Genomic DNA, 56636 nt, shown 5'->3' on the forward strand with positions numbered 1-56636 from the left:
CGTCGTGAGACAGTTCGGTCCCTATCTGCCGTGGACGTTTGAGATTTGAGAGGGGCTGCTCCTAGTACGAGAGGACCGGAGTGGACGAACCTCTGGTGTTCCGGTTGTCACGCCAGTGGCATTGCCGGGTAGCTATGTTCGGAAAAGATAACCGCTGAAAGCATCTAAGCGGGAAACTTGCCTCAAGATGAGATCTCACTGGGACCTTGAGTCCCCTGAAGGGCCGTCGAAGACTACGACGTTGATAGGCAGGGTGTGTAAGCGCTGTGAGGCGTTGAGCTAACCTGTACTAATTGCCCGTGAGGCTTGACCATATAACACCCAAGCAATTTGTATGCTCCAAGCCAAAAGGCGAAAGAGACCAGATTGCGGTGTGTGAAGACGAAACGAACCGAAAGTTCGAGAGACTCGACAGCAACACACAAACTATCGCATACCCATTCGCTGGAACGTGACCGCAAGGCACGCGCTGGCTACCGAATTTCTTGACGACCATAGAGCATTGGAACCACCTGATCCCATCCCGAACTCAGAAGTGAAACGATGCATCGCCGATGGTAGTGTGGGGTTTCCCCATGTGAGAGTAGGTCATCGTCAAGATTAAATTCCGAAACCCCTATCTGCTGATGCAGGTAGGGGTTTTGTTTTGCCCATCATAAAAGTCTGCGAACGCTCGTAATAAATTTGCACAGTTATTTTCGAGCTGGAGCACTAGAATAGTCCCACCTTAGCTGAGCCTGAGCTGTTTATGCCCGATCCGTCAGACACTGATAGGTTGCCAGATCTTCCTCTGGGCGATTTGGTTGCGTGTCATGAGTGCGACCTGTTGATGCGCAAGCCTCGACTGGCCCATGGTGAAAAAGCCGAGTGCCCCCGTTGTGGTTATGAGCTCTATGCTCACCGGCACAATGTAGTTGAACGCAGCCTTGCCTTGGTTATCGCGGCCCTGCTGTTATATGTGCCGGCCAACTTCTTACCCATCATGGAGCTCAATCTGCTTGGGCAGTCCTCCCAGGACACCGTTTGGAGTGGGGTGGTCGGTCTGTTTGATACCGGCATGCAAGGCATCGCGGCAGTGGTGTTCCTGTGCAGCATGGGCATTCCGCTGCTCAAGTTGCTCTGTCAGTTGGTGGTGCTGTTGTCCATTCGCTTGGACTTTGGCCGTAGTTACGGTTTGTTGCTGTATCGCATTTATCACCATCTACGAGACTGGGGGATGCTTGAGGTCTACCTCATGGGCGTGTTGGTGGCCATCGTCAAGTTGGCAGACATGGCGGCCATCACTGTAGGCCTTGGCCTGGTGTGCTTCATCAGTTTGTTGCTGGTCCAGGTCTGGCTGGAGGTGGTGATGTCACCCCATCAGATCTGGCAGGCGTTATCAGGAGAAGATGCCCATGCGGGCGATTGATGCAGGGATTCTGATCTGTACGGAGTGCCACGAGTTGAATCGGCAGGATGCTGAGGTCGACAACCAAACCTGTACTCGCTGCGGCGCGCTGGTTCACCCCCGTCGCCCGAACAGCTTGATGCGGACCTGGGCGTTATTGATCACGGCCGCGATTCTTTATATTCCGGCCAACATGTTGCCGATCATGACTATCAACTCGCTGGGCCAGGGCGCCCCGAGCACCATCATGGCTGGCGTCATCGAGCTGGTTCAACACGGCATGATTCCTATTGCCGCCGTGGTGTTCATCGCCAGCATCGTTGTACCCACTTTCAAACTGGTGGGCATCGCCTTGTTGTTGTTTTCCGTGCAGCGGCATCAGCCTATGTCGGCGCAGCAACGCATCCTTATGTACCGTTTCATCGAGTTCATTGGCCGCTGGTCGATGCTGGATATTTTCGTGATCGCCATTTTGGTGGCCGTGGTGAATTTCGGACGGCTCGCCAGTGTTGAAGCCGGTCTCGGCGCGATCGCTTTCGCCAGCGTAGTGATTTTGACAATGATTGCCGCAGTAACCTTCGATCCCCGACTGATTTGGGATAACACGGAGTCGGATGACGACCATGACTGATTTGCCTACCGCTAAAACTCGACCGGCTTCGAACTGGTCGGCCATCTGGGTCCTGCCGTTGATTGCCTTGATCATCGGCGGCTGGCTTGGCTGGCGGGCTTATAACGAAACCGGAATCGAGATCAACGTGCGCTTTGAGAGCGGAGAGGGCATTCAGGTCAACAAAACCGAAGTCGTTTACAAAGGGATGACGGTCGGCAAAGTGACGGCCCTTACCCTCGATGACGAAGGCAACTCCAAGGGAGTGGTCGCGACCATCGAGATGAACAAGGACGTCGAGCAATACCTCAAGACCGGAACACGTTTCTGGCTGGTCAAGCCGAGCGTGAGCCTGGCCGGGATCACGGGTCTGGAAACCCTGGTATCGGGTAACTATGTGGCTATCAGCCCAGGTGAAGGGGAGTCGACCCGTAAGTTCAAGGCCCTGGCCGAAGAGCCGCCGCTGTCGGACGCCAAGCCGGGTTTGCACCTGACCCTCAAGGCTGATCGGCTGGGTTCGCTGAACCGTGGCAGCCCGGTGTTCTACAAACAGATTCAGGTCGGTCAGGTGAAGAGTTACCTGCTGTCCGAGGATCAGAGCAAGGTCGAGATCAAAATCTTCATCGAGCCGACCTATGCCAGCCTGGTGCGCAAACACACGCGTTTCTGGAACGCCAGTGGCATCAGCATCGATGCCAACCTCTCGGGCGTCAAAGTGCGCAGCGAGTCCCTGGCCAGCATCGTGGCCGGAGGGATTGCCTTCGCCACGCCGGAAAGCCGCAAGGACAGCCCGCCGACGGACCCAAGCCTGCCGTTCCGTCTTTACGAAGACTTTGACGCCGCTGCGGCGGGCATTCGAGTGAAAGTCAAACTCAGCGATTTCGAAGGGTTGCAGGCTGGTCGTACGCCGGTCATGTACAAAGGTATCCAGGTCGGCAGCCTGAAGAACCTCAAGGTCGATTCGGACCTGGCCAGCGCCACGGCTGAATTGACCCTGGACCCCTTGGCCGAAGATTACCTGGTAACCGGCACGCAGTTCTGGGTCGTCAAGCCATCCATCTCCCTGGCGGGTATCACCGGCCTGGAAGCCTTGGTCAAGGGCAATTACATTGCCGTGCGTCCGGGTGACAAGGGCGGCGCGCCGCAACGCGAGTTCGAAGCTCGGGCAAAAGCTCCACCGCTGGACTTGCGTTCCCCGGGGCTGCATTTGGTCCTGCTGACCGAAAACCTCGGATCGCTGGAGGTCGGCAGTCCGATCCTCTACAAGCAGGTCAAGGTCGGGTCGGTGCAGAGCTATCAGTTCTCCCGCAAGAAGAAACAACTGATCATCGGTGTGCACATCGAGAAGGAGTACGAAGGGCTGGTCAACGGCTCGACCCGGTTCTGGAACGCCAGTGGGATCACCCTCACGGGCGGTTTGACCGGCGGGATCCAGGTCAAGAGCGAGTCCCTGCAAAGCCTGATGGCCGGCGGGATTGCCTTTGAAACGCCGGAACCGAATGTGCCGCTGAAAAGACGTATTCCGCGTTTCCGCCTGTTCGCCGATCACGAAGCCGCACAACAGCGAGGCACTGAGGTCACGATCAAGGTCGATCGCGCCGATGGTTTGCGCAGTGGTACACCGATCCGATTCAAAGGATTGGATGTGGGCAAGGTCGAGGATGTTGATCTCAGTGCCGATATGCAATCGGTGCTGCTCACGGCGCGTATCACCGAAGTGCCCGAGCGCATCGCCCGGGTCGGGTCCCAGTTCTGGGTGGTCAAGCCGGAGTTGGGGTTGATGAAGACCTCCAACCTGGAAACGCTGGTCACCGGCCAATACATTGAAGTGCAGCCTTCGGCGAAAAACCTCGGGCCGCAGAAAAACTTCGTGGCCCTGGCCAACCCACCGCAAAGCGCTGTGCCCGAAGCGGGATTGAGCCTGGTGCTGAGCGCGGCCCGCCGAGGTTCGTTGAAGATCGGCGTACCGGTGACCTACCGCGAGATTACGGTGGGCAAGGTCACGGGTTATGAACTGGGCCAGACCGCGGACCGGGTGTTGATCCATATCCTGATCGAGCCCAAGTACGCGCCGCTGGTGCGCAGCGGCACGCGTTTCTGGAATAGCAGTGGCTTCGGTCTGGACTTCGGGCTGTTCAAGGGCGCGACGGTGCGAACCGAGTCCCTTGAAACGCTTATCCAGGGTGGCATTGCGTTCGCAACGCCGGATGGCGAACGAATGGGCAATCCGGCTCGACCGGAGCAGACTTTCCCGTTGTTCGATAAGTTTGAAGATGAATGGCTGACCTGGGCGCCAAAGATCAGTCTCGGCAAGTAAGCATAATGGTCGGTAATACCCGTGGCGAGGGAGCTTGCTCCCGCTGGACCGCGTAGCGGTCCTAAAGCCAGCGGCTGCTGCGCAGCCGAGCGGGAGCATGCTCCCTCGCCACAGATTATGTATTAACCATGAAAAAGGCCGCGATCCATTAGATCGCGGCCTTTTTCATGCCCGTGTCTCACATCACACCGGATCCAGCTCCGGCTCGTCGGCCTGGACATTCACCGTGGCCTTCACCGCATCGTGACGACGGATGTATTTCCAGTCCGCTTCGTCTATGTAGATGCCGTTCGGCCCGCTGCCGCCTTCCAAGTCGATGGCGACACTGGCGCAGACTTGCGGCTTCACACTGGCGAGGATCGGCACGAAGCCCAGTTGCAGACTGGTTTCCAGCAGTGCCGCCTGGTTCTTCTCGTCGATGTCCGCCGCTTCGTCGAGGTAGTACGGCAGGCGCACGCGGCCGGCCTGTTCGCGGTCCATCAGGTGCAGCAACAAGTACATGTTGGTCAGCGCCTTGATGGTCATGGTAGTGCCGTTGGACGCCGCGCCGTCGATGTCGGTGTGGATCACGGGCTGACCATTGACCTTGGTGATCTCGAACGCGAGTTCGAACAGGTCCTTGAGGCCGAGCTGGTTGTGGTTCGCCGCCACCAGCCGCGCCAGGTACTCCTTGGCTTCTTCGTTCTTGTTGTCCTGCTCGGCGCTCTGGCTGAGGTCGAACACCGACAGCGTCTCGCCTTCCTCGTACTGGCCGGCACTGTGGATGATCTGGTCGATGTGCTTGAGCGCTTCCTTGTTCGGCGCCAGGACGATGCGGAAGCTCTGCAGGTTGGACACCTGGCGCTTGTTGATTTCGCGGTTGAACAACGCCAGTTGGTGCTCGAGGCTGTCGTAGTCGCTGCGGATGTTGCGCAGGGTCCGGGCGATGTCGGTCACCGCCGCACGGCGCGCCTTGCCCAGGGTCAGGGCTTCGTCGGTGCGGTGGGCATAGGCGTTGATCAGCAGTTGCAGGCGTCGCTCCATGTCGTCTTCGCTGTCGAACTTGGCCACGCCCTTGAGGCGCACCTGGGCATACAGCGCTTCGATCTGGCCGTCGACCCGCAGCAGCCCTTGCCAGCTGTCCTGGTAGTCATTGAGCAGCGGCAGCAGGTTGTCCATGGAATCGTCGACCGGGTCCATGAACGGCGTGCCGAACGGCAGGTCCGCCGGCAGCAGTTGGCGGCGGCGCAGGGCGTCGTCGAGGGTGCGTTGCTTGGCTTCCATGTCGGCGATCTGCCGGCCCACCAACTGCAACTTGGCGGACAACTGCTGGACGCGCTCGGTGAAGGCATCGCTGGAGCGCTTGAGTTCGTCCTGGGCGGCTTCCATTTGCGCCAGCTGTTCGAGCTTCTCGCTTTCCTCGGCGCTCAAGGTCTGGGTACGGCGGAAGTCTTCCAGGGCTTTTTGCGCATCCAGGACCTGCTGGTACAGCGCTTCGGTCTGGGTCTTGCTCGCGGCGCGGTCGGCGGCCACGGCTTGCTGGGTCTTGAGCTGCTTGAGTTCTTTTTCCAGGCGTTCTTTCTGGTCGCGCAAGGCTGCACGGTCGGCCAGGGCTTGCAGGGCAGGTGGCTCGATGTGGGACAGGTCGATGGACAGGCCCGGCACTTCAAAACGCTCGCCCTTGAAGCCGTCGAGGATCAGCTCCATGGATTTGACCCACTCGCCATTCTCGTCCAGCGCGATGCCGTGTTCGCCCAATGGCAGGCTGAACAGGGCGCTGTTGAACAGGCGCATCAGGCGTTCGACGTCCTGCTGCGAGAACTCTTCCCGCAGGCGGGCGTAGCTGTTGTTGTCGGCGTGATCGAGTTGCTGCTTGACCGACTTCAGGCGTTTTTCCAGATCCCGCAGACGCTCTTCCAAGTCTTCGGCGCTGAATTGCCGGGACTGGGCCAGGGCGCCGGCCAGTTCGTCGTGGGCGTCCTTGGCGGCGAGCAGTTGCTGCTCCAGGACCTTGACGTCATCCACCAGGGCAAAGCGATGCTTGAGCACCGACAGCTCGCCGAGCCAGCGCTGGATGCCGCTGATTTCCCGTTCCAGGCGCATCAGCTCCTGGGTGCCGCCGCGCTGGTCGTTCTGCAGCGAATCCTGTTCGTTGCGGTAGTGTTCGGCCTGGATGGTCAGCTCTTCCTTGCGCGCACTGGCGTAGTCCGACCAGGTGCCGAGCAACGAGTCGAGCAATGGCGATAGGCGATGCAGTTTGCCGCGCAGAATGTCGCGCTGCTTCACGCCATTGGCCAGGGCTTCCACCAACGGGCCGGCGGCGACCAGGGAGTTGTAGTCCTGCTCCATGCGTCGTACGTCGCGGAAGGCTTCTTCGCACGCGGCGATGTAGTCCACGCTTCCGGAGCGCAGGCTGTGCTCGAACGCGTCGAGGAACAGTTGCTTGAGCTTGGCCGCAGTGATTTCGCGCATGTGCAGCAGGTTGATGAACAGCGCGCGGAAGGTCTTGAGGCTTTGCTCGCTGGTGGAGCGCAGCGGGATCAGCGTCAGGTCCAGCGGAATGGACGTATGACCGCCTACCAACAGCCGCCGCAGCTCATCCGGCTTGAGTTCGTAGGCTTTCAGGCCTTCGCGTTCCAGGTTGGTGAATAACTCTTTCTGACGCAGGCAGGTGTCATTTTTCTGATAGTGGGCCAAGTCCAGCTTGCCGGCATAGGCAAAGAACTGATGACCGAAACCGCCGCCAGGGCCGCGACCGACCACGCCAATCACGTGCGGGCCGTGGGGCAGGGCGACTTCCACCAGGATGTAGCTGGTGTCCGAGGCAAAGTAGAAACGTCGGGACTGTTCCAGGCTGTACTTGCCGAAGCTCATGTCCGACATGCGCGCCAGGATCGGGAACTGCAAGGCGTTGATCGAGGCGGATTTACCGAGGTTGTTCGCGCCATAGACCGACAGCGGCTCTTCCAGCGGGAACAAACCGAGGCTGTAGCCGGCGGTATTCAAAAGGGCAAAGCGGCGGATGCCGTAGCGTTCCTTGCTCATGCGTCGGTCTCCTGTTCTTCGGCAATGGCACGGGCCAGTGCGTCTTCTTCGCTTTCACCTTCGAATTCGCTGAGGTCCAGCGGATCATCGGTCTGTAGCAGTTTCTCGTCGCTGTCTTCGTCGATCAGCACCGGCGCGGGCAGCGGCAGCACACTGTGCAGGCTGGCGGCCAGGTCGCGGTCCTGCTGGACCGACAGGCACACGTCGAGGAAGCGATGCATCGGCGGCAGGAAGCGGTACACGCCGTTGTCTTCGCTGGCGAAACCCAGTTGGGTCATGCGCCGCATGATTTTCTCTTCCAGTTCTTCCTGGGTCTGGACTTCGGCCTGGATGAACAGGTCGCGGTACTTTTCCAGCAGCGAAGGCAGCTCATCGCGGCCCAGGCTGCCGCCGTCGAGCACGGCAATCGGGTCGCGGCCCTGGTCGGCCAGGTGCTCGACCAGGATAAAGGTGAACAGGGCTAGGCGCTGGGCGGTCTTGTTCACCGCCGCGGCGGCCAGGTCCGGCACGAAGTAATAGAAGCCACGGGTGTCGCACACCAGTTCGAAGCCCAAGGCCTTGAACAGCGTGCGGTACTGGTCCTGGAAGTTCGACAGTTGCGCGTACAGCTCCGGGTCGCGGCGGCTGACGTGGTAACCCTTGAACAGCTCGCGAAAGATCGGCGCCAGCTGGGACAGTTCGGATAGATCAAGATGCATGGGGGATGCTCGCAGAATCCTCGGCGGCGGTGTCGCCGGCCGAGAGCAGGGCGAAGGAGCGCAGGCTGACCTGATGCTCGTGAGTGTGATAGTCGCGGCGTTCCAGACGCTCGCGCTTGAAACGTTTTTCCCGCGACAGGCGCGAGAACCAGTACAGCAGTTCGTCGGTGGCGCCGTCCGGTTCCTGCTCCAGCAGCCAGGTCATCAGGTCCGGCATTGGCAACGCGTCTTCGCAGCGCTCGACCATCTCGCGCACGGTGCGTGGTGCGCGCGGCGCCTCGCCGCCCTTGTGGGTCTTGTGGGACTTGGGGAAACGCGCTGGTTTCGGTTCGAAACGGGCCAGGGCATAGACGTAGGCTTCGACCTGGCTGGCGCTGCCCAGGAAGGTGCTTTGCGGCCGGGTAAACAGCGGCATGGCGGCCTGCGGCACGGCGTCGATGCCTTTGCGACGAATGGCGGCCAGGGCCAACGCGGCGCCACGGGTCACCGCGTTATGGCGGCGGGCCTCTTCGCGCAGTGGCAGGAGCAGTTCACGGGCATGGCGTAGGGTCAGTTGGGCGCTGGTCTGCATTTCGAGGATGCGCGCGTGGGTGCGCAGCAGCATGTCGTCGTCCACCAGGTGGCCGAGGCGTTGCTGTTCGGTGAGCATGCGCAACAGCACGTTCTCGACCTTGCGCACGCCTTGCTCGAAGGCGCCGTCGGCGTTCACCAGTTGGATCATCGGTTCGACGTATTCGTCCCAGGTCGCCAGCACTTCGGCATAACGCTGGCGCAGCGGGATCTGCCGGTCGCTGGTCTTGGCCCGCTCGGCCACGGCCACCAGGGCCTGTTCGTCGTTGGCGAGTTTCTTGAGCACGTCGCGCACGCGCATGTCCAGCAGGCGCAGTTGGCGGGCCAGGTCGTTGCCGTCGCGAATGTCGAAGGCGTCCTGGATATAGCCGGCCAGGCGCTCGAGGTGGCGCAGGTAGGCTTCGATCTCCAGGCACAGGCCCAGGCGGTGTTCGCGGCGCAGGTAGGCGAGGAAGTCATGGATCTGGGCGTTGAGCTCGAAGCGGTTCGGGCTTTTCGCCACCGGTACGAGAATGTCCAGGCGGATCCACACATCCAGCAGGCTGGTGATGTCCTGGGGCGTGCTGTCCAGTTGTTGGGCGGCCAGCTGTGAACGCAATTCGTTGAGGCTCAGGGTGCCCTGGTCGAAGTGCTCGCACAAAGGTTCCAGCAATGCCCAGTGTTCAGCGAGGGCGCGCAAGACGCGCTTGGGTTCGATCATCGCAATGGCCGTCGGGTTGGCAATTAAAAGCGGCGATTGTACTGCATCGGGCCGGTTGCGATTCACCCCTTGGACGGACTGTCGTTTGCTATCGATCAACTATTGGCTCAACAGGGAAGCGATCCGCCTCGAAGGGCGGTAGAATCCCTCCCACTTTCAGTTATCCACAAGTGGCCGACCCTTGCTTATCGAGTCCCGCCGCCGCGCCTATCTGACCGCCATGCAGGTGGTCAACTGGCTGCCGCGTACCGAATTGCCGTTCGCCGCCCCGTCGCGGCCCGAGCTGTTGGAAGCGCCCGAGCCCGAGTACATCGCGCCGGCCGTGACGGCGCCTATGGCCAAGGCGGTCGCCGAGCCGCCAGCGCCAGCGCCCGAGCGGCCAAAAATCGAAGTGCCACGCCCGAGCCTGGCCTCGACCCGTACCAACGCCAAGCCGGTGGAAGAGGTTGTCGAGGCGCCGCCCAAGGCCCCCTACGTCGCGCCGCCGCGTTTCGCCCTGCAACTGCTGCGGGCCGGGCGTTGCCTGCTGTTGGTGGAGTTGCCCACGGGCGAGCCGTTCCAAAGCCGCGATCCAGCCTACTTGCTGCTCAAGGACATGCTGCGCGCCGCCGGTCTGCCGGATAGCCCGCAGATCATTGGCGAGCCGGTGCGCTGGCCGCTGTTGTCGCGCGGCACCATGGACCAGGGGCCCGAAGCGGCGCGGGATTTCGTCCAGGGCTTCGTTTCAGCGCGGCTCGAAGACGAGCCCTGCGTGTGCCTGTGGCTGATCGGCCTGCCGGCGGTGAAGTTTGCCGGCGAGGCGGATGCCGAAGCGTTCAATCGCGAACTGCAGGTCGAAGGCCTGGGCTCGGCCTGGGCGTTGCCCGGGTTGGAACTGTTAATGGAAACGCCACAGCGCAAGGCTGATGTCTGGCAAGCCATGCGCCGGCTGATGGCGCGCTGGAAAGAATCGAATGAGTGACGCTGTATCGTTCCGCCCGATGACCGAGGCGGACCTCGACGCTGTACTGAAAATCGAATACGCCGCTTACAGCCACCCCTGGACCCGGGGAATCTTTCTCGACGGGTTGGGCAAATACCAGATCTGGCTGATGTTCGAAGGCCAGCAGCAAGTGGGCCATGGCGTGGTGCAGATCATCCTGGATGAGGCGCACCTGCTCAATATCACCATCAAACCGGAAAACCAGGGCCGTGGCCTGGGTTTGCGCCTGTTGGAGCACTTGATGTCGATTGCCTACAAGGCCGAGGCCCGAGAGTGCTTCCTGGAAGTGCGAGACAGCAACCGCACGGCGTTCCGGCTGTATGAGCGCTATGGCTTCAATGAAGTGGGCCGGCGCCGGGATTACTACCCGGCGGTGGGCGGGCGTGAGGATGCGGTGGTCATGGCCTGCACGTTGGTGGACTGAAGCACCGCGATCCCCTGTGGGAGCGAGCTTGCTCGCGAAGACGGCGGTACATTCGACATCGATGCAAACTGATCCACCGCTATCGCGAGCAAGCTCGCTCCCACAGGTTCAGGTCAACGCTTGCCATCCAGCGGATCGATATCGGCCATTTCCGCTTCGTCCAGCCCGTCGCCCCCGCCAATATCATTTTCACCCACCACGCTCAGGTCCCAGTCCGCCTGTTCGTCGTCCCCGGCCTCGTGGGCGTCCCGGGCGCCGTCTTCGCGAATGAGGGTTCCCGGGCTCATGTCGTCGTCGGTCGATTCGTGATCATCCGTCGAAGCCCCGGTCATCCCGGCTTCTCGGACGCGTTCGCGAGGCATCAGGTGCTCGCGTTCGTTTTCCGGCAGTTCGTCACCGATCTTCGCGCTGGGTTCATCTTCGTCGAACTCCAGTTCATGCATCGAGCCCATTCGATCCTCATTGTCGTCAATGGGTTCCGGTTGCGTCGCATCAAAGGGACGTCGTGAATCATTCATGGCAATTCCTCATACTGTGGGCCTTACTGGTGTCGACCGGCAGTGCATCCAGGAATTCCAATGCATCGCCGACGTGACCTTGACCGACGGTCGTTTGTCATAGTTGCGCACTCTCAATCGAGGCTAGACAGCATGAACGAATTACAAGATCTGATTGATAACAACGCGCGTTGGGCCGATGCGATCAAGCAGGAAGATCCTGACTTCTTCTCCAAGCTGGCTCGTCAGCAAACCCCGGAGTACCTGTGGATCGGCTGTTCCGATGCGCGGGTGCCGGCCAACGAGATCGTTGGCATGCTACCGGGCGATCTGTTCGTACACCGCAATGTGGCCAACGTAGTGTTGCACACGGACCTCAACTGCCTGTCGGTGATCCAGTACGCGGTGGACGTGCTCAAGGTCAAACACATCCTGGTCACCGGCCATTATGGCTGTGGCGGTGTGCGTGCCTCGATGCAGGACCGGCAACTGGGCCTGATCGACGGCTGGCTGCGTTCGATTCGCGACCTGTACTACGAGCATCGCGAGGCCTTGGGCCAATTGCCGACCGAGGAGGAACGTGTCGACCGCTTGTGCGAGCTGAACGTGATCCAGCAGGTGGCCAACGTCGGCCATACCAGCATCGTGCAGAACGCCTGGCACCGCGGGCAGAAACTGTCGATCCATGGCTGCATCTACGGCATCAAGGACGGACGCTGGAAGAGCCTGGACACCACGATCAGCGGTTTCGAACAGCTGCCGCCGCAGTATCGGCTGCGGCCGGTCGGCGCGCCCTGAGTCCGGTTCGTCAGTCGCGGTGACATTGACGGCGCCAGTGCCGTAGAAACTTCATTCCCTGTTCATTGGGCGGTTCGTCATAGCCGGTAATCCAGCCATGACAGTTGTACGAACCGCACCGGCAGGCGAACTGTCGATACAGTTTCTGTTCGGTACTGGCGTAGTCCATCGTCAGGCAGTCGCCTTCATCGATACGGGCCAGTGACCACAACCACAGTTCGCTCATGTCGAGGAACACATTCGGGTTGCAGGAATGCAGCAGCAATCCGGCGAAGCGTGGGTCATACATGTGCACGTCCGGCAGGATCTGCAACGTGTGCAGGCGCCGTCGGCTCACCAACAGCCCCGAAACCCTGCACATCCTTGTCATGGGAGCGAATGGTTTACGGGCGATGATGCCGTTGCCGCGGCCGTCGGTCGTGTGATGCACTTCGAAGTCGTGCACCGAGGGGTAGCCCAAGCGGGTGCTGAGTTGTTTTTCCGGGTAGATGCAATCCCGGTGCTGTGAACAGGCGCTATCTGTGATGAACGTGGTCATGACAGTCCTTGTCGGTGCTAAACACTCGACTTGCTGGCGCTGGCGATCCTGCCGGCGGTCGTTGAAAAAACCTTGATAGCTTCGCCCAAGTCGGGGGCGTCATCTACTGTCGACTCTGACAGGTGCCAAAGGCGCTTTCCCGCGTCAGCGCCAGCCTACGCGGGAAAACGCCTCAAGGTTTAGACCGCCTCGGCTGGCAGCGGCATGGGTACCTTCAGTTGCGGAAGTTGCGACTTGATCGCCGATGTTTCGCATTTTTTCGCTGCGTCTTCCTCGTTCAGTTTCCGAACCGAGGTGTAGAACAACTCGCAGGTTTTCTCCTTCTGCGTGACCTGCCAGGTCTGCGTGCACTGGTTCAGCAGGGTGTTCGGGTCGGTGCCCGGCTTGCTGCCCATGCCGGCCTGCCAGCATGCAGCACTCAGGTCCTGGCCCATGACTTTCAGGCCGGCGGCATCAGCCTTGGCTTCGTCTCCATCGTAGTTGTCCTTGTCGGCGGCGTACCAGATGTAGCTCGGATGGTTGGAGCCCAGGACCGGAACCTTGACCCCGCTACCGGTTGTGATGGTCGCCAAGCTGAGCACATTCACGGTCTGGCCGTACTGAGTCTTGATCCAGTTCCGAACGGGCGCTCCGAAGGCGACCATCGGCAATGCGGCGCCGCTCGCGGTTTGAGTGACCTGTGTGACCATGGTGGTTTGGTAATCGTTGAAGTAGCTATAGAGCCCCTCCAGTGTGCTGCCAGCATTGGACGGCGCTGCGATGGGCGCAATGTCGATGATGGTTTGGTAGGCCGGCGTCTGTTCAACCGCAATGCCGTTGACGGTCAGCAGTGTGGCCCAACGATCGGTGGTCGCCGACTCCAGGTAGTCCTGGGCCTGGGTCAGGGAGTAATCCGGCGGGAAGTGCAGCAACTCGACACTCTTGCGGTTTTCCAGGGCCATGCCCAGCGGCAGGAACAGGTACCAGTTATAGGACCATTTCTTGTCGCTGTTGAGTTTGGATGCGCCGTTGTACGCCAGGTCCCCGGCGTCAAGCAGGGCCTTGAGCGGTTGGCCGTAGCTCTTCGGTACGCCACTGATGCTGGCATAGACCTTGTCATTATCGATTTTGACGTGGACCTTGGCCGTGCCGTAGCCGTCGCGCTGCACGCTTTGGGTCAGGTAGTGCTCGACGGTCTGCTCCAGGGTCCAGTCGCGAAAGCAGATGACGTTGCAGTTGTTGGGGTAGGCGAAGAGTCGAGTGACGCGTTCGGTGCTGCCCAGTTGTACGTCAATGTCGGTGGCGTGGGCGGCGGCACTGAAGGCCAGGGCGGCAAAAGAAAGTACGGCGAGTTTGGACATGCTCAGATCCTTTTCAGCGTGTGGGCCCCTCAAAACAGGGCGCATCCATACTGAAACAGACCGGGCCGAAGAAGAAGTGGGCCGATGGAAATTTCGGCCCTTTTTTATGGCTTTATGGCATCACTGGCGGCAAATAACTCAATGTCGTCCCCAGCGCCCATAGCAGCACCAGCACCAACGGCGTATGCACCAGCAACTGCACAAAGGAAAAACCGATCAGGTCCCTGGCCTTCAGCCCCAGAACCCCGAGCAACGGCAGCATGTAGAAGGGGTTGATAAGGTTCGGCAGCGCTTCGGCGGCGTTATAGATCTGCACCGCCCAGCCCAGGTGATAGTTCAGGTCGTTGGCCACCTGCATGACGTAAGGCGCTTCAATGATCCACTTGCCGCCGCCAGAAGGAATGAAAAAGCCCAGTACCGCCGAATAGACACCCATCAACAGGGCGTAGGTGTCATGGGAGGCGATTTGTACGAAAAAGGTCGAGATGTGGTGGGCCAGGGTCTGGGCATCGCTGCCTTTGACCGTGGTCAGCAACGCGGCGATCGAGCCGTACAATGGAAACTGGATCAACACGCCGGTGGTCGTCGGCACTGCACGGGCCACGGCGTCGAGAAAGCTGCGCGGCCGCCAGTGCAGCAAGGCGCCCAGCATGATGAACAGGAAGTTATAGGTGTTGAGCCCGGAAATGGCACTGATCGCAGGCTTGGTCGAAAACTCGTGGAACAGCCAGCCGGCCGCCAGCAGCACCAGGGCGATGATCAACAGTGGACTGTGTTCCAGCCATTCCCCTGGGCGGGTACGGGGCTGCAGCGCCGGCATGCTGAAACTGGGGTCGATACCACAAGCGGCGGCGTCACGGGCACTGTTCGGCCCGGGAGCGGTGGCGTAGGCGACGATCAGGGAAATCACGATCAGCGCCAGCAACATGACCCCGGACTGCCAGAGAAAAATGGTCTGGGTAAAGGGAATGACGCCAGTAATCGACAGGATCGAGGGCGGGAGGCTGGCCGGGTTGGCCTGCAATTGCGCTGCCGAAGAAGACAAACCCAGGGCCCACACTGCGCCCAGGCCCAGGTAAGCAGCGGCCCCGGCGGCGCGATAGTCCATTTTCAAGTCGGTGCGCCGGGCGAGGGCGCGCACCAGCAAACCGCCAAACACCAACGACAGGCCCCAGTTGAGCAACGACGCGACCATGGAGATCAGCGCCACCCATGCCACGGCGGAGCGACCGTTGGTCGGAAGTCGTGCCAGGCGATCAATCAATTTGACGGCCGGTGGAGAACTGGCGACCACGTATCCGCCGATCACCACGAAGGCCATTTGCATGGTGAACGGGATCAGGCTCCAGAAGCCGTCGCCGAACGCCATGGCCGCCGCCGTGGGCGTGGCGCCGATAAATTGTGTCGCCACGGCGACCACCAGCACCGCCAGCGCGGCGAAGACCCAGGAGTCGGGAAACCAGCGTTCGGCGAAACTGGAACAGCGCAAGGCGAAGCGGGCGGAACGGCTGTCTTCGATGTCGGTGGTCACGGCAATTACCTCGTTTTTATGGTTATGGGTATTGATGGCGGCAAAGGCTTCAAGGATCAGGCGCAACAGTAGAACAATCCAGTGACCATGGGAGGCTTATCGGGTTCGAGGGTGTCCTGGAATATTTTCACTGCGGGCTCGAGGTGCTCTTTAGAAAAAAAACGCCGGGCCGATGGCAAGGGAACAGCATTCAATTCTCCTGCTGTCGGAGCTGCCCATGTTCAACAACCGCCTGAAGCAGGAGCTACTGGCTCTTCGCCAAGAACTGTCCAGCCTTGCGCAAGTCAAGGAAAGCCTGGATCGCGAAATGCTTGGCCTCACCCTGGACGCCGATGGACGGATTCAATCGGTCAATCAGAATTTTCTCGACGAGATGCGCTACAAGAGCCAGGACTTGATTGGCCGGCCTGTGGATGAGCTGGTCCCTGGGTATTTGAAAACCAATGAGTTCCAGGTTCGCTTCAAGTCGGCGCTGACCCGTGGCGAGCACTTCTCCGGCGCCGTGCGCCTGCTGCGAGGCAATGGCCAGGAAGCCTGGCTGCGTTCGATCCTCCAGCCCGTACGAGGGGCTGACGGGCGGGTCCGCTTTTTTTCGATGTACTCCAATGACCTGACCCGCACCATCGAGGCGTCCCGCGAGCATGAAAACCTCATTGGCGCATTGGTGCGTTCAACGGCGGTGATTGAATTCGATCTGGGCGGTCACGTACTGACGGCCAATGATCGTTTCCTCAACGCCATGGGTTACAGCCTTGCGCAAATCAAGGGCAAGCATCACCGCATGTTTTGTGAACCTGAGGAATACAACGGCGCGGCCTACGAGCAGTTCTGGAAGCGCCTGAACAGTGGTGAATTCGTGGCCGGCCGCTTCAAGCGTATCGACAGCAGTGGTCGTGAGGTCTGGCTGGAAGCCTCCTACAACCCGGTGCTCGATGCCAATGAGCGGCTTTACAAAGTGGTCAAGTTCGCCACCAACATCACCGACCAGGTCAACCAGGAAAAAGCCGTCGCCGAGGCGGCCAACATCGCCTACAGCACCTCGTTGCAGACCGACAACAGCGCCCAGCGCGGCACGACGGTGGTAACCCAGGCCGTGGACGTGATGCGCGACCTGGCCCGGCACATGCAAACCGCAGGTGAAGGCATCGAGGCGCTGAATGAGCAATCCCTGGTGATTGGTACCATCGTCAAGACCATCAGCGGCATCGCCGAACAAACCAACCTGCTGGCGCTCAACGCCGCGATCGAAGCGGCCCGGGCCGGCGAGCAAGGTCGCGGCTTTGCGGTGGTGGCCGATGAAGTGCGACAACTGGCATCGCGTACCAGCCAGGCGACCGATGAAATCGTTGGCGTGGTCCGTCAGAACCAGGACATGGCCCGCAACGCCGTGGCCCTGATGACCGACGGCCAGCACCAGGCCGAACACGGCCTGGCCTTGGCAGCCGAGGCGGGAACGGTGATCGTCGAGATCCAGGACGGGGCGAAGAAAGTGGTCGATGCAGTGAGCCAGTTTGCCAATCAGCTATCTACTTAAGCTTCGACTATTATTGTTTTTTACATATTAATTATTGTTTTGCGATAATTTCATGGCTATGTTCTGGGCTCCTCTTATTCTGTTGGAGCCTCAACATGCGTACGAATCGTCTTGCCCTGTACAGCCAGCGCATGGCTGCCATAACGCTTTTCTTCATCGTCGCGATGATGGCCGTCAATGCCGCGGCCTGGCTCTTTCCTGATGTTGCATCACGATACGGTCTGGGATTTGCCCTGACCGAACGACAGCTGTCGAGTTTGTCCGAAGAGGCGCTGCACTTGACCGGCTGGCAATCGCTAGGCGGCATTTTGCTGTCGAGTATTCCTTTGTTGGCGTTGGCGGCTGGCCTGGCCAACTTGCGGCAGTTGTTCAAGCGGTATGCCCATGGCCAGTATTTTTCCAGCGAAGCGGCTGTCTATCTGGGCAAGGTCGGGCGCGCGGTTGCGCTGTGGGTGTTGTTGGATTTCCTGTGCGAGCCGTTTCTCAGCCTGCTGATGACAATCCATGCGCCGGTTGGCCAACGATTGTTGACCCTCAGTATTACCGCCCCCTCCTTTGTGGCTTTGTTTCTTGCGGCCTGTATTGCGATCATTGCCCGGATCCTGTCCCAAGCCAGTGAAGTCGACTTAGAAAACCGAACTTTCGTTTGAGAACCCCATGCCTATCGTGATTCAACTCGATGTAATGCTGGCGACACGCAAGGTCAAATCCAAGGACCTCGCCGCCGCCATAGGCATTACCGAAGCCAACCTTTCCTTGCTCAAGCAAGGAAAGGTCAAGGGTATACGCCTGGCGACCCTCGAAGCCATTTGCAGTTATCTGCAATGTCAGCCCGCCGATCTACTGGTCTATCAGCCCCAGAGCGAGGTTGATCAATCCCCCAGCGCTTGACCCTCACGCCGTGGATCCGCCCCGCCAGCCAGTGTGGTTTTCCCTTGCGCATCGCGCACCCGGACAATCGCCTGGGTGCCACTGGTCATGTCAATTTCGCTCACCTCATGGCCTTTGTCTTTCAGCGCCTGGATCAGCGCCGGGCTGAATTGGCCCCGCTCCAGTTCGGTAGGGCCGTTGCGGCTGCCGAAGTTGGGAAGGTTGATGGCGGTTTGCGGGTCGAGGTCCCAATCCAACAGGCCAATCATTGACTTGGCGACGTATTCGATGATCTGAGAGCCACCGGGGGAGCCGACAGCGGCCACCAATTCCCCCCGACGATCGAAGATCAGCGTCGGTGCCATGGACGAGCGTGGGCGCTTGCCCGGTTCGACGCGGTTGGCGACTTTTTGCCCATTCTCTTCGGGGATGAACGAGAAATCGGTCATCTGGTTGTTGAGCATGAAGCCCTGGACCATCAAGTGTGAGCCGAACGCCGATTCCACGGTCGTGGTCATGGACACGGCGCCACCCTGGTCATCCACGGCCACCACTTGCGAGGTGGAAATACGCAGGGGGGAACGGTCCGGGGCGTAGGCCACCTGGATGCCCGGTGGTGTGCCGGGCTTGGCGACGCCCATGCTACGAGGGCCGATCAGGCTGGCGCGGCTGGCCAGGTACCCGGCATCGACCAAGCCGCTGAGCGGCACGGCGACAAAATTGGGGTCGGCAATGTATTGGGCGCGGTCGGCATAGGCCAGCCGCTCGGCTTCGGCGATCAGGTGCACCGCTTCGGGGATGGGTTCAATGCCGGCGGGCTTGTCGGTCTTGACGGGTTTCAAAGGTGCGAGGGCTGCGTGGCTGTCGCGCTGTTCCAGGGCCTGCAACGTCCCGAGGATCTGCGCCACGGCAACCCCGCCCGAAGACGGTGGTGGCATGCCGCAGACTTGCCAGCGCTTGTAGTCGGTGCACAACGGTGCTCGTTCCCGCGCGGTGTAGCCCTGGAGGTCGTTCAGCGAAAGGCTGCCGGGGTTGGCGTGGTCTTGTACCTTGGCGACGATCTCCTCGGCGATCGGGCCTTTGTACAACGCGTCGGGACCTTCGTTGGCGATGCGCTTGAGCACGCCGGCCAATGCTGGATTTTTCAGCACGGTGCCAACCGCCTTCGGGCTGCCATCGGCATTGAGAAAGTAAGCGGCCATGTCTGGCGAACCCGGCAGGGAGGCGTCGGCGGCGATCAGCGAGTGCAGTCTGGGCGAGATCGCGAAGCCCTGTTCCGACAGCGTGATGGCCGGCTCGAACAGCGTCGCCCATTTGAGGCGGCCATGTTTGCGATGGGCCAATTCCAGCCCGCGCAACACCCCCGGTGTACCCACGGAACGACCGCCGATCTGCGCCGCCGTAAAGGGCATGGGTTTGCCGTCGGGTTGCAGGAAAAGCCTTTCGGTGGCGCCAGCCGGTGCCGTTTCGCGCCCGTCATAAGTGCTCACAGCCTTGCCGTCCCACAACACAATGAATGCACCACCGCCGATGCCGGAGGATTGTGGTTCCACCAGGGTCAGCACGGCCTGCATCGCAATGGCCGCGTCGATGGCCGAGCCCCCGCGTCGCAACATCTCCCGCCCGGCCTCGGCCGCCAACGGGTTGGCCGCGGCCGCCATGTGCTTGTCGGCGTAGCGGGTCTGCAGATCGGTACGGAAGCCGGAGACGACCTCTGGTGGAGCGGGCAATGCCGGTGTCGCTGTGGAGGAGGGTGGCGCCTTACAGGCCGCGAGTGTTAGAGCGACAGCCAGCAGCGAAACGGCTGACAGGCGATGGAGGTTCGGTTTCAGATCTGTAAGCACGTGTCGCTCCATCCGTGGACTTGGGGGTATAGAGATCGACTGTAGCGATGCGAGGCGTGGGGCGCAAATCAACACAAGGCTGGTCGCCTTGATTTCCGGCTTGCCCAGCTGCACCGTGGCGAGGGAGCTTGCTCCCGCTGGGCTGCGCAGCAGCCCCTTTTTTAGTACTTGGTGTACACAGTCATTTGAACAAGATTCCTAAACGCACTGTATATAAATAGTTTAGTGCTTTTAATTTTACTCAGGCATACATGCAGGCATTACAAGCTGCCGACTTTTGACTACTTTTTTCTCTCATGCTTGTACCAACAGAGAAGGATCGTCACGCCAATACCTGAGGGAGCGATAGACAGAGTCCAGATTACCGCTCCCATGACAAACCCTTGGCTTGACAGGCTCATCAGTAGACTTGATGCGAGCAACAGCGTTGCGCCGCAACGTAACACGCGTGTTCCGAGTAACTGCCGTTGAAGCGTAACCCTGCGCAAGTGAGTGATTTGACTTAGCGCCAATGCGCAGAGCCCCAATACCATTAAGCAGACCGCAGCGATGCTCGATAACCAATAAGCCATTTGTCACCTTGCCGAGCGCTTGTGACGGAGCAAGCGCCTACCCATGATTCCCGCGAGCAACGCGATGATCATCAACGCCAGATCCACCCCCGCCACCGCCGATAGCTTGTGGTTCATTGCCCGCCAGAGATGATCGCCCGTACTCCAAGCATTGGAGAGCACAGCCAGTAGCGCCAACGCGCTGATCAGCAAAAGGTGCGCGGCCCATGGCGCCCGTGATTGCGCCGAGCGCAAGATAACTAACAGGGCATGCACAGCCGCCAACACCCAGACCCAGTAAAATGCTGTGGTTTCCCACTGGGCCCGGTCAACCAGGTCGATCGGCAGCCATCGATTGACCACTAGCATGGCCAGGGTGGCCAGTGGCATTCCAGTGATCAGCGCGCTGCTGAGCAGTGTCATCGACACCACGCCCCATTGCCCGGCAGCGTACTGCAGGCGGCGCTTTTCCAGCCAGTACAACAGGCCACTGCCGAGCATCACGCAACCACTCAAACCGGCAAAAAAATACAAGGCGCGCAACCACTGCTGCTGAAAATGCGCCACATGCAATCCGGCCAGAAACTTGAAGCTCGCGGCGGCGGCCGGCAATCGGGACTCATGTAGCAGCCTTGCGCTGGTGCCATCGAAGTACAGGGTTTGCCCATCCTGGCTCATGCGGTCAGCCAAGGAGCGACTGATCTCGACGTAGGCATTGGCATCCCCGGGGTGCCAGACCCGGACAAACGCCGGCTCGCCATCGCCCCAGTGCAATCGGGCTTGCGCCATCATCCGGTCCAGCGAGGCCAATGACCCCGGTATGCCCGATGCCGGGCGACTGTAGGCTGCGTCCGCCTCTTGACCGAACTTACCGGGCTGGTCCAGGTACACCGCCAGGATGCCGGCAGGGAGATACAGCGGGAACAGGATCAGCACTCCCGACAACAGGATGACCACTTGAAAAGGCAGGGTAAACACACCGGTCAGGTTGTGCATGTCCAACAGCCGCCTGGGCGACTTATCGGCTCGCAATGTAAACAGATCCTGAAACAGGCGCGCATGGATACAAACGCCGGCAATCAACGCGATTATGCCCAGCATGGCGGCAAGGCCCAGCAGGCGCGCACCGATGTTCCAGAAGTTGATATTGAGGGTGTAATGCATTCGGTAGAAAAAGTCGCCGCCGAGGCTTCCGGCTTCGGGCAGCGCGCGGTCCCCGGCCGGCGCCAGAAAACGACTGAAGCCCTGACGGTCCTTGGTCCAGGCTTGAAATCGCACCACTGGCCGGCGCTCATCGGGCAGCTCCACGTACCACTGCATCAGCGGTTTGCCCTGCGTCAAGCCGGCTATGTGGGGGACCACCCGGTGATCCAGTGACAAGGGCGTGTCAATTGGTGCCAGGCGAATGTGCGGCAGCATCCAACTATCCAGCTCACGGTCATAAACCGCCAGGCTACCCATGAAAAATGCGATCAGCAGCAGCCCGGAAAAACCGATGCCGACAAATCGATGCATCCACAGCAACGCCTGCCGAACACTCGTGAACATCAGGCGCCTCCCGCCAGATAGCGGGTGTTTGCCCACATCGCCAGCAGTGCACTCACCACCAGCAAGCCGTTGCGCGTTGCATGTGGCGCACTGAACAACCACAACACCAGCCATGGAAAGAGCAAGAAACTGGTGATCGAACTGGTTAGCACCGCTTCACTGGGCTGCACACGCCAATGCACTAGGCACAACGCCAAAAAGCCGTTCAGCGCCCAGCACGATAGGTAACTGAGCAGCAACACCAGCACTAGCCACGCGGTACGCTGTGGGCCTAGGTTTTTCCTTGGTTGTTTTGACGCTGTTTGTCTCACCCCAACTCCCGGATCGCAGAGCGTGTAGCCGATAAAAAACGGCATACCGAAGTATGCCGGGTGAGTGACAGGCAATCGTAATCAGAACTTGGCGCGCAGTGTCATGGACACGGCACGGGGGTCACCGAAGATATTCCCGTCCTGGAAAGTGTTGATCCGCTGAAAGTACTTCTTGTCGGTCAGGTTGGTGCCGAGCAGATCAGCGGAGAAGTTTTGCGTGATCTGGTAGCCAATGCCCGCATCGTACAGAGCGTATCCACCCTGGCGGAGTTTGGTGCCGTTCATGCCGATGCCAGGGACATCCAGCTTATTATAGGTCTCGCTGACCACGCTGACGCCACCCTGGACACTCCACTTCTCCAACTCGCCGGGCAGTTTGTACAGGCTCCACACCCGCAACATGTTTTTCGGCAGGTAGGTCTGCAACTGCTCGTTGGGGCTGTCATAGCGTTTGTAGGTATGGGTAAAGTTCGCGCTGAGGAACCAGTCGGGAGTCATCTGTCCACTCAGCTCAGCCTCGAACCCACGGGTCCGAGCCTTGCCGCTGGCAACCACGGCCCGTGCATTCGGATCGTTCATATCCGGAATTGCGCGATTCTCTTCTTCGATCTGGAACGCTGCCAACGAGGCGTTCAATGCGCCATCGAGGAATTCGCCCTTGATACCCAGTTCATGTTGCTTGCCTTCCAGCGGCTTTATGATGTTGTTGTTGATGTCCAGATTGCTGACAGCCTGTGGCTGGAATACGCCGGAATAGTTGGCATACACCGAGTAGTTATCATTGAGGTCGTAGATCAGCCCGTAGAACGGAGTGAACTTCTGCGACACACTATCGCCGCTTTTTTCCGACGGTGAGCCGGCCTCGGGTTGGTGCTGACTGCGGTGCATCTCAAGCCAGGTCACGCGCCCGCCGAGTACCAGCGTCAGAGGGTCGGAAAGGCTCAAGCGCATGTTGCTGTAAAGCGCTTTTGCGCGGGTGTTGGCAACACTGGTCGGCAACTTGTCCGAATCAGGAAAGGCCGGGTAGGCAAAGTCGGGCTGCGGGTTAACGAGATCAACGTTCCCTAGGAAATTTGAAAAGTAGCCGCCGTTGGAGGCGAACTCGGAGCGCGAATAGTTGGCGCCCACCAGCACTGTATGTTCACGCCCGAGGAAGTTGAACGGACCATCGACATATACGTCAGCCTCGTCCTGTTTCTCGCGGTAATCGAACATGATCGAGTTCATTGACACCAAGTTGTCCGCAGGGTCGATGCCGCCGCCATTACGTGCGTAAGCCTGTGTCAAATCGTAATTGTTATCGGCGTGCCGCAGCGACAACCTGGTCTTCCAGCCATCGCCCAACTGATGCTCGAGTTCGGTGAAAACTGCGGTACTCCAGAAGTAGTCGCGGTTCCAGTCTTCACCGTAAAAGTTCTTGCGCGATGCATTCGGCAGTGACATCGCGGCTTCACCGGCTGAATTAGTGTAACGATAGGCCGGTAGGGAGCGTTGGGCGCCACGGATGTCGGTGTTCTGATTGCTCGCACCGATTGTCCAGACTGTGTCTGGCGTCAGGTCTATATCGACAATGCCATAGACTTGATTCGACTCTCGCTTGCCGCCACTGTCGTAGTAGTAACCTTCGTCGTGCTCGCTGAGCACCAGGCGTCCCCGCACATTACCGCTCTCGGTCAACGGGCCGGTGACGTCAACCATGCCCCGATAGTCGTCCCAGGAACCGGCGCTGATTTCCGCCGAAGCAGCTGCCTCGGCCAACGGTCGCTTGCGTATCAGGTTGATGCTACCGCCGGGGCCGCCTGCACCGGTCAGGCTGCCAGACGGGCCCTTGAGTACCTCGACGCGGTCATACATGGTCAGGTCGGGTGACAGGAACACCCTGTTGTCCATGGTGGTCGGCGTACCGTCCAATTGCAGCGAGGTCATTTCGAAACCCCGGGAGAAAAAACTTAGACGGCTGGCGTCGATTCGCTGCACGGTTACACCACCGACCTTGCCCAGAGCATCTTCGAGGGTATAGAGATTTTGCTTCTGAATACGCTCCTGGCCAATCACGTTGATCGTCTGCGGCACCTCTCGAAGACGCAACGGGACTTTGGTACCCACCGACACGGTGGGTGCTTCGGTCTGCATTCCGACGATCGACTGTGCCGGTAGCGTCATGCTGCCGAGGGCGTCCAGCGTCAAGGTTCCATCCGAGGTCGTGCGTACTGACAATCCGCTGCCTTCAATCGCGATTTGTGCCGCTCGCTCGGCATTCATTGTTCCCTTGATGGCCGGAGCACGTAGCCCGGCAACGAGATTCGGCACATACACGATTTCGTGACCGCTTTGGCGGGCTATGCGGTCGAGGGTTGCCACCAGGGAGTCGGCTGGCAAGTCGAAGTTTTGTAGCGATTGGCTTTGCGTCGAAGCCGACTCCGCAAAGCTGGTCGAAGCGTATCCTTGAGCCAGCAATACAGAAAAGCACACAGACGTCAGCCTGCGCGTAGTGTTAAAACGATTGGACATAGGTAACTCCGTGTTGGCGGCTGCGCTTTTATTAGCGGTTAATGCCTATGTCCAACGAGACTGAAAAAGCGATACAGGGCAGATGAAAAAAACTTAGCCGAGCAGTTCGATCTGGGTCCAGAACCCCAGGTACTGCTCGATGCGTACGGGCAGAATCTGCTCCAGCGAGTTCAGTGCACGCTCACTGTTATCCAAGGAGAACAGGCCGGAAACACGAAGCCGGGCCGCTGCCGTACTGATGCGGATCACCCCGCGTCGGTAAGGCTGCAATGCCTCGATCACCTCCCCAAGCGCCCAGTCATCCACACTTAGTTTGCCGCTCTCCCAACTGCTCTCACCTTTACGATTAGCCGCCAGTGGCGTGATGCCTTTCGAGTCGAGTCGGGCACCTTCGCCGCTTTGGAGTGCTGAACAACGATCGTTGAGGCGACCGATGCAGAGGCTGGACCGCATGCCCCATACATGGGTCGAATCGCCCTGCAGCGAAACCATGAACCGAGCGCCAGCGCCGCGTGCAAATCCGTGGGACGTTTGCACTACGAAAGGCCGAGGGTCGTCACTGACCTCAATGATCAGCTTTCCGGCACGCAGCAGCAGGCTGCGCTCGCTATCAGTAAAATTGATATCCACCGCGCTGCGTGCATCCAACCGCAACTTGCTGCCATCCGACAGATTGAAATCACCCCGTTGGGCCGTAGCGGTCCGCAAATCGGCTCCGATAGTAGAGAACAGCGTACTCTGCCGGCCAATCAGTGTTGCACCGATGCCGACACCGCCGAACACCAGCGCCCCACGAAGCAAGCGACGTCGCTGCAGATCAGGGGTTTGCAGCACCCGGCGTACCTGTGAGTCCGAGCCACGCAAGAGGGGTGGGAAGGTTGCCTCCAAATGGACCTGAACTTTCTCCCATGCCTGCGCATTCGTCGGGTTGGCAAACCAGGCGTCAAACGCCTTTTGTTCGTCGGCCATGACTTCGCCTGAGCGCATACAGGCCGTCCACTCGATAGCTTCATCGACTGCGGAGCGTGTGTGCTTCATTTGCGCATCAGATTCTGGCAGCACAGTTTCAAACCCTTGGCCACGTATTGACGTACTCGAATGGTCGAGACCCCTATCAACTCGGCAATGTCGGCGTACTTCATTCCGTCCACCTGACTGCACAGAAATGCAGTACGGGCTCGCGCAGAAAGACCGGCGAGCAAGGCATCGATTTCAAGGAGCGCTTCAATCGCCAAAGCACGTACTTCGGGAGAGGGCTCAAACATTTGAGGTTGCAACGCTAACGCTTCCAGATAAGCACGCTCCAGATCGCGCCGTCGCCAACTGTCGTACATCAGTCGCTTGGCAATGGTCGTAAGCAACGCCCGAGGTTCGCGTATCGCCTGCGGCTCAGGTAAAGCGACAACCTGAACGAACACTTCGGCAGCCATGTCAGCGGCATCATGAGTACAACCAAGCCGCGCCCGCAGGCGACTCAGCAACCAACCATGATGGTCGCCAAAAAGACTGTGCAGAACCGTCTGCCGAGCACTGGAAGAAGCGAGCGCAATGTGGGTCATTGGAGTGTACTGAATGATAATTCTTATCATTATCTCCAGTGTTGTGATTTTTTCAAGGCGTAAGGCTTTCTATGAGCTTCGCCTCTGCGACATGGGGCGTTTAGACGTCCCTCATCAACGTTTTCCTAGAGAAGGGAACACGTGACGTTCCAAGGCTCCGAGAATCCTCTTCGCTGTGTCGAGATCCCAGCCGCCCAAGCGAGAGGAATGCCATTTACGAGCCAAGGCCTCGAGGGGGTCGTTTGTGGCTTCTATCTCCGCAGCTTTCCTAGCTTTCTTGGCGGCTATCGGAGAGGGGACGGCGTTTGATATCGCTGCGCTTCATCCATGTATGCTTTCTACTGAGGCAGACATGGGGGGCATACAGGATGTGAAGGATGCGCGTAGAGCGGAATGGATTTCCAGATACAAGAAAGCCCGCACTAGGCGGGCTTCTTGTTGTTCAAAGACGTTCGAAAACATCGTTGAACAGGACTTGGTGGCTACACAGGGACTTGAACCCCGGACCCCAGCATTATGAATGCTATGCTCTAACCAACTGAGCTATGTAGCCAAGTGGCGCGCATTATTCGCCGGTAACGAAGATGTGTCAAGCGTAAATCTGAAATATTTCTCTGCGCTTTCAACCGCTTAACAATCCTCGCAGCAAATCGCTATCAACCGAGCTGAAATCTCCCTGTGTTGGCACTCAGAGCCCGGCTTCCCTGGCTCAGGGTATCCGCCGCCAGGTTCACGGCCCTTGCGCCTTCAAGCAAACGCATTGCTGCCTGGTCGACCTGCTGGATATTGCCGCTGACCTCGTCGGCGGTGCTGGCTTGCTCATCCACGGCGGTGGCGATTTGCGCCAGGGTATCGGTGACGCTTTGCACCGCGCTGGCAATTTCTCCCAGCCGTTCGCCAAGACCGGTGACGGCTTGGGCGTCGGTCTGGGCCTGGCCGCAGGCGGCTTCCATCAGGCTGACGGCTTCGTTGACCGTGGCGCGCAGGCTGTCGACGGTGGCGGCAATCTGTTGTGTGGAGGATTGGGTGCGTTGCGACAGGCTGCGCACCTCGTCGGCCACCACCGCGAAACCACGGCCCTGTTCCCCGGCGCGAGCGGCTTCGATGGCGGCATTGAGGGCCAAAAGGTTGGTCTGCTCGGCCACGCCACGAATGGTATCGACCACCAGTTGGATCTGTTGCCCCTGTTCGCTGACCCGTCCCAGTGCGGCGGCGGTTTCGTTGAGGCGCTGGTTGAGCTGCTGGATGCTGGCCGTGGTGCGTTGGCTGTCGTGGCTGCTGTCGGTGGCGATGCGGCGGGTCTGCTGCGCGCTATCGGAGGCCTGTTCACAACTCTTTGCCACGCCCTGGGAGGTGGCGGCCAGTTGTGTCGCGGCGGCAGCGATCTGGCTGATCTGCATCTGCTGGGCCTCGACTTCGCCCAGGGCGCCGCTGGAATGGGTATTGAGGGTGCGTACAGCGTTGCTCAACTGCAACGTTTCGTGGTCGACCCCCAGCAGGCTGTTGCGCAATTGCACCACGGCGACGTTGAGAGCGGTGCTGATGGCCGCCAGTTCATCGCGCCCTTGCACCGGCACTTGCAGGCTGAGATTGCCGTCGCGCAGGGCTTCGGCCAGCAGGGTAATGCCGCTGGCGCTGCGCCGGATCGACGCTTGCAGGCAAACAAAAAGATACAGCGCCGCCAGCAGCAGGCAGCCCAGTACCGTCGCCACCAGGGTGAACTGGCGAATCGCCGAACCGTGGTAGTGGTCCAGCCGCGTATCCAGTGCCACCAGTGACTGTTGCCGCAGGGTCGCCAGGTCGGCGAGGAGGGCGTCCATGTGTTTTTCGAAGTCTTCGGGCTTGAGATTGATGGAACCGCCGAACACGCCGTCATCCAACACTTTCAGGCCAGCATCCAAGTGCTTGAGGCTGCCCTGGTATTGTCCGGCCCAGGTTTGCAGATCGCTGGGCAGGCGGGTTTCCAGCAGCGCTCCGGTCTTGACCAACTGGTCCCGGGCGTCGCCGATACGGCTGCGCAGGTCCCGCAGTTGCAGGCGACTCTGCAACGTGAACTGGCCTGATACCACGGAGGCTTGTCCAACGCTGGCCAGGCGACCGACCCGTTCGATCAGGTCCGGCGTCTGTTGGGTGGAAATCTGAGTCAGCAAATACGTTTCCAGCCAGGAGGCGAGGGTCAGGCGGTTGTCCATGACCATCTGTTCGCGCAAGGCTTGCAGGGCGCTGAGGGCGGCGGTGAAGCGGTCGTAGCCATCCGGCCACCAGCCCACGCTGCCCAGGCTTTTCGAATCCAGACCGTTGAGGCTGGTTTGCAGGGCTTGATAGCGGGCGAGGGTATCTTCGGTTTGCAGGGCGTTGCCCAGGTCACTGGCGGCCTGGGTAAGGGCCGGTTGCACTGCGTCATACGCTGCCATGGCGGCCAGCGTCGCGGGTGTCGGCTGCCGATTGGTTTCGGTGGCACGCCAGCGGGCTGCGCGGTTGCGCTGCGCGGTGAGCAGGTTGTCCAGGTTATCCAGGGCCAGCAATTGGCGCACCCCGGCGCGTTCCCCGGAAATCAGGCTGAGTTTGTCGCGATAGTCCTGGCCGATAAGCCATAGGCTGCCCATGAGCGGCAGGATAAAAAGCAGGAACAGCAATTGGAATTTGCGGGCGAAGCCGAAATGCCCCAACAACCTGATTCCAGGTGATAAAAAAGCCTGCATGCCCATACTCCCCTGAACACCCTTGCACTATTTTTGTGCGTTTTCTACACAAGTGTCGAAACAGGTGCTCTTTTAAAAGGCCTCGAAAGTTTGTCCAAATCGGCTCGGTAGGCCAGCTCTGTAGCGAAACTTCCCATTCTCGGTCTCCTTTGTAAGGAGCCGTGTTGTAGACCGTTAACAAGGCAAGATTCAGACCATGGCGTTGGGCTATCACCTTGGATTTCGACAATTTTTCGAGGTCGATAGCTAGCTAAGGGGATAGCCTTGCTGCACCGAAAAATGGCACATTGACGCCTTGCCCGTGTGCACCCTCTGTCGTATGGAAACTCCCATGGCTATCAGCAATACCCAGGCCGAGACCCCGGTCGTTGCCACCACTGCGCAAAGCAGCCCGTTGGTCATGCGGATCATCGGCGCCGTGGCGCTGGCGCATCTGATCAACGACTTGATCCAGGCCGTGCTGCCCTCGATTTATCCAATGCTCAAGGACAGCTATGGCCTGACGTTCACTCAGGTTGGCTTGATCACGCTGACGTTCCAGTTGACCGCCTCTTTGTTGCAGCCTTGGGTCGGCTATCACACTGACCGGCACCCCAAGCCCTGGCTGCTGCCGGCCGGGACGGTGTGCACGTTGATCGGCATTGTGATGATGTCCATGGTCGGCAGTTTTGCCTTGATCCTGTTGGCGGCGGGATTGATCGGCATTGGCTCGTCGACCTTTCACCCGGAAGCGTCGCGGGTGGCGCGATTGGCCTCGGGCGGCCGTTATGGGCTGGCGCAATCGACGTTCCAGGTGGGCGGTAACGCCGGCTCAGCGTTCGGCCCGCTGCTGGCGGCGGCGATCATCATTCCCTATGGGCAAGGCAATGTGGCCTGGTTCGGCTTGTTCGCCCTGTTAGCGCTGTTCGTGCTGTACCGCATCAGCCGCTGGTACGCCAACCACCTGAACTTGTTCAAGCTCAAGCAAGGCCAAGCGGCCACGCATGGCTTATCCAAAGGCCGGGTCTTGAGTGCGCTGGTGGTATTGGGGCTGTTGGTGTTTTCCAAGTATTTCTACATGGCCAGTTTCACCAGCTACTTCACGTTCTACCTGATCGAGAAGTTCGACTTGTCGGTGGCCTCTTCGCAATTGCACCTGTTCCTGTTTCTCGGGGCAGTGGCGGCGGGGACGTTCTTCGGCGGACCGATTGGCGACAGGATCGGGCGCAAGGCGGTGATCTGGTTCTCGATCCTCGGCGTGGCACCGTTCACCCTGATCCTGCCTCACGTTGACCTGTTGTGGACCAGCATCCTCAGCGTGGTCATCGGCTTCATCCTGGCCTCGGCGTTCTCGGCCATCGTGGTGTATGCCCAGGAGCTGGTACCGGGCAACGTCGGGATGATCGCCGGCGTGTTCTTCGGGCTGATGTTCGGTTTCGGCGGGATTGGCGCCGCGCTGCTGGGGCACCTGGCGGACATCCGCGGCATCGAGTATGTGTACTGGTTGTGCTCGTTCCTGCCGCTGTTCGGGGTGTTGGCGATTTTCTTGCCGAGGACTCGAAAGGCTTGAGGCGCGAAGGTCCATGTAGCTGAGCCGACGCCAACGCGAGCTTGCTCGCGAAGGCGTCGGCACATCCAACATCATTGCAAACCGACCCAGCGCCTTCGGAGCAAGCCCGCCTGTCAACACGGCTTTTTCTTCTAGCGCAATTCCCGTTCCTCATGCCTGCGATTCACCCTTCAAGGACGGTAGATACTGGCCTGGATGGCGCCGGGGTATTGCTTGTACCCGCCCGAGTTGCACAGTGGAGTCGACAGTTGATAATCGCCCGCCGTCGTGGCGTTGGCGGTGCGCACATTACCGGCCGCAAACCCAGAGTAATCCTGAAAGGCATCGAACGAGGCGATTGGCTCGTCGAAGTAGTTGCCACGGGAAGGGTCGAAGATCGAGAGCGTGATCGCTACACCACCAGGAAATGCTGCTTCGGCCTCGATCAACACGGTCTCGTAGGGATACAGGGTCTGTGGGGACGGCCCGGCGGAAGTGGGGGACGGATTGAATACCGTGGCCACCAGCGTGTTCGGGCTCAGGTTGGTAAGCGCGATTACCAGGTAATTGGCGGCGTTGCCGCTGTAGGTGTAGGGCCGCGTCATGGCGAATGCCCAACCGTTCCTGTTGTTAAAGAAGTCGTCCTTCGAGCCGCCGTTGTCCCAGACCTGGGTGAGCGCGATTTCTTGCGGATAGATTGACCAATCCGTCGAATCGGCGATCCAGTATTTGAAGTAGGTCCCGTCGATCGCGGGTGTGATGTACTGCGCATAGGCGGGCACACCGTCGATGGGGTTGTTATTGACGTCCAGGTATTGATAGATCTGGAATTTGGTCGGCAGCAGCATTTGCATCACCGACAGCACGTAGCCCTGCTTGGCGGCTTTCACCATATTTCCAGTTTCACCGGAGTTCCAGAACAATCCGTCGGGCGCAGTGGAAGCGATCAGCGTATAGGTGATTTTCAGCTTGGCCCAGTCGGTCAGTATCGTGGTTTCCATGGTGTCGAACGTGTCCAGCAACCCTTCGAAGGTAGCGCTCAATTGTCCCCACAGGTCGGCATAGGCTACCTGGAACAGGCTGGGAGAAACGTTCGAGGTCTGGGCCGCGACCGCCACATTGATACCGCTCTGGAGAACGTTGGCCGCGACGGCGAAATAATTGATGTCGCCTTCCATCGTTTCAGCCGAGAGCACCGTGTAGATGACGCCCGAGAGCACCGCCAGGATGATGCCGCCGATATTGGTCGAGTCACCGTCCTCGAACCCGGCATCCAGCCCAAGTTCGGAGAGCAACGCCCCCTGGTCCTCGAACAGCAGGGTGTGGAAACTGGTGTAGCAGGCGAACAGGCTGTTGACGGCGCTCGCAGCGCTGAGCTCCAACTTCAACTGGTCCACTACGGGGTGCCAGACTTGCGGTGGGAACGCGCTGTAGTCCAGGCCGAGCATGTCTTGCCGGTAATTGTCCAGGGTGCTGGCGCCGTTGGTGTACTGCTCGCGCAGGATCAAATGGGGCTGATTGTTCATGGCCGCCAGTTTGTTGTTGATCCAGTCATAGACAGCCTGTTGGTCAGGCGTAAAGGCCGGGAAGGCCGGGTCGGACGCCGGCAAGGCCATGATGCTGTCCAGGGGCGTGGTAGGCATGAAGTACCATTGGCTCGAGGTGTCGGTGTCTTGCATCTGAACCGAGCCCCCCGTGATATCGACACTCAGATACTGATTCGAAGCGCTGTTCTGGATGGCCGTGGGGCCGAGTCCCGTTCTCCACAGCCAGGTTTGCTCGACCGGGACGGGTACGCTCTGTCTGGTGTTGATTGGCGTACTGCTGTCGGTATCCTGACCCAGCACCAACCCGGCGAGCAGGCCACTGAGCAGCCGTCCATCGGCGGTGACTTGCCAGATCTGGTTGGGCGAACCGGCCACGAAAGAGCTCAGCGTCACGCCGTCTGAACTGGCGGTGAGTACAAAGGGCACGCCTTTCTCGGGTGCAACGAGGTGGCTTTGTACATTGACCCAGCGAGTCGGCGGCCAAACCTGATAGTGATTGCTGCTTGAGGCCCAGCAGGCTTGGTTGAGGGTGTTGTACAGCACGAGGTTGCCGTCGGTCTGGACGAGCAGTTCCTGTGGGTCGATGCCGTTGGTGTAGGGTGACCATGCCACGTTGCCGTCGCTGGTACCCAGGACCAGGTTGCCATCGGTCTGGACATCGAAGTAGGCGCCATTGTTGGTGCCTGTGGCCCAGATCGCGCTACCGGTGAACGAGCTGTTGGCCGCCACGGGGCCTGTGACGACCTGGTACAGCACCAGGTTGCCGTCAGGCTGCAGCAGCAACACGTAACTGTTGTTGGCCGCTGCCGCCCACTGGCCGGGCAGCATCCGCGTGTTGGGTGGAATGTTGCCGTTGTCAGCCTGGACCGGATCGCCGAGCGGGACCGTGAGGAAGGCGCTGGGGTTGGTGGATGTTGCCAGCGTTATATCGCTCAGGTTGTTCATGTGGATCTCCTTTTCACGACATTGGGTGGACGCCTTGCGGTTGTTTTCGGAGGTGAGTGAGCGCAGTGCATGGGTACGGCTGCGCTCCCAAGAGTCCGGCGCGCCGGTGCCTGCTACGCCGATGCATTGATCGGGAAGTCTTTTCAAGTGTCGGGTTGCGAAGTCCCGGAGCGAATCATCGTTCCCGGACTTGAGGTAGCCGAGGGAATGCTCAGCCAGGGAGGTGCCGTTCAATGTCGCCAGTGGCTGGCAGCACTGCACAAATGGCGGGGGCGGGTCTCTTCGTATATCCGTGGTTTGCGAGACGGTGCATGAGAATCTCCCTATCTATGCGGAAGAAGGCGTTCGAGCGTTGTGCCTTGCTGGACGCGCATGGAGTGTAGCCCGGCACCCATATCTTGCCTGAGCCCTCCCTTTTGCCCGGTGGTGGCCAGTGCCGTGCAAGGAGTGAGTCCAAACTTGAAACGCTGTGAATCTTGTACTTGATGAGTACGTTGCTGTTGCGACTAAAGTACTGGTTTGTATAAGCCTTAAGTGGGTATTTGTATAAAGGTTGGTCGTGTTAATTTGCTGTTGTGGTTAATGGTTAGAAGGGAATCTGCAGCATTATTCAAGGGTGACCCCTGTGGTGACTGAAAAAGCAGGTTTTCACATTCTTTCCAGCTATCGCCCTTATTGTCCCGGACATAAGGCCTTCGATTCTTGGTTTGATGACCTCTTCTGCGCTGCGGGCGGACAGGGGTTGCGCCCCCCACCTGCCATATTGAAATTCTTATAAAGAGCTGTATCGCCAAGTTCTTCCAAGGTGTTTACCTCGGGGACGGCGTAGCAGCCGTAATCGATTGTCATGCCGTGTCGTGCATACGTTAGATGCTGCCGTCTTTTGACGTTGGCCATAAATAGAATCAGGCGGGGAATGATATGAAGTTCAAGTCATTGCAGGCACGCATTTGTGTCACGGCAGGCGTATGCCTGTTTGTTTCATCCATCAGCCTGATTGTCTACGGGCTCTTCAGCGCCCGGGCCAACGAGCAATATGTTTCGACCGAGGTCAGCGCACTGGTTGAAAAATCAGCGATCCGGGAAATCCAGAACCTGGCCGAGTCCCGGGCCAACGCCATCCAGGCCAAGTTGCAGAATGCGCTGGATGCAGCCCGCACCATGGCCAATGCCTTTGCCGCCAGCAAGGCCTCGCAAAGCCCCCTGGCATTGGGCCGTGAACAGATCAACAGCGTACTGCTCAGCGTCCTCAAGGATAACCCGGACTTCAACGGCACCTATTCCTGCTGGGAACCGAATGCGTTGGACGGGCAGGATCCGGCGTTCCGCAATGCAGAGGATGGCAATAACCCGCTGACCGGGCGCTTCACGCCTTACTGGACGCGCAGCGCCGATGGCCACGTCGCGGTGCAACCATTGGTCGAGTATGACTCCCCGGACCGTCATCCCAACGGTGTGCCCAAGGGCGGCTGGTACAGCGGCCCGCGCGACACCCTCAAGGAAAGCGTGCTCGACCCCATTCCTTATGTGGTCCAGGGGAAAAACGTCTGGCTGACCACCTTGTCGGTGCCCATCGTATCCAACGGCAAGTTCTACGGTGTGGTCGGGGCTGACTTCGATATCGCGTTTATCCAGAAACTCAGCGAGCAGATGTCTGCCGATCTCTACGGCGGCAAAGGCACGGTTTCGATCTTGAGTAACCAGGGCTTGGTGGTCGCGGACAGCCAGCGGACCGACCTGATTGGCCAGCCGATCAAGGCGTTGTTGCCGGACTCATGGGAAAAGGTGCTCCGCGATATCCAGGGCGGTCGGGGTGATGGCCTGCTCAATGCGCAAACACAGAACATCGAAGTGCTGATGCCCATTGCGCTCGGTCGCACGGGCAAGCCCTGGGCGGTGTTGATTCGCCTGCCCAAGGCTGTGGTCATGAGCCAGGCCATCGCCCTGGAGCAGGAACTGCAAGCGCGCAGCCTCAACAACAGCATCTGGCAGGTATCGGTAGGGTTGGTCATTTCGTTGTTGGCCCTGGCTGCCCTGTGGTATGCCGCGGCAAAAATCGTTGGGCCGATTCGCGAAGCCGCCGCCTTGGCCGCCACCATCAGCCTGGGGGATTTCTCTCGTCGCCTGGTGCAGAAATCCGAAGATGAAGTCGGGCAGTTGTCTGTGGCCCTCAACGACATGTCTGAAAGCCTGCAACGGCAGGTGCGGGTGGCCGAGCGTATTTCCGAAGGTGACCTGGATCTGGAGGTCCGCTTGTCTTCGCCCCATGACACCCTTGGCAAGTCATTGGAGAAAATGGTCAGCAACCTGAACCAGCTGATTTCCGAGGTTCAAATCAGCGCCACCCAGATCACCGGCAGCTCGGCGCAGGTTACCGACTTGAGTCAGTCACTCTCGGACGGAGCTTCCAATTCCGCCTCGTCCATCACCGAAATCAGCGCGGTGATGACGCAGATGGCCGCCCAGACCCGGGACAATGCCGCCAACGCCAAGAAGGCCGATGAGCAATCCCAGGCCTCGCGGGCCGATGCCGGGGAAAGCGACAAATTGATGAGCGAACTGATAGCCGCCATGGCCGAAATCGACAACTCGGGCAAGGACATCACTGCGATCATCACCACCATCGACAACATCGCCGCACAAACCAACCTGCTGGCCTTGAACGCGGCGATCGAGGCTGCCCGGGCTGGTGAGCTTGGGCGCGGTTTTGCCGTGGTCGCCGATGAAGTGCGTAGCCTGGCCGCCCGCAGTGCCGAGGCCGCCCAGCAGACTGCCGCGCTGATCGCCGATTCATCGAGCAAGACTCAGCGTGGCATGATCATCGCCGGCCGGACCGCCGAATCACTGAAGAACATCGTCAGTGGAACCAGCGCGGTTTCCAACCTGGTTTCGCTGATCTACCAGGCCTCCAGCGAGCAGGCTTCCGGCTTGCAGCAGGCCAGTATCGGGCTTGAGCAGATCGACGAAGTGACGCAGAAAAACCAGTCGAATTCGCAAGAGTGTGCAGTGGCGGCCAAGGACCTTTCAGAGCGAGCTTCCCTGATGCAGCGGGTGTTGGGACGCTTCAAGGTCAAAAGAGGCTAATGGGCATCCGTGGCGAGGGCGGAAATTCCCTCGCCACGGCGATCACAAACCTCGAATGAACCGCATTACGACATAGCAGGCTTTTTGTTATCCTCCCCGCCTTCTTTCATGGACGAATACCGGGACAAGCTATGGCTAACACCCCCCCGTCACGCACCGGGACGATACTGCTGGGCCTGCTTTTTGCGCTGATCGGCATTGGCTTGCTGGGCATTGCCGTCAATCTCACCCTCGACCGTCGCGACTTCCTCGCCCGGGCACAGACCGTCGATGGCATCGTCAGCCACTTGAATGCCGGTGGTTCGCATCCCGAGATCGCCTTCACCACCGTCAGTGGTGAAAAAATTTCCTACCCCCAGGGCGGCTTTATCTTCGGCTATCAGAAGGACCAGCCGGTGCGGGTGCATTACCTGCCCGAGCAGCCGACGGCCAGCGCCATCGTCGATGCCCCGGCGGCACTGTGGGGCACTTCCGGTGTACTGGGTTTTATCGGCCTGGTGTTCACCCTTGTCGGCCTGCTGAAAGCTACCCGCCAACGCGGTCGCGATGCGGTTCATTCACATAAAGGACTTTGAACGTATGAGCTACAACATCCCACTCCCGGTTAATGAAAGTCGCTGGCAGTACCAGACCGCTAGCGGTGGTGGCCTGACCGTGGTCATGGTGGCGGGCAGTGGTGGCTCGATTATCCTGCGCTCGCCCCAGGGCGAAGACGTCAGCTACCGCTATGGCGGGGTCGGCGTGGGTGTCGGGTTTGGCGCCAGGCTGCCGCGTTTCGGCAAGATCAATATCCAGATCAAGGGCAAGGGTGTGGCTGCGGCCGGTGCGGCAGAGGCGTTTCCCAGCACTGGCAAGGTGTTTGTCAGCGACGCCCTGGTCGACCGCGACCTGACCAGTGACGATATCACCGGCCCTTGCATGTATACCGAAGTGGGCGTGGGCTTGGGGATCGGCGGTTCGGCCACGGCCCTGCTGTTCGGGCTCGATCCCAAGTTGCTGGCGTTGTCGGTGGCCCTGAGCTCCAACCCGGCAACCTCGCTCATCGCTTCGACCACGGTCAACCGGCAACTGGCGCGCTCGGCCAAGGGCGCGGTGGTCATGGCCGGGGTGAATGCTGGCCTGCAGGCCGGTGGTGGCGCGGCGATCTACATGGGCTATCTGTTCTAGTCGGATTGTGCGAGCGGACAACAATCCCGGCATCTAAAACCTGTGGGAATGAGTTTGCTCCCGCAGGGAGTTGCGCCCATAAAAATTGGTATGTGCCGAAAGCATAATGAAAATATCAGTCATCGCTTCGCTAGGGCTTTTATCGCTCATTCAAACATCACTGGCCTTTGCGGATAATGCCAATGGGAAAAATCTCTATCTACAGAGATGTGCCATGTGTCATGGGGCGGATATCAAGGGGACAGGGCCGTTGGCGCATAAAAGCAATCCTCCTGCGCCTGACCTTACAACGTCCGCTTTCAAGAAACGACTGAGTGATTATCCGGGTGTCATTGTGTCGTCGATAATACTGCGACCCAATGGGGATTTGATTCCGAGGACTTTGCGAGAGAATGGTGTGAAGCTACCGCCGCATTCTTGGAGTGTTAAGGATTTTCGCGATTTGAATCAGTATATGGATGGCGTGATTTCAAAGAGCCGATGATCTCTGGGTGCGATAGAGACGGTTTGGGAGGGTGTGTGTATCCGTTTCTGCGGTAAGGGCTACTGGCGGCCGATACTGGCAAGAAGAATCTAATAAACAGCCTCATGCAGGCTGCCCATGCGTGATGGTTCGTATGGATCAATTGCCGTGGTGACGGTTCGCCGGCAAAGCCAGCGCGACGCCCCCCAGTACCACGGCTGAGACCATCAACAAGCGGATCGACATAGGCTCGCTCAAGAGCCAGACGCCCCCCAGCGCAGCAATGATGGGTACGCTTAATTGAAGGGTTGCCGCTTGCTGCGAGCTGATTTGCTTAACCGTGCCGTACCAGAGCGCATAGCCGCAACCTGACGCCAATACACCTGAAGCCAGCGCGTACAGCACGCCAGGCGAACTCATGTGAGCACCACTTTCGAAAGCCATGCCGGGGCCAAGCAAAAACAGCAACGGAAGGCTTCTTGCAAAATTGCCCGTGGTGTCGGCGAGCGGGTTGGCGGACCTTTTGCCGAGCACCGAGTAAATGCCCCACGCCACTCCCGACATCGCCATGAGCAATGCGCTGCCAATAGGCGGCGCATCAGCGCCCGGCAGCAACATTGCAAGCAGACCGCAGAACGCCGTTATCATGCCTATCAGCACTTTTTTCTGAATCTGCTCTCCTTCTTGCCAGGAAAGGATGAACATCGTGATTTGCACCGCCCCAAACAGGATCAGGGCGCCCACGCCTGCACCTAGCTGAACATAGGCAATGGAGAAAAGGTAGGCGTAAAGAAAAAGAGAAAGGCCACCCCTCCAGCTACCGCCGATGCTTGGACGAGGATTACGACGCCTGATCAAGAGCAGCAGAAATACCCCGCCACTGAGCAACCGAATCGCCGTGAATGAATCGGGGTCAATTTGACCGTTCATCAGTGCCTGGCGGCAAAAAATCGAATTTGCTGCGAAGGCAACCAGGCACAGAATCGCCTGCAATGCCCAGATCGAACGGCTGGTTTCATTGCGGTCTGGGTCAGTTATCGCAGTCATCAGGCAAACGCTCCAACCAATAGAAAAACTTTACTGACTTGCTCTGTAGTTGCCGAAATTGAGTTCAACAATTCAGAGCTAATGGAATCTTTGGAGATCAGTAGGGTTCTCCACAACGAAGATTTTCTATGTCGGATGCGTAGATTTAATCAGTCGCGATGCGGCGTTTGTTTTCACACCATGACTTCATTCGAGCTGAATGCACCCCCCCTACATAGCCCAGCTCGCAACAGGAGTCTTATATGCTCACCGGTAAAACGGCGTTGATCACTGGCGGTAACTCAGGCATCGGCCTGGCCACGGCGAAGGTGTTTCTGGCTCACGGTGCGCGCGTTGCGATCACCGGCCGCGATGCGGATAAATTGGCGGCGGCGCGCAGAGAGCTTGGCCCAGGTGTTATCACGTTGGTCGCTGATGTAAGTTCAAGCGAGCAACTCCGGCAAATGGCGAAGGTTGTCGAGCAGGAGTTCGGCGGCTTGGACATCTTCTTCGCCAATGCTGGAGTCGCGTTTGGAACGCCGCTGTCCAGCACGACCGAAGAGCAGTACGACAGGCTTATGGATATCAACGTGAAGGGCGTTTTCTTCTCGGTACAAGCCATTGAACCGATCATGCGCCCGGGCGGCTCTATCATCCTTTCCACATCCTGGCTCAATCAGGTTGGTGCTCCGGGCCGGACGCTGTTATCGGCTTCCAAGGCTGCTGTCCGCTGTTTCGCGCGTACCCTCTCGGCAGAGTTGTTGGAGCGCCGCATTCGAGTCAACGCGGTCAGCCCCGGTGCTATCGAAACCCCGATTCACCATCAGCCAAACCAAAGTGAAGAGGAGTACCGTGCTTATGCCGAGCGAGTGGGGGCGCAAGCGCCCATCGGCCGTATGGGGCGCGCTGAGGAAGTTGCGGCGGCGGTGCTCTTTTTAGCCAGTGATGCTTCAAGCTACATGCTGGGTGCTGAAGTAGTCGTCGATGGTGGCAGGGCAGAGTTGTGATGAAGGAGCTTGTTAACGACGACCGCCAAAAAAGGGCAATTGTGCATAGCTCTACGCTGCCATGGATTCATAGCCCGATCGCAGGAGTGGATCGGCGCCCTTTGTATCGGGTCGGTGGCGAACAGGCGCGGGCAACTTCAATGGTGCGGTACGCTCCCGGCAGTGCGTTCAGCGCGCATGTTCACTCGGGCGGAGAGGAGTTCCTGGTGTTGGAGGGTGTCTTTGAAGATGAACACGGCCGATATCCCGCAGGTACTTATGTACGTAATCCTCCTGGCAGCCGGCACGCTCCAGGAGCGAGCTGCGGCTGCACAATCTTTGTTCGCTTGCGCCAGTTCCATCCCGCAGACCGGCATCCGGTAGTCTTGCGTATTGGAACTCAAAACAATCAGCTTCTGTACGAGAGTGAGCATGAGCGCGTCTGGGTGGAGGCTATACCGGCTGGAACCCAGCAGACTCGAGCTAATCACAGAGGACTGGAGTTGCTGGTGCTGGAGGGCGAATTGATAGGCGAAGGTTTCCTGCTGCAACCACTCAGTTGGTTGCGTTTACCGCAGGGCGAACACTTTGTGGTGAAAGCGGGCACGCAAGGTGCTCGCGTCTGGATCAAGGATGCTTCGCCAGATCTAGGCGTGTGATCCGGCTTGCTCTGCCTCGGCAATCAACCAGTCCCGGAAGGCTTGGATTTTCGGTAGTTCACTGCACTCAGCGCGGTAGACGACGTAATAGGCCTGGGTCAACGGGCAGTCCAGCCCTTTGTCCGCAAACGGCCGTATCAGGCGGCCCGTCGACAAATCATCGCGCACCATCACGCTGCGGGCGAGCGCCAAGCCTTGGCCGTCTATCGCGGCTTGCAGGACTGAGGCCGAGTTGTTGATCCGCAATCCGTGGTCAGACTTGATGTGCGTAAAACCAGAGGCGTCCAGCCACATTCGCCACGTGGGATAGTCACGATCGTTGGCCATGGATAGATCATGGATCAGCGTGCAATCGGCCAAAGCCTCGGCTATCAGCTTGCCGTCCTTGAGCAGAGGGAAGTCGGGCGCGCAGACGGGGAACATCACCTCATCCATCAAGTGCACGGCGATGAGACCTGGCCACTTTCCTGCACCGTATCGCACTCCGACATCGATGCGCTCGACCTGAAAATCCACGGATCGAGCGTTCGTGTCCAGCAGTACATCCAGATCCGGGTGGTCCTGCTGAAAGCGCTCGATTCGTGGCAGTAGCCACTTGGATGCGAAGGCCGGGCTCACCGTGACCGTAAGCCCGGCATGTACGCTGGCATCCTTTAGCCGGGCGAGACCAATCGACAGCCGATCAAACCCCTCTCTGATATCCGGCAAGGCCACTCGGGCGACGTCCGTGAGCATCAGGCGCGCAGTACCGCTACTCGCGCGCGTGAACAGGGAAATACCCAGCCACGACTCCAAGTTACGGACCTGTTGCCCCACGGCGGCTGGCGTGACGTTCAGTTCGGCGGCGGCTGCGGAGAAGCTTTGGTGCCGCGCGGCGGCTTCGAATGCACGCAGGGCGTTTAGATAAGCGGGAGTGGTCATTGATAGTTTTTCTATCTCTTAAAACAAAATCTTCTGCGTTGTCGCTGTGAGCGCAGCCGTGAAGAATGCACACCAAGCCAACGGATTAGTACCCAGAAGATAGCAGAAACAGGGTCAATTCCAAGGCGTAGTTGTTTCTCACCCCTTGCGCTCAGTGTCACTGAGGAGATCAAAGCATGAATAGTTTTTCTAACAAGGTTGCGATTGTTACCGGCGGTGGTTCAGGCATTGGTAAGGAAGTAACCAAACGGCTCGTTGAAGCGGGCGCCAGTGTTGTCATCGGTGGTCGAGATGCTGTGAAACTGGCCCAGGTTGCCCAGGAAATTGATGCCTCGGGTCAAAAGGTCCGCTTTCATGCGGGGGATATCGCCAAGCCTGCCACCGCGCAAGCACTGGTTGACCTCGCAGCGAGCAGCTTCGGCGGCGTAGACATCCTCATCAACAATGCCGGCATCTTCAACCCTAAGCCATTTCTTGAGGTGAGCCCGGAGGAATATGACGCGTTTCTGGACATTATCCTCAAAGGCAAGTTTTTCATGGCCCAGGCTGCGGCCAAAGCCATGCTGAAGCGCGGCGGCGGCGCAATCGTCCAGACCGGTTCTTTGTGGGCGATCCAGGCCATCGGCGCGACGCCCTCGGCTGCCTATTCCGCCGCGAATGCGGGCGTCCACGCCCTGACTCGCAACTTGGCGCTTGAGCTGGCCGGCTCCAACATCCGCATTAACACGGTGGCGCCCGCAGTGGTTGAAACTCCGGTCTACGGGACCTTCATGGACGCTGATCAGGTCAAGGAAGTCTTACCGACCTTCAACGCTTTCCACCCGCTTGGCCGCAACGGTCAGCCAGCAGATGTGGCCCAAGCGATGTTGTTCCTCGCCTCGGATGAAGCCTCGTGGATCACCGGCACTGTATTGCCAGTCGATGGCGGCGTGACTGCCGGTCGTAACTAATCAGGAGAGATGCAACATGATGAACTGGAATGAGTATTTTGCGGGCCTGATGGGTAACGTCAGTGAGTTCGCCAAACTGGCCCCGGAAACCATGCGTGGCCTCCACACCATCGGCAGCGCCCCGGCTAAGCACCTGGAGCCGAAGATCCATGAGCTGATCGCCTTGTCCGTGGCAATCACCACACGTTGTGACGGCTGTATTGCCTCCCACGTCCAGGCTGCGCTCAAGCATGGTGCAACCCGCGAAGAAATCGCTGAAGCGCTGGGCGTAGCCATCTCGCTCAATGCTGGGGCGGCACTGACTTACACCGCGCGGGTATTCGATGCCGTGTCTGCCTTCGAGAAACACTGATATAACTGGGCGCCGGATGGCGCCCTTTTTTCGTCCCGGAGGGCACCCATGACTACACAGAAAATTGCCATCATTGGAGGAGGTCTGGCTGGTGTTTATGCAGCCTATCGCCTTCGTGGTCTTGGCATAGACTTCGATCTGTTCGAAGCACAAGGTCGACTTGGTGGAAGAATTCTTTCAACGGAGGTGGGTGGCTTTGATCTCGGGCCGACGTGGTTCTGGCCAGACTGCCAGCCTCGCATGCAAAGTCTGGTCGAGGAGTTGGGCTTACCTACGTTTCAGCAACACGAAGAAGGGGATGCGCTGGTAGAGCGCTGGGCCACTGATCTGGTTCGTAGAGAGGGGTATCGCTCGGGCAACGTTTCGATGCGTATAGAAGGGGGAACAGGCCGCTTGGTTAAAGCGCTCGCGGCTTCATTGCCGCAAGCATCTGTCCACGTCGATGCAGCGCTGACGGACATCCAAATCGACGATCAGGCTATACGCTTAACGCTCTCTGAAGGCCGAGTTCACTCTTCGATTTACTCACAGATTTGGCTGGCTATACCTCCTCGGCTAACAGGGAAAATTCATTTTACGCCGCCCCTCTCTCGGCAAAAATTGCAGCAGATGAACAGCATGCCGACATGGATGGCGTCACACGCTAAATACGTTGCACGATATGCCAGGCCATTCTGGCGTGAGCACGATCTCTCGGGCGATGCGTTCAGCGGTGTTGGCCCACTAGGTGAAGTTCACGACGCCTGTAATGAAAGCGGGGCAGCACTCTTCGGTTTTCTAAGTATGAATGCGGCTCGACGCCAAAGCATGAATATGTCGGATTTGAAGGCGTTATGCCGGGAACAACTGAAGCGTCTCTTTGGCGATGAAGCGCTCAATCCAATTGAGGACTTCATGCACGACTGGGCAACCGATCCATTTACTGCGACAGACGAGGATCAGGTTTCGCTGGGGTGGCACGGACGGCATGAGTTCACGCTGTCGCTCGATTCACCATGGAGCGATATATTTCATTTGATCGGCAGCGAGGTAGGTGGCGATCAAGGCGGCTACATGGAGGGCGCATTGGCAGCCGTCGATAAAGCACTGGGCGAGCTTATCAGCAGCGACATTCGTACTGGATTCGGTTTGGAGGAGCAGTTAGGTCGAAAGCACAACTGTACGGGCTGAATGTCGGTTATGTGAATCTCTACTGGCAACGCTCGGATCTCAATGGATGGGGATGGTGGGGCTTAGACGCGAACCCCCCGTATCGCTTAACGATGACGGGGGGGCTGAGGTCCATCAAGTACCGTGGAGAGCCACGGAAAACCGTCAGACGTTAAAGCGGAAGTGCATCACATCACCGTCCTTGACGATGTACTCCTTGCCTTCCAGACGCCATTTACCAGCCTCCTTGGCACCCGCTTCGCCCTTGTACTGGATGAAATCGTCATAGGCGATGACTTCGGCGCGGATGAAGCCTTTTTCGAAGTCGGTATGGATCACGGCCGCGGCTTGTGGCGCGGTGGCTCCGACGCGAACGGTCCAGGCGCGGACTTCTTTTACGCCAGCGGTGAAGTAGGTCTGCAGGTTGAGCATTTCATAGCCGGCGCGAATCACGCGGTTCAGGCCGGGTTCTTCAAGACCCAGGGCCTCCAGGAACATGTCCTTTTCTTCGCCATCTTCAAGCTCGGCGATTTCCGCTTCGATCTTGTTGCAGACCGGTACGACCATCGCGCCTTCTTCTTCGGCGATGGCTTTCACCACGTCCAGCAGCGGGTTGTTCTCGAAGCCGTCTTCGGCAACGTTGGCGATATACATGACCGGTTTGGTGGTCAGCAGGTGGAAGCCGCGGATGATCTGTTTCTCATCGGCGCCCATGTTCTTGATCAGGCTGCGTGCCGGCTTGCCCAGGGTGAAGTGAGCGATCAGTTGCTCGAGCAGGGCTTTCTGGGCGACGGCGTCCTTGTCGCCCCCCTTGGCATTGCGAGCGACTTTCTGCAGCTGTTTTTCGCAGCTGTCGAGGTCGGCGAAGATCAGTTCCAGATCGATGATCTCGATATCGCGTTTCGGGTCGACGCTGTTGGAAACGTGAATCACGTTCTCGTCTTCGAAGCAGCGGACCACGTGGGCGATGGCATCGGTTTCACGGATGTTGGCCAGGAACTTGTTGCCCAGGCCTTCACCCTTCGAGGCGCCAGCCACCAGGCCGGCGATGTCGACGAATTCCATGGTGGTCGGCAGCACGCGCTCCGGGATCACGATGGCCGCCAGGGCGTCCAGGCGTGGGTCGGGCATCGGCACGATGCCGCTGTTCGGCTCGATGGTGCAGAAGGGGAAGTTCTCGGCCGCGATACCGGATTTGGTCAGGGCGTTGAACAGGGTGGACTTGCCGACGTTAGGCAGGCCGACGATGCCGCAATTGAATCCCATGGTGTTTCCCCTCGGATAAGTGTCAGGCCTTCTGGCTGTGCAGGTTTTTCATCGCGCGGTTCCATTCACCGGCGAGGATATCCGGCAGCACGCCGAGGGCGAAGTCGATGCTGGCATCGAGTTTTTCCTGTTCGGCGCGAGGCGCACGACCCAGGACAAAGTTTGAAACCATACTGGCAACGCCTGGGTGGCCGATGCCGAGCCGCAGGCGGTGAAAGGTATTCTGATTACCCAGTTGCGCGATGATGTCGCGCAATCCGTTGTGACCGCCATGGCCGCCGCCTTGCTTGAGCTTGGCAACGCCCGGAGGCAGGTCGAGTTCGTCGTGGGCCACCAGGATTTCTTCAGGCTTGATGCGAAAGAAACCGGCCAATGCCGCTACGGCCTGGCCGCTGCGGTTCATGTAGGTGGTGGGAATCAACAGGCGAACATCCTGACCCTGGTGCGAGAAGCGACCGGTCAGGCCGAAATACTTGCGATCGGCTGCCAGGCTGACGCCTTGTGCTTGCGCGATGCGCTCAACAAAAAGGGCCCCTGCGTTATGCCGGGTCTGTTCGTATTCAGCGCCTGGATTTCCCAAGCCAACGATCAGTTTAATGGCAGTCACGATAGGGGCCCTTCCTGGAGTGTGGATAACGATGTCGCAATCAGGCGGTGTTGCGGCAGTGGACGAAAATGGCGGATTTACCGTTAAGTAAACTTCGCGTTCTCGCCCGCTGTCTCGCTACGTTCCAGTCCGCGATGTTTCCGGCCACTCCGGCGACAGAGTGAAATTACTCTGCAGCGCCTTCTTCAGTAGCTTCTGGAGCAACACGTGGAGCGTGGACGTTGGCAACAGCCTTGTCATCGCCGTGTGCCAGAGCAACAAACTCAACGCCTTTAGGAGCCTTGAGGTCGGACAGGTGAATGATCGTGCCGACTTCGGCGTTAGCCAGGTCGACTTCGATGAATTCAGGCAGGTCTTTCGGCAGGCAGGTCACTTCGATTTCCGAAACAACGTGCGAAATTTCGCCGCCTTTCTTGATCGGAGCAGCTTCACCAACGAAGTGCACAGGCACGATAGCGGTCAGTTTCTGGCCGGCGACTACGCGTACGAAGTCAGCGTGCATCACGTGGCCTTTGGCCGGGTGACGCTGCAGGGCCTTGATCACGACGTTCTGCTTGGTGCCGCCGATGTTCAGCTCGATGATGTGGCTGTAGGCCGCTTCGTTTTCGAGCAGTTTGGCAACTTCTTTGGCCAGCATGCTGATGGACTCAGGGGCTTTCTCGCCACCGTAGACTACAGCTGGAACCAGGCTTGCGAGACGACGCAGGCGGCGGCTCGCACCTTTCCCCAGGTCGGAACGCACTTCAGCATTCAGAGTAAAATCGTTCATGTTGTATCTCCAAAGTAACCACATTCACCCCAGCGCTTGCGACCAGCGCTTAAGGCGATATGGGCAAAAAAGCCCCGCCCCGACAGGTAATGCCGGGGCGGGGCGCTTTTCGTCAACGAGATGTCCTGGAAAGGGCAGGGCCCTTAGCGGAACATCGCACTGATCGATTCTTCGTTGCTGATGCGGCGAACCGCCTCGGCAACAACCGGTGCGATATCCAGTTGGCGGATACGCACACAGGCTTGTGCTGCAGCGGACAGCGGGATGGTGTTGGTGACCACCAGCTCGTCCAGCACGGAATTTTCAATGTTCTCGATCGCTCGACCCGACAGCACAGGGTGTGTGCAGTAGGCAAAGACCTTGGCAGCGCCATGCTCTTTCAGGGCCTTGGCCGCATGGCACAGGGTGCCGGCGGTATCGACCATGTCATCGACCAGAATACAGGTGCGCCCTTCGACGTCGCCGATGATATGCATCACTTCGGAGTGATTGGCTTTCTCACGGCGTTTGTCGATGATACCCAGATCCACGCCCAGGGATTTGGCAACTGCTCGTGCACGCACGACGCCGCCAATGTCCGGGGACACGATCATCAGGTTTTCGAAGCGCTGATCTTCAATATCATCCACCAGGACCGGGGAGCCGTAGATGTTATCCACGGGAATATCGAAGAAACCCTGAATCTGGTCAGCATGCAAATCAACCGTGAGGACACGGTCGATGCCGACTACGGTCAGCATATCAGCCACGACTTTTGCGCTGATTGCCACACGTGCGGAACGCGGGCGGCGATCCTGACGGGCATAACCAAAGTAAGGAATAACAGCAGTGATACGAGTAGCCGAGGAGCGACGGAAGGCATCAGCCATCACGACGAGTTCCATCAGGTTATCGTTGGTCGGGGCGCAAGTCGGCTGAATAATGAAGACGTCTTTACCGCGAACGTTTTCATTGATCTCGGCAGTGATTTCGCCGTCGGAAAACTTACCGACAGAAATGTCACCGAGAGGGATATGCAGCTGACGTACAACACGCCGAGCCAGATCGGGGTTAGCGTTCCCCGTAAAGACCATCATCTTGGACACGCGCAGTACCTGAAGGCTGAGGGTATACCTGGATGAGTATAGGAAAATGGCAGGGGCGGCTGGATTCGAACCAACGCATGGCAGGATCAAAACCTGCTGCCTTACCGCTTGGCGACGCCCCTGTATCTGTTGCTGCGAGTGCCCAGCACTCGATTCCTTTTAGAGCAGGTCTTGCAGCTTGCGATGCAACATCGAAACGTTGCTTCCTTTTGCTACAAACCCTGTAAGGGTCTCTGTCAGAAGGGCCGAGACTTTATCAGCTTCAGCTTTGCTTGGGAAGCCCCCAAACACACAACTTCCAGTTCCGGTGAGTTTTGCTTCGGTAAATTTACCTAACAAATTCAAAGCGTTACGAACATCTGGATAACGCCTTGCTACCACCGGTAAGCAGTCATTTCGACTGTTTCCCTTGGGAACGGGGCGCACTTTAATGGGAGGAGAGTTACGTGTCAACAGTGGATCTGAAAAAATTTCTGCTGTACTTACAGAGACTTGCGGCACCAGTACCAAGTACCAGGGTTCTTCAGGGTCCACCGGGGTGAGTTTTTCCCCTACGCCCTCAGCGAAAGCGGCGTGGCCACGCACGAAAACCGGCACGTCGGCGCCCAGTGTCAAGCCCAGGGCGGCCAGGCGATCCGCGTCCCAACCCAGCTGCCACAAGTGGTTGAGACCGAGCAGCGTGGTAGCCGCATTCGAGCTGCCGCCACCGATGCCACCACCCATGGGCAGGATCTTGTCGATCCAGATATCGATGCCCTGCGTACAACCGGATTGCGCCTGGAGTTTTTTCGCGGCCTTGACGATCAGATTGTCGTCGTGGGGAACACCTTCGAATTCGGTGTGCAGGCGAATCACGCCGTCGTCGCGTACGGCAAAGGTGATTTCGTCGCCGTAGTCCAGGAACTGAAAAATCGTCTGCAACTCGTGGTAGCCGTCCGGACGACGACCGAGGATGTGCAGCATCAGGTTGAGCTTGGCCGGGGAGGGCAGGGTCAGGCGTGCGGCGCTCATGTCATTGCCCCAGCTTGCGCGGCTGCCATTGCTTGATCACCAGCGTGACGTCGAGGTTGCTGCCGTGCAGCTTGATGCGTTCGGGCAGCCAATAGCCGTTCTGCTGGGCATAGCCTAAGTACTCGATCTGCCAGTCATCCTGTTCCAGGTTGGACAGGCGGCTGTCGGCATCGAGGGTCAGACGGCTTTTGCTGTCCGGTGCCGGCAGCCCGCGAACCCACCAGGTCAGGTGGGAAACCGGCAGCTTCCAGCCCAGTTGTTCTTCCAGCAACGCTTCGGGCGTGGGTGCCTCGTAGCGTCCCTGGTTGGCGACTTCCAGCGATACCTGGCCCGGCCGACCGGTCAGGCGGGCCGCACCGCGACCCAGTGGGCCCGACAGGCGGATGTCGTAGTAGTCTTGGCGTTGCAGCCAGAACAGCGTGCCACTGCCGGAGTCTTTCGGGGCGCGAATGCCGATCTTGCCGTCGATCTGCCAGCCGTCGAGGCCGCTCAGTTGTTGCTTGTGCTCGCGCCATTGGGCCTGGTTGCCCTGGCCCTGGACGGATTCACGGGCGCCGAAGCCCGCGCAGCCGGCGAGCAGGGCAATGAAGCTGAAAACGATGAGATGGCGCAAAAACATAATCTTAAAGAGTCTCGGATCCGGTCAGGCGTTTGATGGTGCTGCGCAAAATGGGACTGTCGGGCTGGTCCTTGAGGAACTTGCTCCAGATCTGCCGGGCTTCGCGTTGTTTGCCGTTGGCCCACAGGACCTCGCCCAGGTGAGCGGCGACTTCCTGGTCGGGGAAGCGCTCCAGGGCCTGGCGCAACAGGCGTTCGGCTTCGTCGAGATTGCCCAGGCGGAAATTCACCCAGCCAAGGCTGTCGAGCACCGCCGGGTCTTCCGGATTGATCTGGTGGGCCTGTTCGATCAGCACCTTGGCCTCGTCATAGCGGGTGGTGCGATCCGACAAGGTGTAGCCCAGGGCGTTGAGGGCCATGGCGTTGTCCGGGTCGCGCTGGATGATCAGGCGCAGGTCTTTCTCCATCTGGGCCAGGTCATTGCGTTTCTCCGCCAGCATGGCGCGGGTATACAGCAGGTTCAGGTCGTCCGGGTACTGCTTCAAGGCTTGTTGCAACACGTTCCAGGCCTTGTCGCCCTGGTTGTTGGCCGACAAGGTCTCGGCTTCGATCAGGTACAGCTGGATGCCGTAGTCCGGTTGGGAGTCGCGTTGCACCGCGAGGCGGCTCTGGGCTTCGGTGGTCTTGCCATTGCCGATCAGGATATCGGCCTGGCGCAACTGCGCCGGCAGATAGTCGTTGCCCGGGCCAACCTGGGCGTACTCGATCAGTGCGCTCTCAGGGTCATTGCGTTCCTCGGCGATGCGCCCCAGGTTCAGATGGGCCGAGTCGACGTGGCTTTCCCGGGCGATCAGGTCCTCCAGGTAACCCTTGGCCTCTTCCCAGGCCTTGGCTTCCAGGCAGACCAGCGCCAGGGAATAGCGCAACTCGTCGTCTTCCGGGTATTGCTGGACCAGGCTGGAGAACTCCACCTTGGCGTCGTCCATGCGGTTGTTTTCCACCAGCATGCGGGCGTAGGTGAGGCGCAGGCGTTTGTCGTCCGGGTATTTCTTGATGCTTTTTTCCAGCAGCGGCAAGGCTTCGTCGCCGCGGTCCAAGCCTTGCAGCAGGCGGGCACGCAGCAGGATCGGCGCCACTTCGCCGGCTTCCGGCGGGTTGTCTTCCAGCAGCGTGAGGGCGCCCTGGGTGTCGCCATCCTGTTGCAGCAGCAGGGCCTTGCCGAAAATCAGCTGGCCGTTATTCGGGTGGCGCTGCAACAGGCGATCGAAGCTTTTCATCAGGCCGTTGCGGGTTTCCTGGTCGGTATCGGCGGCGGACAGGGCCAGGAAGTCGAAATGGGTGTCGCCCTTGCCCAGCAGGACTTTCTCCATATAGACCATGGAGTCGTCGTAGCGCCCGGCCCGGGCCAGTTGCACGGCGGCGGCGCGCTGCGCTTCCAGGTCATCGGGGGCATTCCTGGCCCAGATCAGCGCGGTATCCAGCGCGGGCTGGTCGGCGCCCAGGTATTCGGCAATGCGAAATGCCCGCTCGGAGATTCCCGGGTCCTGGGTATTGATGGCCTGGGTCACGTAGTTGTCCAGCGCAATGTCGAAGCGATTGCGCTGGCCTGCCAGTTCGGCGCTCAACAGGCTGAAGATGGTTTCTTCGCTGAACGAGCCGTAGACCTTGGGTTTTTCAGGTGCCTGCACGCTGTCTTCGACCGGCGGCGTACCGTCCGTCGAAACGGGGGCCATGGACTGGCAGCCGCTGAGCAAGGCAAGGGCGAGGAGCAACGCGGAAGATCTATTCATATAGGAAGAGGACGACTAACCTGCGGTCGGATCATCATGACACAAGCCTTGGGTCAAACATAACCGCCCCGTCGATTTACAAGCCAGGGCAGGGCGATAGAGATCGAGTGGTTGTTCTGAATCTGACGAAGTAGGACAATTGCCGGCTTCACGTCACTATCAGCGACCTTGAATGGCCTTCCTTGCACTCGGTATTAACCACAAGACTGCTTCAGTAGACGTCCGCGAGCGCGTGGCCTTTACGCCTGAGCAACTGGTTGAGGCCCTGCAGCAGCTCTGCCGACTCACCGACAGCCGCGAAGCTGCGATCCTCTCCACCTGCAATCGCAGCGAGCTTTATATAGAACAGGATCACATTTCGGCGGATTCGATTCTGCGCTGGCTGGCCGACTATCACGACCTGAGCCTCGAAGAACTGCGCGCCAGTGCCTATGTGCATGAAGACGATGCGGCCGTTCGTCACATGATGCGCGTCGCCTCGGGCCTCGATTCGCTGGTGTTGGGCGAGCCGCAGATTCTCGGCCAGATGAAGTCGGCCTACGCTGTGGCCCGCGAGGCCGGCACCGTCGGTCCGCTGTTGGGCCGTCTGTTCCAGGCCACCTTCAATGCCGCCAAGCAAGTGCGCACCGACACCGCCATCGGCGAAAACCCGGTGTCCGTGGCGTTTGCCGCTGTCAGCCTGGCGAAACAGATCTTCAGCGATTTGCAACGCAGCCAGGCGCTGCTGATCGGCGCCGGTGAGACCATCACCCTGGTCGCCCGCCATCTCCACGACCTGGGGGTCAAGCGTATAGTCGTCGCCAACCGGACCCTGGAGCGGGCCAGTACCCTGGCCGAGCAGTTCGGCGCCCATGCGGTGCTGTTGTCGGACATTCCCGCGGAGCTGGTGCACAGCGACATCGTCATCAGTTCCACCGCCAGCCAGTTGCCGATCCTTGGCAAGGGCGCGGTGGAAAGTGCCCTGAAATTGCGCAAGCACAAGCCGATTTTCATGGTGGATATTGCTGTCCCCCGGGACATCGAGCCGGAAGTCGGCGAGCTGGACGACGTGTATCTCTACAGCGTCGACGATCTGCACGAGGTGGTCGCCGAGAATCTCAAGAGCCGACAAGGCGCGGCCCAGGCGGCGGAAGAGATGATCACCATCGGCGCCGACGACTTCATGGTCCGCCTGCGCGAACTGGCGGCGGTGGATGTGCTCAAGGCCTATCGTCAACAGAGCGAACGCCTGCGCGACGAGGAGCTGCAAAAGGCCCAGCGCCTGCTGGCCAACGGCGGCAGTGCCGAAGAGGTGCTGGTGCAACTGGCTCGCGGCCTGACCAACAAATTGCTCCACGCCCCCAGTGTCCAGCTCAAGAAGCTGACCGCCGAAGGCCGCCTCGATGCGCTGGCCATGGCCCAGGAACTCTTCGCCCTCGGTGAGGGCTCACCGGATAGCTTTTCGGATAAAAAACCGCAATGAAAGCGTCACTGCTCAACAAGCTGGATATCCTCCAGGACCGTTTCGAAGAATTGACCGCCTTGCTGGGCGATGGCGAAGTCATTGCCGACCAGAACAAGTTCCGCACCTATTCCAAGGAATACGCGGAAGTCGAGCCGATTGTCGCCACCTATAAACAGTTGCTTAAAGTGCAGGACGACCTCGAAGGCGCCCAGGCTCTGCTCAAGGACAGCGACCCGGACATGCGTGAAATGGCCGTGGAAGAAGTGCGCGAAGCCAAGGAGCAGTTGCTCGAACTGGAAAGCAACCTGCAACGCATGCTGCTGCCCAAGGACCCGAATGACGGGCGCAACGTGTTCCTCGAGATCCGTGCCGGCACCGGCGGCGACGAGGCGGCGATTTTTTCCGGCGACCTGTTCCGCATGTATTCGCGCTACGCCGAGCGTCGCGGTTGGCGGGTGGAGATCCTGTCGGAGAACGAAGGCGAACACGGCGGCTATAAAGAAGTCATCGCCCGGGTCGAAGGCGATAATGTCTACGGCAAGCTGAAATTCGAATCGGGTGCCCACCGTGTGCAGCGTGTGCCGGCCACCGAATCCCAAGGGCGTATCCACACCTCGGCTTGCACCGTGGCGGTATTGCCCGAGCCGGACGAGCAGGAAGCCATCGAGATCAACCCGGCGGACCTGCGGGTCGACACGTACCGTTCCTCCGGCGCGGGCGGCCAGCACGTCAACAAGACTGACTCGGCGATCCGCATCACGCACTTGCCCTCGGGCATCGTGGTCGAGTGCCAGGAAGAACGTTCCCAGCACAAGAACCGCGCGCGGGCCATGGCCTGGTTGTCGGCCAAGCTCAACGACCAGCAGACCAGCGCCGCTGCCAATGCCATCGCCAGTGAGCGCAAATTGCTGGTGGGCTCGGGGGATCGTTCCGAGCGGATCCGTACCTACAACTTCGCCCAGGGCCGGGTCACCGACCATCGCGTCAACCTGACCCTGTATTCCCTGGACGAGATCCTTGCCGGTGGGGTCGATGCGGTGATCGAGCCGTTGCTGGCCGAATACCAGGCTGACCAGTTGGCGGCGATTGGCGAGTAAGCACAGGTGAATAAATGACCATCATCGCCAGTCTGTTACGCGCCGCCGAGTTGCCGGATTCGCCCACGGCACGGCTGGACGCCGAGTTGTTGCTTGCCGCAGCCTTGGGCAAGTCCCGCAGCTTCCTGCACACCTGGCCCGAGCGGATCGTACCCAGTGAGGCAGCGTTGCTGTTCTCCGAATACCTGCGGCGGCGTCGCTCCGGCGAGCCGGTGGCGTATATCCTCGGGCAACAGGGCTTCTGGAAACTCGACCTGGAAGTCGCGCCTCATACCTTGATCCCGCGTCCCGACACCGAGCTGCTGGTGGAAACCGCGCTGGCGTTGTTGCCGGCCACACCGGCCCGGGTCCTGGACCTGGGCACCGGCAGCGGTGCGATTGCCCTGGCATTGGCCAGCGAGCGCCCTGCCTGGAAAGTCATCGCGGTCGACCGGGTGCTGGAGGCCGTAGCCCTGGCCGAACGCAATCGCCAGCGCCTGGATCTGCACAACGTCACGGTGCTGAGCAGCCACTGGTTCAGTGCGCTGGAAGACACGCGTTTCGAGTTGATCATCAGCAACCCGCCGTACATTGCAGCCAGCGATCCGCATCTGGCCGAGGGTGACGTGCGTTTCGAGCCATCCAGCGCCCTGGTTGCCGGGCCGGACGGGCTCGATGATTTGCGCCAGATCGTTGCCCAGGCCCCGGCTCACCTTGAGCCGGGTGGCTGGGTGATGCTCGAGCACGGCTACGACCAGGCCGAAGCAGTGCGCGATTTGCTGCGCACCCAAGGCTTTGTCGAAATCCACAGCCGCAAGGACCTGGGTGGTCATGAGCGCATCAGCCTGGGGTGCCTGCCGTGCTGAACGATCAGGAGTTGTTGCGCTACAGCCGGCAGATTCTGTTGCAGCACGTCGACATCGACGGCCAATTGCGTCTCAAGCAAAGCCGCGTGCTGATCATCGGCCTTGGTGGTCTCGGCGCCCCGGTAGCGTTGTACCTGGCCGCCGCTGGGGTGGGGGAGATGCACCTGGCGGATTTCGACACCGTCGACCTGACCAACCTGCAACGCCAGATCATTCACGACACGGACAGCGTCGGTCTGAGCAAGGTCGATTCAGCGATGCGACGCCTGGGGGCGATCAACCCTGAGGTTCGGCTGATGCCTCACCGGGTGGCCCTGGACGAAGACAGTCTGGCCGCGGTGGTCACGACAGTGGATTTGGTGCTCGACTGCTCCGACAATTTCTCGACCCGCGAAGCGGTGAACGCGGCCTGTGTCGCGGCGGGTAAGCCGCTGGTCAGTGGCGCGGCGATTCGTCTGGAAGGGCAGTTGTCGGTGTTCGACCCACGCCGCCTCGAAAGCCCTTGCTACCACTGCCTTTATGGTCACGGCAGCGAAGCCGAGCTGACCTGTAGCGAGGCCGGTGTGATCGGACCGCTGGTGGGATTGGTGGGCAGCCTGCAAGCCCTTGAAGCCTTGAAGTTGCTGGCCGGTTTCGGTGAGCCGCTGGTGGGGCGCTTGCTGTTGATCGATGCCCTGGGCACGCGTTTCCGTGAACTGCGGGTCAAGCGCGACCCAGGTTGCAGCGTCTGCGGTGGCCAACATGAGTGAAGCGCCGATTGGTGTGCTTGACTCGGGTGTCGGCGGGTTGTCGGTGCTGGGGGAAATTCGCCAGTTGCTGCCCAATGAGTCGCTGTTGTATGTGGCGGACTGTGGGCATATTCCCTACGGCGAGAAGACCCCGGAATACATCCGGCAACGCTGCGCGATCATTGCCGACTTTCTCCTGGGCCAGGGCGCCAAGGCGCTGGTTGTCGCCTGCAACACCGCAACGGTTGCTGCCGTTGCCGATCTACGCCGTGATTTCCCTCATTGGCCCATCGTCGGGATGGAGCCGGCGGTCAAGCCGGCGGCTGCCGCGACCCGCAGCGGTATCGTCGGTGTGCTGGCCACCACCGGCACCTTGCAGAGCGCCAAGTTCGCCGCTTTGCTCGACCGTTTCGCCACCGATGTGCGAGTCATCACGCAACCGTGTCCGGGCCTGGTTGAACTGATCGAGACGGGTGATTTACACAGTCCGGCCTTGTATCAATTGCTGCAACATTACGTCGACCCCTTGCTGGCAGCTGGCTGCGATACGCTGATCCTGGGGTGCACGCACTATCCGTTCCTCAAGCCATTGCTCGCGCGGATGATTCCGGAGCACATCAGCCTGATCGACACCGGTGCCGCCGTGGCCCGGCAACTTCAGCGTCTTTTGGCTGAGCGAGAGCTGCTGGCTGAGGGACCAGCCGGCGAAACGTATTTCTGGACGAGTGCAGACCCGATACATTTAAGAAAAATCCTACCTACGCTATGGCATTCGTCCGGCGTTGTGCGAAGCTTCGATCTGTAAGAAAAATGTGAAAACTGTGTGAAACGGGCTGAACTTCTGTTTGGGGGCAGATTTCTATAGCTTTGTCTGTTTGTAACAAAATCAACTAAGTCTGTTCGGAAAAGGATGTTTCTAATGAAGCGCTTATTCTGCTTCGCCGCGTTTGCGGCTGCATTGTTGGGGCACACTTACACTGCACAAGCAGCGGGTGTGGAATTTGGGGTTGGCCAGACCAGCGATTCGACCATGACCTATCGCCTGGGCATGCAGTTCGACTGGGACAAGAGTTGGCTGCAAAGTGATGTCGGTCGCCTGACCGGCTACTGGAGCGGTGCCTATACCTACTGGGAAGGGGACGAGACATCCAGCAATCACAGCCTGTCGTTTTCGCCTGTGTTTGTGTATGAATTTTCCGGCCAGAACGTGAAGCCTTACATCGAGGCGGGTGTCGGTGTGGCGTTGTTCGCCAATACCGAAGTGGAAGACAACAAGCTCGGTACGGCTTTCCAATTTGAAGATCGTATCGGCTTCGGCCTGCGCTTCAACGGTGGACATGAAGTGGGCATTCGCGCTACTCATTACTCCAACGCCGGCATCAAGTCGACCAACGATGGTGTAGAAAGCTACTCGCTGCACTACACGATGCCGCTGTAACACTTAAATACTGTGGGAGCGGGCTTGCTCGCGAAAGCGTAGTGTCAATCGCTTCAGTGCTGGCTGATCCGACGCTTCGCGAGCATGCCCGCTCCCACAAAAATCGGGTCTATTTCCTACCGATACGCCGTCGCAATCCCTTGGCGTTCTTCCAGGCACTCCGGTGCGCCCATCTCGAACTCCCGGCAGATCAGCGGGCGCTTTTCGTAGATGGTGCACATCATGCTGTCGCGATCCAGGGCCGCGCACCAACCGTCATCAAGCCTCAGCATCACTTCCCCACCCCAGTCGTCCGTGTCGATAAAACGCTCCGGAACCCCGGTGTCGGTGATCAGCATCACTTCCAACTGGCAGCAGCACGCCGCGCACGTCGAG

50 protein-coding genes, 2 tRNA genes, 2 rRNA genes and 4 pseudogenes (1 of these 58 running past the window's edge) are annotated in these 56636 nt (G+C 59.4%); 29 read left to right on the forward strand and 29 right to left on the reverse strand.

The features are described from left to right. From BLT00_RS22600 to BLT00_RS22620, 5 genes are all read left to right on the forward strand, one after another. Positions 1 to 314, forward strand: a 23S ribosomal RNA gene (locus tag BLT00_RS22600); the annotation flags it as partial. A gap of 170 nt (positions 315 to 484) precedes the next feature. Further along, a 5S ribosomal RNA gene (gene rrf / locus BLT00_RS22605) occupies positions 485 to 600 on the forward strand. A 148-nt stretch (positions 601 to 748) separates the two neighbouring features. Then, on the forward strand, positions 749 to 1408 hold the full coding sequence (locus BLT00_RS22610; RefSeq protein WP_092149676.1) for a paraquat-inducible protein A: 660 nt from the start codon (positions 749 to 751) through the stop codon (positions 1406 to 1408). Beyond that, entirely contained in the window at positions 1395 to 2018 is a 624-nt protein-coding gene (locus tag BLT00_RS22615; protein WP_063324362.1) for a paraquat-inducible protein A, read from the forward strand. Before BLT00_RS22610 ends, BLT00_RS22615 begins: the two co-directional genes overlap by 14 nt. Further along, entirely contained in the window at positions 2011 to 4314 is a 2304-nt protein-coding gene (locus BLT00_RS22620) for a PqiB family protein (protein ID WP_092149688.1), read from the forward strand. The genes BLT00_RS22615 and BLT00_RS22620 overlap by 8 nt, the downstream gene beginning before the upstream one ends. Before the next feature lie 183 nt (positions 4315 to 4497). On the opposite strand, the gene mksF is transcribed toward BLT00_RS22620, so the two are convergent. The 3 genes from mksF to mksB are packed head-to-tail and all read right to left on the reverse strand — an operon-like array spanning position 4498 to position 9306. Next, positions 4498 to 7338 carry an Mks condensin complex protein MksF gene (gene mksF, locus BLT00_RS22625; protein ID WP_092149673.1) on the reverse strand — a complete coding sequence of 947 codons (2841 nt, stop codon included), beginning with the start codon at positions 7336 to 7338 and terminating at the stop codon, positions 4498 to 4500. Continuing rightward, positions 7335 to 8036, reverse strand: coding sequence for an Mks condensin complex protein MksE (gene mksE, locus BLT00_RS22630; protein ID WP_063324364.1), 702 nt, complete (start codon positions 8034 to 8036; stop codon positions 7335 to 7337). Before mksE ends, mksF begins: the two co-directional genes overlap by 4 nt. After that, positions 8026 to 9306 carry an Mks condensin complex protein MksB gene (mksB, locus tag BLT00_RS22635; RefSeq protein ID WP_063325220.1) on the reverse strand — a complete coding sequence of 427 codons (1281 nt, stop codon included), beginning with the start codon at positions 9304 to 9306 and terminating at the stop codon, positions 8026 to 8028. Before mksB ends, mksE begins: the two co-directional genes overlap by 11 nt. 181 nt (positions 9307 to 9487) lie before the next feature. On the opposite strand from mksB, the gene BLT00_RS22640 reads away from it, so the two are divergent. Continuing rightward, a complete protein-coding gene (locus BLT00_RS22640) occupies positions 9488 to 10267 on the forward strand; it encodes an energy transducer TonB (RefSeq protein WP_092149670.1) in 780 nt (259 codons plus the stop codon). After that, a complete protein-coding gene (gene rimI, locus BLT00_RS22645; RefSeq protein WP_092149667.1) occupies positions 10260 to 10712 on the forward strand; it encodes a ribosomal protein S18-alanine N-acetyltransferase in 453 nt (150 codons plus the stop codon). Before BLT00_RS22640 ends, rimI begins: the two co-directional genes overlap by 8 nt. A gap of 113 nt (positions 10713 to 10825) precedes the next feature. Here rimI and BLT00_RS22650 read toward each other — a convergent pair whose 3' ends face one another. Further along, positions 10826 to 11230 (reverse strand): serine kinase/phosphatase, encoded by a 405-nt coding sequence (locus tag BLT00_RS22650; protein ID WP_092149665.1) that lies wholly within the window; start codon positions 11228 to 11230, stop codon positions 10826 to 10828. 132 nt (positions 11231 to 11362) lie between these two features. Here BLT00_RS22650 and can point away from each other — a divergent pair, with 132 nt between their 5' ends. Beyond that, positions 11363 to 12007 (forward strand): carbonate dehydratase, encoded by a 645-nt coding sequence (gene can / locus BLT00_RS22655; RefSeq protein WP_058546018.1) that lies wholly within the window; start codon positions 11363 to 11365, stop codon positions 12005 to 12007. Positions 12008 to 12017: 10 nt separating this feature from the next. Here can and BLT00_RS22660 read toward each other — a convergent pair whose 3' ends face one another. From BLT00_RS22660 to BLT00_RS22670, 3 genes are all read right to left on the reverse strand, one after another. Then, positions 12018 to 12545 (reverse strand): SET domain-containing protein, encoded by a 528-nt coding sequence (locus BLT00_RS22660; RefSeq protein ID WP_072344566.1) that lies wholly within the window; start codon positions 12543 to 12545, stop codon positions 12018 to 12020. Positions 12546 to 12724: 179 nt separating this feature from the next. Then, positions 12725 to 13885, reverse strand: a complete 1161-nt coding sequence (locus tag BLT00_RS22665; protein ID WP_092149662.1) for a hypothetical protein — start codon at positions 13883 to 13885, stop codon at positions 12725 to 12727. A gap of 112 nt (positions 13886 to 13997) precedes the next feature. Beyond that, entirely contained in the window at positions 13998 to 15416 is a 1419-nt protein-coding gene (locus BLT00_RS22670; protein ID WP_092149685.1) for a short-chain fatty acid transporter, read from the reverse strand. A 307-nt stretch (positions 15417 to 15723) separates the two neighbouring features. Here BLT00_RS22670 and BLT00_RS32590 point away from each other — a divergent pair. From BLT00_RS32590 to BLT00_RS22685, 4 genes and pseudogenes are all read left to right on the forward strand, one after another. Beyond that, positions 15724 to 16410 (forward strand): annotated as a pseudogene (locus BLT00_RS32590) (PAS domain-containing protein); the annotation flags it as partial. A gap of 108 nt (positions 16411 to 16518) precedes the next feature. Continuing rightward, positions 16519 to 16950: pseudogene (locus BLT00_RS32595) on the forward strand (methyl-accepting chemotaxis protein); the annotation flags it as partial. Between the two features lie 95 nt (positions 16951 to 17045). Continuing rightward, positions 17046 to 17600 (forward strand): DUF2975 domain-containing protein, encoded by a 555-nt coding sequence (locus BLT00_RS22680; RefSeq protein WP_092149656.1) that lies wholly within the window; start codon positions 17046 to 17048, stop codon positions 17598 to 17600. A gap of 7 nt (positions 17601 to 17607) precedes the next feature. Continuing rightward, positions 17608 to 17841: a helix-turn-helix domain-containing protein gene (locus BLT00_RS22685; RefSeq protein WP_063324371.1), complete on the forward strand. Its 234-nt coding sequence runs from the start codon at positions 17608 to 17610 to the stop codon at positions 17839 to 17841. On the opposite strand, the gene ggt is transcribed toward BLT00_RS22685, so the two are convergent. From ggt to BLT00_RS22730, 10 genes and pseudogenes are all read right to left on the reverse strand, one after another. Beyond that, positions 17823 to 19676 carry a gamma-glutamyltransferase gene (gene ggt / locus BLT00_RS22690; RefSeq protein ID WP_092149653.1) on the reverse strand — a complete coding sequence of 618 codons (1854 nt, stop codon included), beginning with the start codon at positions 19674 to 19676 and terminating at the stop codon, positions 17823 to 17825. The two genes, BLT00_RS22685 and ggt, sit on opposite strands and share 19 nt — an antisense overlap. A 269-nt stretch (positions 19677 to 19945) precedes the next feature. Further along, complete coding sequence (locus tag BLT00_RS32600; RefSeq protein ID WP_092149650.1) at positions 19946 to 20236, reverse strand: DUF3325 family protein; 291 nt, start codon at positions 20234 to 20236, stop codon at positions 19946 to 19948. A gap of 3 nt (positions 20237 to 20239) precedes the next feature. Further along, entirely contained in the window at positions 20240 to 21763 is a 1524-nt protein-coding gene (locus BLT00_RS22700; RefSeq protein WP_092149647.1) for a PepSY-associated TM helix domain-containing protein, read from the reverse strand. Next, entirely contained in the window at positions 21763 to 22119 is a 357-nt protein-coding gene (locus BLT00_RS22705; RefSeq protein WP_256572681.1) for a hypothetical protein, read from the reverse strand. Before BLT00_RS22705 ends, BLT00_RS22700 begins: the two co-directional genes overlap by 1 nt. A 36-nt stretch (positions 22120 to 22155) precedes the next feature. After that, on the reverse strand, positions 22156 to 24435 hold the full coding sequence (locus tag BLT00_RS22710) for a TonB-dependent siderophore receptor (RefSeq protein ID WP_256572787.1): 2280 nt from the start codon (positions 24433 to 24435) through the stop codon (positions 22156 to 22158). 243 nt (positions 24436 to 24678) lie between these two features. Then, a complete protein-coding gene (locus BLT00_RS22715) occupies positions 24679 to 25623 on the reverse strand; it encodes a FecR domain-containing protein (RefSeq protein WP_092149638.1) in 945 nt (314 codons plus the stop codon). After that, a complete protein-coding gene (locus tag BLT00_RS22720; protein WP_092149682.1) occupies positions 25620 to 26144 on the reverse strand; it encodes a sigma-70 family RNA polymerase sigma factor in 525 nt (174 codons plus the stop codon). The genes BLT00_RS22715 and BLT00_RS22720 overlap by 4 nt, the downstream gene beginning before the upstream one ends. Positions 26145 to 26261: 117 nt before the next feature. Continuing rightward, positions 26262 to 26438 (reverse strand): annotated as a pseudogene (locus BLT00_RS32605) (integrase); the annotation flags it as partial. Between the two features lie 182 nt (positions 26439 to 26620). Next, positions 26621 to 26697, reverse strand: a tRNA-Met gene (locus BLT00_RS22725). A 103-nt stretch (positions 26698 to 26800) separates the two neighbouring features. Next, positions 26801 to 28846 carry a methyl-accepting chemotaxis protein gene (locus BLT00_RS22730; protein ID WP_092149634.1) on the reverse strand — a complete coding sequence of 682 codons (2046 nt, stop codon included), beginning with the start codon at positions 28844 to 28846 and terminating at the stop codon, positions 26801 to 26803. A gap of 331 nt (positions 28847 to 29177) precedes the next feature. Here BLT00_RS22730 and BLT00_RS22735 point away from each other — a divergent pair, with 331 nt between their 5' ends. Continuing rightward, on the forward strand, positions 29178 to 30395 hold the full coding sequence (locus BLT00_RS22735; protein ID WP_092149632.1) for an MFS transporter: 1218 nt from the start codon (positions 29178 to 29180) through the stop codon (positions 30393 to 30395). Positions 30396 to 30565: 170 nt separating this feature from the next. Here the strand turns inward: BLT00_RS22735 and BLT00_RS22740 are convergent, their stop codons facing one another. Next, the gene (locus tag BLT00_RS22740; protein WP_092149629.1) at positions 30566 to 32866 is read right to left on the reverse strand and encodes a calcium up-regulated protein; all 2301 of its coding nucleotides are present in this window, start codon (positions 32864 to 32866) and stop codon (positions 30566 to 30568) included. Positions 32867 to 34027: 1161 nt separating this feature from the next. On the opposite strand from BLT00_RS22740, the pseudogene BLT00_RS32610 reads away from it, so the two are divergent. The 5 genes and pseudogenes from BLT00_RS32610 to BLT00_RS22760 form a co-directional block, all read left to right on the forward strand. After that, positions 34028 to 35050 (forward strand): annotated as a pseudogene (locus BLT00_RS32610) (HAMP domain-containing protein); the annotation flags it as partial. A 111-nt stretch (positions 35051 to 35161) separates the two neighbouring features. Further along, a complete protein-coding gene (locus BLT00_RS32615) occupies positions 35162 to 35950 on the forward strand; it encodes a methyl-accepting chemotaxis protein (RefSeq protein WP_371914172.1) in 789 nt (262 codons plus the stop codon). A gap of 131 nt (positions 35951 to 36081) precedes the next feature. Further along, positions 36082 to 36525 (forward strand): DUF3592 domain-containing protein, encoded by a 444-nt coding sequence (locus tag BLT00_RS22750; RefSeq protein WP_175456255.1) that lies wholly within the window; start codon positions 36082 to 36084, stop codon positions 36523 to 36525. Positions 36526 to 36529: 4 nt separating this feature from the next. After that, entirely contained in the window at positions 36530 to 37117 is a 588-nt protein-coding gene (locus BLT00_RS22755) for a hypothetical protein (RefSeq protein WP_014340199.1), read from the forward strand. A 106-nt stretch (positions 37118 to 37223) separates the two neighbouring features. Continuing rightward, positions 37224 to 37601, forward strand: a complete 378-nt coding sequence (locus tag BLT00_RS22760) for a c-type cytochrome (protein ID WP_092149620.1) — start codon at positions 37224 to 37226, stop codon at positions 37599 to 37601. 138 nt (positions 37602 to 37739) lie between these two features. Here the strand turns inward: BLT00_RS22760 and BLT00_RS22765 are convergent, their stop codons facing one another. Beyond that, positions 37740 to 38630 (reverse strand): DMT family transporter, encoded by an 891-nt coding sequence (locus BLT00_RS22765; protein ID WP_371856980.1) that lies wholly within the window; start codon positions 38628 to 38630, stop codon positions 37740 to 37742. Between the two features lie 239 nt (positions 38631 to 38869). Between BLT00_RS22765 and BLT00_RS22770 the strand changes: the two genes are divergently transcribed. Both BLT00_RS22770 and BLT00_RS22775 read left to right on the forward strand, forming a co-directional pair. Next, entirely contained in the window at positions 38870 to 39613 is a 744-nt protein-coding gene (locus BLT00_RS22770) for an SDR family oxidoreductase (protein WP_092149614.1), read from the forward strand. Then, the gene (locus BLT00_RS22775) at positions 39613 to 40251 is read left to right on the forward strand and encodes a cupin domain-containing protein (protein WP_092149611.1); all 639 of its coding nucleotides are present in this window, start codon (positions 39613 to 39615) and stop codon (positions 40249 to 40251) included. The genes BLT00_RS22770 and BLT00_RS22775 overlap by 1 nt, the downstream gene beginning before the upstream one ends. On the opposite strand, the gene gcvA is transcribed toward BLT00_RS22775, so the two are convergent. Further along, positions 40240 to 41172 (reverse strand): transcriptional regulator GcvA, encoded by a 933-nt coding sequence (gcvA, locus tag BLT00_RS22780; RefSeq protein WP_063324380.1) that lies wholly within the window; start codon positions 41170 to 41172, stop codon positions 40240 to 40242. The two genes, BLT00_RS22775 and gcvA, sit on opposite strands and share 12 nt — an antisense overlap. Before the next feature lie 176 nt (positions 41173 to 41348). On the opposite strand from gcvA, the gene BLT00_RS22785 reads away from it, so the two are divergent. From BLT00_RS22785 to BLT00_RS22795, 3 genes are read left to right on the forward strand one after another with little or no spacing between them, the layout of a single operon-like run. Continuing rightward, positions 41349 to 42122, forward strand: coding sequence for an SDR family NAD(P)-dependent oxidoreductase (locus BLT00_RS22785; protein WP_092149608.1), 774 nt, complete (start codon positions 41349 to 41351; stop codon positions 42120 to 42122). Positions 42123 to 42138: 16 nt separating this feature from the next. Then, a complete protein-coding gene (locus BLT00_RS22790; protein WP_092149605.1) occupies positions 42139 to 42474 on the forward strand; it encodes a carboxymuconolactone decarboxylase family protein in 336 nt (111 codons plus the stop codon). Between the two features lie 48 nt (positions 42475 to 42522). Continuing rightward, on the forward strand, positions 42523 to 43644 hold the full coding sequence (locus BLT00_RS22795; protein ID WP_092149602.1) for a flavin monoamine oxidase family protein: 1122 nt from the start codon (positions 42523 to 42525) through the stop codon (positions 43642 to 43644). Between the two features lie 144 nt (positions 43645 to 43788). On the opposite strand, the gene ychF is transcribed toward BLT00_RS22795, so the two are convergent. The 8 genes from ychF to BLT00_RS22835 all read right to left on the reverse strand — a co-directional run bounded on the left by ychF (position 43789) and on the right by BLT00_RS22835 (position 50709). Then, entirely contained in the window at positions 43789 to 44889 is a 1101-nt protein-coding gene (gene ychF / locus BLT00_RS22800) for a redox-regulated ATPase YchF (RefSeq protein ID WP_092149599.1), read from the reverse strand. Positions 44890 to 44911: 22 nt separating this feature from the next. Then, the gene (gene pth / locus BLT00_RS22805; protein WP_003205533.1) at positions 44912 to 45496 is read right to left on the reverse strand and encodes an aminoacyl-tRNA hydrolase; all 585 of its coding nucleotides are present in this window, start codon (positions 45494 to 45496) and stop codon (positions 44912 to 44914) included. A 166-nt stretch (positions 45497 to 45662) separates the two neighbouring features. Then, entirely contained in the window at positions 45663 to 46265 is a 603-nt protein-coding gene (locus BLT00_RS22810; protein ID WP_014340196.1) for a 50S ribosomal protein L25/general stress protein Ctc, read from the reverse strand. Positions 46266 to 46408: 143 nt separating this feature from the next. Further along, on the reverse strand, positions 46409 to 47350 hold the full coding sequence (locus tag BLT00_RS22815; RefSeq protein ID WP_003205529.1) for a ribose-phosphate pyrophosphokinase: 942 nt from the start codon (positions 47348 to 47350) through the stop codon (positions 46409 to 46411). A gap of 47 nt (positions 47351 to 47397) precedes the next feature. Then, positions 47398 to 47472: transfer RNA gene (locus BLT00_RS22820), tRNA-Gln, on the reverse strand. A 37-nt stretch (positions 47473 to 47509) separates the two neighbouring features. Then, positions 47510 to 48361, reverse strand: coding sequence for a 4-(cytidine 5'-diphospho)-2-C-methyl-D-erythritol kinase (gene ispE, locus BLT00_RS22825; protein ID WP_092149596.1), 852 nt, complete (start codon positions 48359 to 48361; stop codon positions 47510 to 47512). 1 nt (position 48362) lies between these two features. Continuing rightward, the gene (gene lolB, locus BLT00_RS22830; RefSeq protein WP_092149593.1) at positions 48363 to 48980 is read right to left on the reverse strand and encodes a lipoprotein insertase outer membrane protein LolB; all 618 of its coding nucleotides are present in this window, start codon (positions 48978 to 48980) and stop codon (positions 48363 to 48365) included. Positions 48981 to 48984: 4 nt separating this feature from the next. Beyond that, positions 48985 to 50709, reverse strand: coding sequence for a tetratricopeptide repeat protein (locus tag BLT00_RS22835; RefSeq protein ID WP_092149590.1), 1725 nt, complete (start codon positions 50707 to 50709; stop codon positions 48985 to 48987). A 172-nt stretch (positions 50710 to 50881) separates the two neighbouring features. On the opposite strand from BLT00_RS22835, the gene hemA reads away from it, so the two are divergent. From hemA to BLT00_RS22865, 6 genes are all read left to right on the forward strand, one after another. Further along, positions 50882 to 52171: a glutamyl-tRNA reductase gene (gene hemA / locus BLT00_RS22840; RefSeq protein WP_092149587.1), complete on the forward strand. Its 1290-nt coding sequence runs from the start codon at positions 50882 to 50884 to the stop codon at positions 52169 to 52171. Then, entirely contained in the window at positions 52168 to 53250 is a 1083-nt protein-coding gene (gene prfA, locus BLT00_RS22845; RefSeq protein ID WP_072409343.1) for a peptide chain release factor 1, read from the forward strand. Before hemA ends, prfA begins: the two co-directional genes overlap by 4 nt. Positions 53251 to 53264: 14 nt before the next feature. Then, complete coding sequence (gene prmC / locus BLT00_RS22850) at positions 53265 to 54095, forward strand: peptide chain release factor N(5)-glutamine methyltransferase (protein WP_092149584.1); 831 nt, start codon at positions 53265 to 53267, stop codon at positions 54093 to 54095. After that, positions 54089 to 54844, forward strand: a complete 756-nt coding sequence (locus tag BLT00_RS22855) for a molybdopterin-synthase adenylyltransferase MoeB (RefSeq protein WP_092149679.1) — start codon at positions 54089 to 54091, stop codon at positions 54842 to 54844. The genes prmC and BLT00_RS22855 overlap by 7 nt, the downstream gene beginning before the upstream one ends. Continuing rightward, positions 54837 to 55628, forward strand: a complete 792-nt coding sequence (gene murI, locus BLT00_RS22860) for a glutamate racemase (protein WP_092149581.1) — start codon at positions 54837 to 54839, stop codon at positions 55626 to 55628. Before BLT00_RS22855 ends, murI begins: the two co-directional genes overlap by 8 nt. Before the next feature lie 114 nt (positions 55629 to 55742). Further along, complete coding sequence (locus BLT00_RS22865) at positions 55743 to 56261, forward strand: acyloxyacyl hydrolase (protein WP_092149578.1); 519 nt, start codon at positions 55743 to 55745, stop codon at positions 56259 to 56261. Between the two features lie 116 nt (positions 56262 to 56377). Here BLT00_RS22865 and BLT00_RS22870 read toward each other — a convergent pair whose 3' ends face one another. After that, a protein-coding gene (locus tag BLT00_RS22870) for a YkgJ family cysteine cluster protein (protein WP_003205513.1) crosses the window boundary here: on the reverse strand, positions 56378 to 56636 show its 3' portion. It continues 47 nt past the right edge of the window; only the last 259 of its 306 coding nucleotides appear in the window; its start codon lies beyond the right edge, outside the window; its stop codon occupies positions 56378 to 56380.

Source organism: Pseudomonas sp. NFACC51 (assembly GCF_900103575.1).
Lineage (GTDB): Bacteria > Pseudomonadota > Gammaproteobacteria > Pseudomonadales > Pseudomonadaceae > Aquipseudomonas > Aquipseudomonas fluorescens_Q.

Coding starts and splice junctions, on each gene's coding strand:
- BLT00_RS22685 (WP_063324371.1), top strand. CDS start 17,608: ATGCCTATCGTGATTCAACTCGATGTAATGCTGGCGACACGCAAGGTC.
- prmC (WP_092149584.1), top strand. CDS start 53,265: ATGACCATCATCGCCAGTCTGTTACGCGCCGCCGAGTTGCCGGATTCG.
- BLT00_RS22720 (WP_092149682.1), bottom strand. CDS start 26,144: ATGACCCACATTGCGCTCGCTTCTTCCAGTGCTCGGCAGACGGTTCTG.
- ispE (WP_092149596.1), bottom strand. CDS start 48,361: ATGAGCGCCGCACGCCTGACCCTGCCCTCCCCGGCCAAGCTCAACCTG.
- BLT00_RS32600 (WP_092149650.1), bottom strand. CDS start 20,236: ATGGCTTATTGGTTATCGAGCATCGCTGCGGTCTGCTTAATGGTATTG.
- BLT00_RS22650 (WP_092149665.1), bottom strand. CDS start 11,230: ATGAATGATTCACGACGTCCCTTTGATGCGACGCAACCGGAACCCATT.
- mksB (WP_063325220.1), bottom strand. CDS start 9,306: ATGATCGAACCCAAGCGCGTCTTGCGCGCCCTCGCTGAACACTGGGCA.
- gcvA (WP_063324380.1), bottom strand. CDS start 41,172: ATGACCACTCCCGCTTATCTAAACGCCCTGCGTGCATTCGAAGCCGCC.
- BLT00_RS22715 (WP_092149638.1), bottom strand. CDS start 25,623: ATGAAGCACACACGCTCCGCAGTCGATGAAGCTATCGAGTGGACGGCC.
- murI (WP_092149581.1), top strand. CDS start 54,837: ATGAGTGAAGCGCCGATTGGTGTGCTTGACTCGGGTGTCGGCGGGTTG.
- BLT00_RS22865 (WP_092149578.1), top strand. CDS start 55,743: ATGAAGCGCTTATTCTGCTTCGCCGCGTTTGCGGCTGCATTGTTGGGG.
- BLT00_RS22795 (WP_092149602.1), top strand. CDS start 42,523: ATGACTACACAGAAAATTGCCATCATTGGAGGAGGTCTGGCTGGTGTT.
- BLT00_RS22610 (WP_092149676.1), top strand. CDS start 749: ATGCCCGATCCGTCAGACACTGATAGGTTGCCAGATCTTCCTCTGGGC.
- BLT00_RS22770 (WP_092149614.1), top strand. CDS start 38,870: ATGCTCACCGGTAAAACGGCGTTGATCACTGGCGGTAACTCAGGCATC.
- BLT00_RS22665 (WP_092149662.1), bottom strand. CDS start 13,885: ATGTCCAAACTCGCCGTACTTTCTTTTGCCGCCCTGGCCTTCAGTGCC.
- BLT00_RS22790 (WP_092149605.1), top strand. CDS start 42,139: ATGATGAACTGGAATGAGTATTTTGCGGGCCTGATGGGTAACGTCAGT.
- BLT00_RS22785 (WP_092149608.1), top strand. CDS start 41,349: ATGAATAGTTTTTCTAACAAGGTTGCGATTGTTACCGGCGGTGGTTCA.
- lolB (WP_092149593.1), bottom strand. CDS start 48,980: ATGTTTTTGCGCCATCTCATCGTTTTCAGCTTCATTGCCCTGCTCGCC.
- BLT00_RS22705 (WP_256572681.1), bottom strand. CDS start 22,119: ATGCCGTTTTTTATCGGCTACACGCTCTGCGATCCGGGAGTTGGGGTG.
- BLT00_RS22680 (WP_092149656.1), top strand. CDS start 17,046: ATGCGTACGAATCGTCTTGCCCTGTACAGCCAGCGCATGGCTGCCATA.
- BLT00_RS22775 (WP_092149611.1), top strand. CDS start 39,613: ATGAAGGAGCTTGTTAACGACGACCGCCAAAAAAGGGCAATTGTGCAT.
- BLT00_RS22700 (WP_092149647.1), bottom strand. CDS start 21,763: ATGTTCACGAGTGTTCGGCAGGCGTTGCTGTGGATGCATCGATTTGTC.
- BLT00_RS22835 (WP_092149590.1), bottom strand. CDS start 50,709: ATGAATAGATCTTCCGCGTTGCTCCTCGCCCTTGCCTTGCTCAGCGGC.
- BLT00_RS22620 (WP_092149688.1), top strand. CDS start 2,011: ATGACTGATTTGCCTACCGCTAAAACTCGACCGGCTTCGAACTGGTCG.
- prfA (WP_072409343.1), top strand. CDS start 52,168: ATGAAAGCGTCACTGCTCAACAAGCTGGATATCCTCCAGGACCGTTTC.
- BLT00_RS22615 (WP_063324362.1), top strand. CDS start 1,395: ATGCGGGCGATTGATGCAGGGATTCTGATCTGTACGGAGTGCCACGAG.
- ggt (WP_092149653.1), bottom strand. CDS start 19,676: ATGGAGCGACACGTGCTTACAGATCTGAAACCGAACCTCCATCGCCTG.
- BLT00_RS22750 (WP_175456255.1), top strand. CDS start 36,082: ATGGCTAACACCCCCCCGTCACGCACCGGGACGATACTGCTGGGCCTG.
- BLT00_RS22755 (WP_014340199.1), top strand. CDS start 36,530: ATGAGCTACAACATCCCACTCCCGGTTAATGAAAGTCGCTGGCAGTAC.
- mksF (WP_092149673.1), bottom strand. CDS start 7,338: ATGAGCAAGGAACGCTACGGCATCCGCCGCTTTGCCCTTTTGAATACC.
- BLT00_RS32615 (WP_371914172.1), top strand. CDS start 35,162: ATGGTCAGCAACCTGAACCAGCTGATTTCCGAGGTTCAAATCAGCGCC.
- BLT00_RS22810 (WP_014340196.1), bottom strand. CDS start 46,265: ATGAACGATTTTACTCTGAATGCTGAAGTGCGTTCCGACCTGGGGAAA.
- BLT00_RS22660 (WP_072344566.1), bottom strand. CDS start 12,545: ATGACCACGTTCATCACAGATAGCGCCTGTTCACAGCACCGGGATTGC.
- hemA (WP_092149587.1), top strand. CDS start 50,882: ATGGCCTTCCTTGCACTCGGTATTAACCACAAGACTGCTTCAGTAGAC.
- ychF (WP_092149599.1), bottom strand. CDS start 44,889: ATGGGATTCAATTGCGGCATCGTCGGCCTGCCTAACGTCGGCAAGTCC.
- BLT00_RS22740 (WP_092149629.1), bottom strand. CDS start 32,866: ATGAACAACCTGAGCGATATAACGCTGGCAACATCCACCAACCCCAGC.
- rimI (WP_092149667.1), top strand. CDS start 10,260: ATGAGTGACGCTGTATCGTTCCGCCCGATGACCGAGGCGGACCTCGAC.
- can (WP_058546018.1), top strand. CDS start 11,363: ATGAACGAATTACAAGATCTGATTGATAACAACGCGCGTTGGGCCGAT.
- BLT00_RS22735 (WP_092149632.1), top strand. CDS start 29,178: ATGGCTATCAGCAATACCCAGGCCGAGACCCCGGTCGTTGCCACCACT.
- BLT00_RS22760 (WP_092149620.1), top strand. CDS start 37,224: ATGAAAATATCAGTCATCGCTTCGCTAGGGCTTTTATCGCTCATTCAA.
- mksE (WP_063324364.1), bottom strand. CDS start 8,036: ATGCATCTTGATCTATCCGAACTGTCCCAGCTGGCGCCGATCTTTCGC.
- BLT00_RS22730 (WP_092149634.1), bottom strand. CDS start 28,846: ATGCAGGCTTTTTTATCACCTGGAATCAGGTTGTTGGGGCATTTCGGC.